The organism is Pseudoalteromonas shioyasakiensis, assembly GCF_024518675.1.
Classification (GTDB): Bacteria; Pseudomonadota; Gammaproteobacteria; order Enterobacterales; family Alteromonadaceae; genus Pseudoalteromonas; species Pseudoalteromonas shioyasakiensis_B.
Window position 1 is genome coordinate 922744 of sequence record NZ_JANIGL010000001.1, and the last position, 57671, is coordinate 980414.

Annotated in this window: 49 protein-coding genes, 1 tRNA gene and 1 other RNA gene (2 of these 51 only partly in view); 12 read left to right on the forward strand and 39 right to left on the reverse strand. The window is 41.7% G+C overall.

Annotated elements, in window-relative coordinates:
- The 5 genes from NQT69_RS03985 to rpsB all read right to left on the reverse strand — a co-directional run.
- A protein-coding gene (locus NQT69_RS03985; protein WP_256826409.1) for an isoprenyl transferase crosses the window boundary here: on the reverse strand, window positions 1-357 show its start. 423 nt of this gene lie to the left of the window's left edge; only the first 357 of its 780 coding nucleotides appear in the window; it begins with the start codon at window positions 355-357; the stop codon falls past the left edge of the window.
- An 81-nt stretch (window positions 358-438) separates the two neighbouring features.
- Complete coding sequence (frr, locus tag NQT69_RS03990; protein ID WP_306173974.1) at window positions 439-960, reverse strand: ribosome recycling factor; 522 nt, start codon at window positions 958-960, stop codon at window positions 439-441.
- A gap of 50 nt (window positions 961-1010) precedes the next feature.
- Window positions 1011-1760: a UMP kinase gene (gene pyrH / locus NQT69_RS03995; protein WP_087530699.1), complete on the reverse strand. Its 750-nt coding sequence runs from the start codon at window positions 1758-1760 to the stop codon at window positions 1011-1013.
- 158 nt (window positions 1761-1918) lie between these two features.
- Window positions 1919-2770 carry a translation elongation factor Ts gene (gene tsf / locus NQT69_RS04000; RefSeq protein ID WP_256826411.1) on the reverse strand — a complete coding sequence of 284 codons (852 nt, stop codon included), beginning with the start codon at window positions 2768-2770 and terminating at the stop codon, window positions 1919-1921.
- Window positions 2771-2874: 104 nt separating this feature from the next.
- A complete protein-coding gene (gene rpsB, locus NQT69_RS04005) occupies window positions 2875-3603 on the reverse strand; it encodes a 30S ribosomal protein S2 (protein ID WP_256826412.1) in 729 nt (242 codons plus the stop codon).
- A 245-nt stretch (window positions 3604-3848) separates the two neighbouring features.
- Here rpsB and map point away from each other — a divergent pair, with 245 nt between their 5' ends.
- Genes map through dapD form a run of 3 tightly spaced genes read left to right on the forward strand, consistent with a single transcriptional unit; the run spans window position 3849 to window position 8126 of the window.
- Window positions 3849-4661, forward strand: coding sequence for a type I methionyl aminopeptidase (gene map, locus NQT69_RS04010; RefSeq protein WP_256826413.1), 813 nt, complete (start codon window positions 3849-3851; stop codon window positions 4659-4661).
- Between the two features lie 12 nt (window positions 4662-4673).
- Entirely contained in the window at window positions 4674-7289 is a 2616-nt protein-coding gene (glnD, locus tag NQT69_RS04015; RefSeq protein ID WP_256826414.1) for a [protein-PII] uridylyltransferase, read from the forward strand.
- Window positions 7290-7298: 9 nt separating this feature from the next.
- Window positions 7299-8126, forward strand: a complete 828-nt coding sequence (dapD, locus tag NQT69_RS04020; RefSeq protein ID WP_256826415.1) for a 2,3,4,5-tetrahydropyridine-2,6-dicarboxylate N-succinyltransferase — start codon at window positions 7299-7301, stop codon at window positions 8124-8126.
- A gap of 172 nt (window positions 8127-8298) precedes the next feature.
- Here dapD and NQT69_RS04025 read toward each other — a convergent pair whose 3' ends face one another.
- A complete protein-coding gene (locus NQT69_RS04025; RefSeq protein WP_256826416.1) occupies window positions 8299-9315 on the reverse strand; it encodes a DUF2804 domain-containing protein in 1017 nt (338 codons plus the stop codon).
- A 140-nt stretch (window positions 9316-9455) separates the two neighbouring features.
- Between NQT69_RS04025 and NQT69_RS04030 the strand changes: the two genes are divergently transcribed.
- Window positions 9456-11486 (forward strand): BCCT family transporter, encoded by a 2031-nt coding sequence (locus NQT69_RS04030; protein WP_256826417.1) that lies wholly within the window; start codon window positions 9456-9458, stop codon window positions 11484-11486.
- A gap of 43 nt (window positions 11487-11529) precedes the next feature.
- Here NQT69_RS04030 and NQT69_RS04035 read toward each other — a convergent pair whose 3' ends face one another.
- From NQT69_RS04035 to NQT69_RS04115, 17 genes are all read right to left on the reverse strand, one after another.
- On the reverse strand, window positions 11530-12117 hold the full coding sequence (locus NQT69_RS04035) for a hypothetical protein (protein ID WP_256826418.1): 588 nt from the start codon (window positions 12115-12117) through the stop codon (window positions 11530-11532).
- Between the two features lie 103 nt (window positions 12118-12220).
- Entirely contained in the window at window positions 12221-12553 is a 333-nt protein-coding gene (locus NQT69_RS04040; protein WP_256826419.1) for a Na+/H+ antiporter subunit G, read from the reverse strand.
- Between the two features lie 9 nt (window positions 12554-12562).
- The gene (locus NQT69_RS04045; RefSeq protein WP_016707651.1) at window positions 12563-12832 is read right to left on the reverse strand and encodes a K+/H+ antiporter subunit F; all 270 of its coding nucleotides are present in this window, start codon (window positions 12830-12832) and stop codon (window positions 12563-12565) included.
- Entirely contained in the window at window positions 12826-13362 is a 537-nt protein-coding gene (locus tag NQT69_RS04050; RefSeq protein WP_256826420.1) for a Na+/H+ antiporter subunit E, read from the reverse strand. Before NQT69_RS04050 ends, NQT69_RS04045 begins: the two co-directional genes overlap by 7 nt.
- Window positions 13362-14879: a monovalent cation/H+ antiporter subunit D gene (locus NQT69_RS04055; RefSeq protein WP_256826421.1), complete on the reverse strand. Its 1518-nt coding sequence runs from the start codon at window positions 14877-14879 to the stop codon at window positions 13362-13364. Before NQT69_RS04055 ends, NQT69_RS04050 begins: the two co-directional genes overlap by 1 nt.
- Window positions 14876-15223, reverse strand: coding sequence for a Na+/H+ antiporter subunit C (locus NQT69_RS04060; RefSeq protein ID WP_256826422.1), 348 nt, complete (start codon window positions 15221-15223; stop codon window positions 14876-14878). The genes NQT69_RS04055 and NQT69_RS04060 overlap by 4 nt, the downstream gene beginning before the upstream one ends.
- Complete coding sequence (locus NQT69_RS04065; protein ID WP_256826423.1) at window positions 15223-18015, reverse strand: monovalent cation/H+ antiporter subunit A; 2793 nt, start codon at window positions 18013-18015, stop codon at window positions 15223-15225. Before NQT69_RS04065 ends, NQT69_RS04060 begins: the two co-directional genes overlap by 1 nt.
- Window positions 18016-18227: 212 nt before the next feature.
- Window positions 18228-19406 carry a hypothetical protein gene (locus tag NQT69_RS04070; RefSeq protein ID WP_256826424.1) on the reverse strand — a complete coding sequence of 393 codons (1179 nt, stop codon included), beginning with the start codon at window positions 19404-19406 and terminating at the stop codon, window positions 18228-18230.
- Window positions 19407-19422: 16 nt separating this feature from the next.
- Complete coding sequence (nlpI, locus tag NQT69_RS04075) at window positions 19423-20301, reverse strand: lipoprotein NlpI (RefSeq protein ID WP_256826425.1); 879 nt, start codon at window positions 20299-20301, stop codon at window positions 19423-19425.
- A 134-nt stretch (window positions 20302-20435) separates the two neighbouring features.
- On the reverse strand, window positions 20436-22562 hold the full coding sequence (pnp, locus tag NQT69_RS04080) for a polyribonucleotide nucleotidyltransferase (RefSeq protein WP_256826426.1): 2127 nt from the start codon (window positions 22560-22562) through the stop codon (window positions 20436-20438).
- Between the two features lie 319 nt (window positions 22563-22881).
- Window positions 22882-23151: a 30S ribosomal protein S15 gene (gene rpsO / locus NQT69_RS04085; protein ID WP_016707659.1), complete on the reverse strand. Its 270-nt coding sequence runs from the start codon at window positions 23149-23151 to the stop codon at window positions 22882-22884.
- 107 nt (window positions 23152-23258) lie between these two features.
- Complete coding sequence (truB, locus tag NQT69_RS04090; protein WP_256826427.1) at window positions 23259-24209, reverse strand: tRNA pseudouridine(55) synthase TruB; 951 nt, start codon at window positions 24207-24209, stop codon at window positions 23259-23261.
- A complete protein-coding gene (gene rbfA / locus NQT69_RS04095) occupies window positions 24209-24616 on the reverse strand; it encodes a 30S ribosome-binding factor RbfA (protein WP_087530718.1) in 408 nt (135 codons plus the stop codon). Before rbfA ends, truB begins: the two co-directional genes overlap by 1 nt.
- A 110-nt stretch (window positions 24617-24726) precedes the next feature.
- Window positions 24727-27384, reverse strand: coding sequence for a translation initiation factor IF-2 (gene infB, locus NQT69_RS04100; RefSeq protein ID WP_256826428.1), 2658 nt, complete (start codon window positions 27382-27384; stop codon window positions 24727-24729).
- 25 nt (window positions 27385-27409) lie between these two features.
- Window positions 27410-28909 (reverse strand): transcription termination factor NusA, encoded by a 1500-nt coding sequence (gene nusA / locus NQT69_RS04105; RefSeq protein WP_256826429.1) that lies wholly within the window; start codon window positions 28907-28909, stop codon window positions 27410-27412.
- A 38-nt stretch (window positions 28910-28947) separates the two neighbouring features.
- A complete protein-coding gene (rimP, locus tag NQT69_RS04110; RefSeq protein ID WP_058561276.1) occupies window positions 28948-29403 on the reverse strand; it encodes a ribosome maturation factor RimP in 456 nt (151 codons plus the stop codon).
- A 345-nt stretch (window positions 29404-29748) separates the two neighbouring features.
- Window positions 29749-29825: transfer RNA gene (locus NQT69_RS04115), tRNA-Met, on the reverse strand.
- Between the two features lie 388 nt (window positions 29826-30213).
- Here NQT69_RS04115 and NQT69_RS04120 point away from each other — a divergent pair.
- Entirely contained in the window at window positions 30214-30678 is a 465-nt protein-coding gene (locus NQT69_RS04120) for a globin (RefSeq protein WP_256826430.1), read from the forward strand.
- Between the two features lie 6 nt (window positions 30679-30684).
- Here the strand turns inward: NQT69_RS04120 and NQT69_RS04125 are convergent, their stop codons facing one another.
- The 11 genes from NQT69_RS04125 to fabB all read right to left on the reverse strand — a co-directional run bounded on the left by NQT69_RS04125 (window position 30685) and on the right by fabB (window position 46044).
- Entirely contained in the window at window positions 30685-31497 is an 813-nt protein-coding gene (locus NQT69_RS04125; protein WP_256826431.1) for a hypothetical protein, read from the reverse strand.
- A 404-nt stretch (window positions 31498-31901) separates the two neighbouring features.
- Entirely contained in the window at window positions 31902-33428 is a 1527-nt protein-coding gene (purF, locus tag NQT69_RS04130) for an amidophosphoribosyltransferase (RefSeq protein WP_256826432.1), read from the reverse strand.
- Window positions 33429-33446: 18 nt separating this feature from the next.
- Window positions 33447-33941 carry a CvpA family protein gene (locus NQT69_RS04135; protein ID WP_058561253.1) on the reverse strand — a complete coding sequence of 165 codons (495 nt, stop codon included), beginning with the start codon at window positions 33939-33941 and terminating at the stop codon, window positions 33447-33449.
- A 61-nt stretch (window positions 33942-34002) separates the two neighbouring features.
- Window positions 34003-34650: an SPOR domain-containing protein gene (locus NQT69_RS04140; protein ID WP_256826433.1), complete on the reverse strand. Its 648-nt coding sequence runs from the start codon at window positions 34648-34650 to the stop codon at window positions 34003-34005.
- Between the two features lie 11 nt (window positions 34651-34661).
- Window positions 34662-35927 (reverse strand): bifunctional tetrahydrofolate synthase/dihydrofolate synthase, encoded by a 1266-nt coding sequence (gene folC / locus NQT69_RS04145; RefSeq protein ID WP_256826434.1) that lies wholly within the window; start codon window positions 35925-35927, stop codon window positions 34662-34664.
- A 25-nt stretch (window positions 35928-35952) separates the two neighbouring features.
- Complete coding sequence (gene accD / locus NQT69_RS04150) at window positions 35953-36828, reverse strand: acetyl-CoA carboxylase, carboxyltransferase subunit beta (protein ID WP_256826435.1); 876 nt, start codon at window positions 36826-36828, stop codon at window positions 35953-35955.
- Window positions 36829-36979: 151 nt separating this feature from the next.
- Window positions 36980-37774 carry a tRNA pseudouridine(38-40) synthase TruA gene (gene truA, locus NQT69_RS04155; RefSeq protein WP_256826436.1) on the reverse strand — a complete coding sequence of 265 codons (795 nt, stop codon included), beginning with the start codon at window positions 37772-37774 and terminating at the stop codon, window positions 36980-36982.
- 161 nt (window positions 37775-37935) lie between these two features.
- On the reverse strand, window positions 37936-42222 hold the full coding sequence (locus tag NQT69_RS04160; RefSeq protein WP_256826437.1) for a FimV/HubP family polar landmark protein: 4287 nt from the start codon (window positions 42220-42222) through the stop codon (window positions 37936-37938).
- Between the two features lie 324 nt (window positions 42223-42546).
- On the reverse strand, window positions 42547-43563 hold the full coding sequence (locus NQT69_RS04165) for an aspartate-semialdehyde dehydrogenase (protein WP_256826438.1): 1017 nt from the start codon (window positions 43561-43563) through the stop codon (window positions 42547-42549).
- A 13-nt stretch (window positions 43564-43576) separates the two neighbouring features.
- The gene (locus tag NQT69_RS04170; RefSeq protein ID WP_256826439.1) at window positions 43577-44719 is read right to left on the reverse strand and encodes a 4-phosphoerythronate dehydrogenase; all 1143 of its coding nucleotides are present in this window, start codon (window positions 44717-44719) and stop codon (window positions 43577-43579) included.
- A gap of 110 nt (window positions 44720-44829) precedes the next feature.
- Window positions 44830-46044: a beta-ketoacyl-ACP synthase I gene (fabB, locus tag NQT69_RS04175; RefSeq protein ID WP_256826440.1), complete on the reverse strand. Its 1215-nt coding sequence runs from the start codon at window positions 46042-46044 to the stop codon at window positions 44830-44832.
- A gap of 181 nt (window positions 46045-46225) precedes the next feature.
- Between fabB and mnmC the strand changes: the two genes are divergently transcribed.
- The 4 genes from mnmC to NQT69_RS04195 all read left to right on the forward strand — a co-directional run bounded on the left by mnmC (window position 46226) and on the right by NQT69_RS04195 (window position 50101).
- Window positions 46226-48244, forward strand: coding sequence for a bifunctional tRNA (5-methylaminomethyl-2-thiouridine)(34)-methyltransferase MnmD/FAD-dependent 5-carboxymethylaminomethyl-2-thiouridine(34) oxidoreductase MnmC (gene mnmC / locus NQT69_RS04180; RefSeq protein ID WP_256826441.1), 2019 nt, complete (start codon window positions 46226-46228; stop codon window positions 48242-48244).
- A gap of 34 nt (window positions 48245-48278) precedes the next feature.
- Entirely contained in the window at window positions 48279-48608 is a 330-nt protein-coding gene (locus NQT69_RS04185; RefSeq protein WP_256826442.1) for a hypothetical protein, read from the forward strand.
- A 187-nt stretch (window positions 48609-48795) separates the two neighbouring features.
- Complete coding sequence (locus NQT69_RS04190) at window positions 48796-49785, forward strand: YHYH protein (protein ID WP_256826443.1); 990 nt, start codon at window positions 48796-48798, stop codon at window positions 49783-49785.
- A gap of 13 nt (window positions 49786-49798) precedes the next feature.
- Window positions 49799-50101 carry a hypothetical protein gene (locus tag NQT69_RS04195; RefSeq protein ID WP_256826444.1) on the forward strand — a complete coding sequence of 101 codons (303 nt, stop codon included), beginning with the start codon at window positions 49799-49801 and terminating at the stop codon, window positions 50099-50101.
- Between the two features lie 43 nt (window positions 50102-50144).
- Here NQT69_RS04195 and NQT69_RS04200 read toward each other — a convergent pair whose 3' ends face one another.
- Both NQT69_RS04200 and ssrA read right to left on the reverse strand, forming a co-directional pair.
- Entirely contained in the window at window positions 50145-50312 is a 168-nt protein-coding gene (locus tag NQT69_RS04200; protein WP_256826445.1) for a hypothetical protein, read from the reverse strand.
- Window positions 50313-50508: 196 nt separating this feature from the next.
- Window positions 50509-50865: a transfer-messenger RNA gene (gene ssrA, locus NQT69_RS04205) on the reverse strand.
- A gap of 291 nt (window positions 50866-51156) precedes the next feature.
- On the opposite strand from ssrA, the gene NQT69_RS04210 reads away from it, so the two are divergent.
- The gene (locus tag NQT69_RS04210) at window positions 51157-52782 is read left to right on the forward strand and encodes a DUF342 domain-containing protein (RefSeq protein ID WP_256826446.1); all 1626 of its coding nucleotides are present in this window, start codon (window positions 51157-51159) and stop codon (window positions 52780-52782) included.
- Here NQT69_RS04210 and rnt read toward each other — a convergent pair.
- Complete coding sequence (gene rnt, locus NQT69_RS04215) at window positions 52766-53452, reverse strand: ribonuclease T (protein WP_256826447.1); 687 nt, start codon at window positions 53450-53452, stop codon at window positions 52766-52768. The genes NQT69_RS04210 and rnt overlap by 17 nt on opposite strands.
- Window positions 53453-53678: 226 nt before the next feature.
- On the opposite strand from rnt, the gene NQT69_RS04220 reads away from it, so the two are divergent.
- Window positions 53679-54557 carry a flagellar protein MotY gene (locus NQT69_RS04220; protein WP_256826448.1) on the forward strand — a complete coding sequence of 293 codons (879 nt, stop codon included), beginning with the start codon at window positions 53679-53681 and terminating at the stop codon, window positions 54555-54557.
- A 314-nt stretch (window positions 54558-54871) separates the two neighbouring features.
- Here the strand turns inward: NQT69_RS04220 and NQT69_RS04225 are convergent, their stop codons facing one another.
- The gene (locus NQT69_RS04225; protein ID WP_256826449.1) at window positions 54872-55780 is read right to left on the reverse strand and encodes a DMT family transporter; all 909 of its coding nucleotides are present in this window, start codon (window positions 55778-55780) and stop codon (window positions 54872-54874) included.
- Between the two features lie 387 nt (window positions 55781-56167).
- Here NQT69_RS04225 and NQT69_RS04230 point away from each other — a divergent pair, with 387 nt between their 5' ends.
- The gene (locus NQT69_RS04230) at window positions 56168-57367 is read left to right on the forward strand and encodes an aromatic amino acid transport family protein (RefSeq protein ID WP_256826450.1); all 1200 of its coding nucleotides are present in this window, start codon (window positions 56168-56170) and stop codon (window positions 57365-57367) included.
- Between the two features lie 59 nt (window positions 57368-57426).
- Here the strand turns inward: NQT69_RS04230 and NQT69_RS04235 are convergent, their stop codons facing one another.
- Window positions 57427-57671 carry the final stretch of a bifunctional diguanylate cyclase/phosphodiesterase gene (locus NQT69_RS04235; RefSeq protein WP_256826451.1) on the reverse strand. Its footprint extends 2752 nt past the window's final position, so 245 of the gene's 2997 nt are visible here — the last part of the coding sequence; its start codon lies off the right edge, out of view — the gene reads right to left on this strand; the stop codon is at window positions 57427-57429.

The window sequence follows — 57671 nt, forward strand, 5'->3', positions numbered from 1 at the left end:
AGAAAAACGTGATAAGTCACCAATAATTGTTAACTTTACATTGTTTTTGTGAAGCTTTTTCACTTCCTTGCTTAGTACAAACAAAAATAGTTCCATTAACGTACTAACTTCATCTTCAGGACGCTGCCAGTTCTCGCTACTAAACGCGAACAAAGTCAGTGACTCCACACCCAGCTTAGTGCAGAACTGAACCGAATGCCTTACTGCATCGACACCCTTTTTATGCCCGTAAACACGCGGCCTATTTTTAGCCTGAGCCCAGCGTCCATTGCCATCCATGATTATAGCGACATGCTTGGGTAAACATTGCTGTGAAATTTTGTCAGCGTTAAGAACCATAAATATCGAGTATTCCATAAAAAAACGCCGCCTAGTATACCCCAGACGGCGTTTCAAAACTAATATATTTCATAACCCAGATTCAGGTTATTTAGCTGCTTAGATTTCCATCAACTCAGCTTCTTTCGCAGTTAACTGTGTGTCCATCTCTTTGATGAACTTATCAGTAAGCTTTTGGATTTCATCTTCTGCTTGGCGTGCTTCATCTTCAGAAATATCTTTGTCTTTCAATAAGCTCTTGATATCGCCATTTGCATCACGACGAATATTACGTACAGCCACACGGCCACCTTCAACTTCACCACGTACGATTTTGATTAAATCTTTACGACGTTCTTCTGTTAATGGTGGAAGTGGTACACGAATTACCGCCCCTGCTGACATTGGGTTTAAACCAAGATCAGAAGCCATAATTGCTTTTTCTACCGCTTGTGCAAGTGACTTATCAAATACGCTAAGTGCAAGTGTACGTGAGTCTTCAATTGTAACGTTAGCTACTTGGTTTAACGGCGTTGGAGCACCGTAATATGACACCATAATACCATCTAAAAGTGCCGGATGAGCACGGCCAGTACGAATTTTAGATAATTGACTGCCAAGTGCCGTTACACTTTTCTGCATACGTTCTGCAGCATCTTTTTGAATATCGTTTATCACGGTTCAATCCTAATCTAGTTAGTTACTTCATCTGAGGCTTGTGAAGAGATAAGAGTGCCTTCTTCTTCGCCCATAATAACACGCTTTAACGCGCCTGATTTATTCATATTAAATACGCTCAATGGCATATTATGATCACGTGCCAATGTGAATGCAGCGAGATCCATTACTTTTAATTCTTTATCAATGATTTCATTGTAGCTTAAGTGACGGTAAAGTGTTGCATCAGGGTTTTTCACCGGATCATCACTAAATACACCATCAACTTTCGTTGCTTTTATGACAGTGTCTGCTTCAATTTCGATACCGCGTAAACACGCTGCAGAATCCGTTGTAAAGAATGGGTTACCCGTACCCGCAGCAAAAATTACCACGCGGCCCGTTTTTAATAAACTAATTGCTTCAGCCCAATTGTATGCATCGCACACACCGTTTAATGGAATGGCTGACATCAAACGACAGTTAACAAATGCACGATGCAGCGCATCACGCATTGCCAAGCCATTCATTACCGTTGCAAGCATGCCCATGTGGTCGCCAACTACACGATTCATACCTGCTTCGGCAAGTGAACCACCGCGCAAGAAGTTACCACCACCGATAACTAAACCCACTTCTACGTCGAGTTCTACTAGCTCTTTAATTTCTTGTGCCATACGATCAAGTACTTTTGGATCGATGCCAAAGCCTTCGTCTCCCATTAAAGCTTCACCGCTTAATTTGAGAAGAACACGTCTAAAAATAGGTTTACGATTGATAGTCATAGTATTGGGGCCAACTTTTATTAAATTATGGATAAAAAATAACCGCGCTTATGATAAACATAAAAGCGCGGTTATTTTAAAGAATTTCTATGCGTGACGCAAAAGCAAATAGTACTTTAATTTCATGTATTTTCCTTTTACATCACAAATAGTTAATCTTACTCACCTTTTGCAGCAGCAATTTGCGCAGCTACTTCAGCAGCAAAATCTTCTTCTTTCTTCTCGATACCTGCACCAACTTCCATACGTACAAAGCTAGTTACTGTCGCGTTTTTCTCTTTAAGAATTTCGCCAACAGATTTTTTCGGTTCCATGATGAAAGCTTGACCAGTAAGAGAAACCTCACCAGTGAACTTCTTCATACGACCAACAACCATTTTCTCAGCGATTTCAGCAGGCTTACCTTCGTTCATCGCGATATCGATTTGTACTTGCTTTTCTTTTTCTACAACATCAGCAGGTACGTCATCTGGCGTTAGGTAATCTGGGTTTGAAGCAGCAACGTGCATTGCAACGTGCTTAAGTGTTTCTTCATCAGCAACACCTGCAACAACAACACCAATACGCTCACCGTGACGGTATTCAACTAGTTGCTCACCAGTGATGTACTGAAGACGACGAACATTGATGTTTTCACCAATTTTAGTTACTAGCTCAACACGTGCTTCTTCAAACTTAGCTTGTAAGTCTTCGATAGTCGTTGTGTCAGCAATCGCAGCGTCAGCAACTTTGTTAGCAAATGCTAGGAAGCTTTCGTCTTTAGCAACGAAGTCAGTTTGACAGTTAACTTCTACAAGTACTGCAACACCCGCGTTTTGCTTGATGATGATAGTACCTTCAGCAGCAATGTTACCTGCTTTTTTAGCAGCCTTTGCAGCACCGCTCTTACGCATGTTTTCAATCGCTAACTCGATGTCACCATCAGTCTCAGTTAACGCTTTTTTACAATCCATCATGCCAGCGCCAGTACGCTCGCGTAATTCTTTAACTAGGGCAGTAGTTACAGCCATTAGTAAATCCTCAAATCTGAATTCAGGTTAGATAAGCGGGTTACCCGCTCTACAAGAATAGCAAGTCTTCATCCAACTTTAGATGAAGACTTGATGACAGCTAATTACTCAGCTTCAACGAAATCGTCTTTCTCAGCTTGAGCAACGATGTTGTTTTCACGACCTTCAGTGATTGCAGCAGCAACAGAGGTAGTGTAAAGGTTGATTGCACGGATAGCATCATCGTTACCAGGTACGATGTAATCAACACCGTCTGGGTTAGAGTTAGTATCAACGATTGCAACAACTGGAATACCTAGGTTGTTTGCTTCACGGATTGCAATGTGCTCGTGGTCAGCATCGATAACGAAAAGCGCGTCTGGAAGACCGCCCATGTTTTTGATACCACCAAGGCTCTTTTCAAGCTTTTCCATTTCACGGTTAAGCATTAACGTTTCTTTCTTAGTTAATTTCTCGAAAGTACCGTCTTGGCTTTGGATTTCAAGGTCTTTAAGACGCTTGATTGATTGACGCACTGTTTTCCAGTTAGTCAACATACCACCTAACCAACGGTGGTTAACGTAAAACTGATCGCTTGCGATAGCTGCGTCTTTAACTGCTTCGCTTGCTGCGCGTTTTGTACCAACGAAAAGTACTTTACCTTTGTTTGCTGCAGCACCAGTTAAAAACTTAAGTGCGTCGTTGAACATTGGTACAGTTTGCTCAAGGTTGATGATATGAACACGGTTACGAGCGCCGAAGATGAAAGGCTTCATCTTAGGGTTCCAGTAACGTGCTTGGTGACCAAAGTGAACACCAGCTTGAAGCATATCGCGCATTGAAACGTTTGCCATTTTGTAAATCCTCTATGTAGTTTAGGGTTAGGCCTCCACATATCCCATAGCACCAACACCGAAGTTTAATTAACTTCAAATGCACCCAAGTGTATGTGACGATACGTGTGTGTGTTAAAATAAAATTGTGTTTGCCTTAAATACAAAAAATCATTTAAGAATTTATTTGTAAAAAGACGGCGCGCTTTATACCATATTAAAAACAAATATTCAACATCGCGTGCAAAAATTGTGCGACGATAAATGTGTTAAAACTCGACTATGGAGCCTCTATGAGTGCTGTGATCAAGACCCCTGAAGAAATAGAGAAAATGCGTGTTGCTGGGCGCTTAGCGGCAGAAGTGCTAGAAATGATAGAGCCACACGTAGTGCCAGGTGTGACCACTGATGAACTAAATACAATTTGTCATAATTATATTGTCGATGTGCAAAAAGCGATTCCTGCGCCACTTAATTACCATGGCTTCCCTAAGTCAATTTGTACGTCTGTGAATCATGTTATTTGCCATGGTATTCCGAACGATAAACCATTAAAAGACGGCGACAGTGTTAATATTGATGTCACTGTCATTAAAGATGGCTACCATGGCGACACCTCAAAAATGTTTCATGTTGGCACGCCTAATATTCAAGGCAAGCGTCTGGCACAAATTACGCAAGAAAGCCTGTACCTAGCCATTAAAATGGTAAAACCAGGTGTACGTTTAGGCGACATTGGTGAAGCAATTCAAAAATATGCCGAAGGATTTAATTATTCTATCGTTCGTGAATACTGCGGCCATGGCATCGGCGCAGAGTTTCATGAAGAGCCACAAATCATGCACTATGGCCGTGCAGGCACCGGAGAAGCGTTAAAAGCAGGCATGTGTCTTACAATTGAGCCTATGGTCAATGCCGGTAAGCGTCAATGTAAGTTACTTAAAGATGACTGGACAGTCGTCACAAAAGACCGTTCGTTGTCAGCGCAGTGGGAACACACGCTACTAGTAACTGAAAATGGTGTTGAAATTTTAACGCTCCGATCAGATGATACGATAGACAGGATCATCGAACATTAGGAGCCAGCCCACGTGGCATTACCCAATAAAGTAAAAAAGTTGCTTAGCGATGCTGAGCAACTAACCGATTACCGCGACTGTTCTGCTTACTTTTACAAATGGTTGCAAAACGAGTTTTCAAAACAACCCGTTGGTAATTTGATTAATGCCCGAGCTGAATTTATAGATCGCTTACTGATCAAGCTATTTCATGTATATGATTTAGCTCACGAGCCTGATTTAGCGCTCATTGCAGTAGGCGGCTATGGCCGCGGTGAATTACACCCTTACTCAGACATCGACTTTTTATTGCTAGTGACAGAGCAACCAAGCGACGCTATTTGTGAAAAAATAGGCCAATTTGTCACCATGTTGTGGGATTTAGGTTTAGAAATAGGTCATAGCGTGCGCACTATTGAGCAAGCTATTGAGCAAAAACGTGAAGACGTAACCTTTGCCACCAGCTTACTTGAAAGCCGTTTATTGTTTGGTAATCACATCGAGTATGAAAAACTAAAAAAACACATTCTTGATACCCCTATCTGGCGCTCTGACGATTTCTTTTTGGCGAAAGTACAAGAACAACAATTACGCCACAAAAAATGCCATGGCACCGCTTACAATCTTGAACCCAATATCAAAGAAAATCCGGGTGGTTTGCGTGATTTACAAACCATTATTTGGGTTGCTAAAAAGCACTTCCGGGCTGAGACACTGCAAGAACTAATAAGTCACGGCTACTTAACCCATGAAGAGTACCAAGAGCTTTCTGAGTGTTTAGAGAACCTATGGAATATTCGCTTTGCTTTACACTTAGCTGCTGAACGTTCCGAAAACCGCTTGTTATTTGACCACCAACCCTTGGCCGCTGACATTTTAGGTTTTGGTAGTGATGGTAAGGCCTCTGTTGAGCGTATGATGAAACGCTTATTCAGGATAATGAGCCGCGTACGTGAGCTTAACCAAATGTTGTTATCGTACTTCGAGCAAAGCATTTTACCCGAAACCAGCGAACAACCGGTTATCGAGCTCGACCGCAATTTTGAACGCGTTGGCCATCAAATTCGCGTAAAAAACCCATCCGTGTTTTTCCGTCGCGATCAACTCTTTGTACTGTTCGAACACATTGCAGATAACCCTGCAATCACGCATATATACCCAAGTACAATTCGCACCATTCGCCAAGTACGCCGTCGTTTACTGGGTGATTTGCAAGATTATGCCGCTTGTCGCGAAGCTTTTTTACGTATTATTAAGCACCCAAATGGGATGGGCCGCGCATTTACCCTCATGCATAAACACGGAATGCTTGCTGCTTATTTACCACAATGGCGGAATATTTTTGGTCAAATGCAGTTTGATTTATTCCATGCCTATACCGTAGATGAGCACACCCATAAATTAATTAATAATATTTATCAGTACTTTGATAAAGCGAGTGTTAACGAGTTTCGCTTATGCTGCGAAATTGTCACCCGTATGGATAAACCCGAGCTGCTTTATTTAGCTGGAATATTCCATGATATTGCCAAAGGCCGTGGTGGCGATCACTCAGAGCTTGGTTCAGTTGATGCGATTGCCTTTGCTAAGTTGCACCGTTTTACAAACTCAGATGGTAAGCTAATTTCGTGGTTAGTGGCTAATCACTTACTTATGTCAGTCACCGCACAACGTAAAGACATCAATGACCCTGAAGTTATTAAAGAGTTTGCTTCAAAGGTCAAAACTGAGCGCCAACTTGATTACTTGTATTGTTTAACCGTTGCCGATATACGCGCCACTAACGATAACTTATGGAATGACTGGAAAAACACTCTACTACGCGAGTTATATTTACACACCCAACGGGCTCTACGCTTAGGCCTTGAAAACCCGATGGATCAACGCGACCAAATCCGTGACAAAAAGCGCCAAGCGAAACAACGCTTGCTTAATCACGGTTTTAGCGAAGAAAAAATCGACTTGATCTGGAGTCGCTTTAAAGCAAATTATTTCACCGCATTTAGTGAACAGCAGATATCTTGGCACAGCGAGCATTTGATTAATTCAGATCTCACGCAACCGAGTGTTATCGTGTCTAATAAAGCCATGCACGGCGGCACCCAAGTGTTTGTTTATAGCCCTTATTCGGGTGCTATTTTTGCACGCTTAGTTAATGTGATTGGCTCGAAAAAAGCACAAGTACAACATGCTCAAGTACTCACAACCCGTGACGGTTATGTGTTATTTAGTTTTGTTGTATTAGAAGTAAGCGGTGAACCAATTGCAAGTGGCCGCGCTCAATCAATCAAACGTGGTTTAGAGCAAGCCCTCGCAGATCCGCGTAAGAAAATTCGTTTTAAGAAAAATCGTTCGCAACGCTTTAAAGATTTTAATATTAAGCCAAAAATCATTTTACGCCCTCACCCGCGTAAAGACCGCAGCTTAATCGAAATTCAAGCGGTGGATATTCCTGGTTTATTGACTAAAATAGCCGAAGTTTTCCAAGCGCATTTATTACATATACACGCTGCACGAATTACCACAGTGGGTGAACGTGCGGAAGATTTCTTCGTGGTATCAAATAACGAATACCAAGCCCTTACAGACGAAGAACAAACAAAGATTCATCAAGCATTGCGTAAAAAACTCAACGCAGAAACCGAATAAGAGGACCGTATGTCAGATTTAAAAACCATGATTGAAAACGCCTGGGATAACCGCGATAGCATCAGCCCAAGCACTGTATCAAGCGACGTTAAACAAGCCATTATTGATGCGCTTGAATTACTTGATAGTGGTGCCGCCCGTGTTGCTGAGAAAATTAGTGGCGAATGGGTCGTTCACCAGTGGTTAAAAAAAGCCGTATTATTATCGTTTCGTATTCGTGATAACGAACCTATGAACGATGGTGTTAACCAGTTCTACGATAAAGTACCGCTTAAGTTTAGTGATTACACACCAGAGCAATTCCAACAAGGTGGCATGCGTGTAGTACCTAATGCCGTTGCCCGTAAAGGCAGCTTTGTCGGTAAAAACGTGGTGCTTATGCCCTCTTATGTAAACATTGGCGCATATGTTGATGATGGCACCATGGTAGATACATGGGCCACTGTAGGCTCATGTGCGCAAATCGGTAAGAACGTTCATCTATCTGGCGGTGTGGGCATAGGTGGCGTTTTAGAGCCATTACAAGCCAATCCTACTATTATTGAAGACAACTGCTTTATTGGTGCGCGCTCTGAAATTGTTGAAGGTGTGGTCGTTGAAGAAGGTGCTGTGATCTCAATGGGCGTATACATCAGCCAAAGCACGCGTATTTACGACCGTGAAACCGGCGAAATCCACTATGGCCGTGTGCCAGCAGGTGCTGTTGTTGTACCAGGTGCATTACCATCAAAAGACGGAAGCCATAGTTTATATGCAGCTATTATCGTGAAAAAAGTAGATCAACAAACCCGCGAAAAAGTGGGGATTAACGCCCTACTTCGTTCAATAGACGAATAAATCATAGCTGTAAGCTTTCAGCCGTAAGCGATCAGCTGATTTAGTTAATAGCTGGGTTTGAGGATATCACTCCCAGCTATTTTATTTTCACTCAATACAAATTAATGAATTAAAACCAAGTGCCTACTTTCCGCTGTCAGATCACTAAACTGACGGCTAAAAATACTCCTTTTTACCATTTCGCATAATGATCTTCGGTAAAGCCCCACTCGCCATTGAGTGTAATCACTTCATTTTCGAGGGTGATTTGGCCATAAAAACGACCGAAGTGTTGGGTAAAGTTGCTGGCGATGATGAGTAAATTAGTTTTATCTTGGCGGTTACCTACAGGCTCAAAGGTTAGGTTTATGATGCCGTCGTTTGAGCGCAACTGCCATTGTCTGCAATCGTTTTTATCGCCATAACGCTGAAACTTAAAATCGACCATGTCTATTTTTATTAAAGTGCCGTCTAGCCACAACGCATTTTCAGTAAAGCCTGTTTCGACAACGCCAGCAGCGAGGTTGAAACCTAAACGTCTGCCATCGGCTAAGGTGCAAGCTAAACTCCCCCAGTTCCAAAATGTTTCTCGGCGCATAAAGCCTGCGCTCCAATCAACACTCGCCAGCGCTTTTACTTGCCCAAGGTTGATATGTTTGCCTCGCCATTCGGCAGTGCCTGAGCAAGGTAGTGCAGCCACTTTTTGTGTAAAGTGGAAACCGGTAAAGCCCGCTCTTGCACAAACCGTAAGCGGGTTATAATTTACTGACTCATCAATGACAGCTTTTATTTTTAGGCCTGTTTTTAAGCATACTGTGACTTTACGTAAACCAGATCCAGCACTGATCGTGACACTATTCACGCCTTTATGAAAATGTGCCTTGCCTGAGTTTGGCTTATTATCAATGTAAGTACTCATAGCAAATAAATTGGTAAAACTAAACTCCTCAAATTCACCAGTGCTTGGGTGATACACATAGACAAAGCAGTTACTGGCAATTTTCAAATCCACAATCGCCAAACCAACAATAAGTGTTTCACAAGTAAAACTTATAAACTGAAACTGATTAAATTTTAGCTTTTTCGCAAACGAGCTTGTTACCTTGCCCATGCTGTTGCGCAAGTCAAAATCCATATAGTTAATTTGTTCAATCCCTTGCTCAAACACGCCAAACTGCGCGTTGCCACGGTGATCGATTAGTTTTTTCATGATCAGTAGATCCCGTTTACTATCAGCATTTTGCCAATTTGGGTAAAGAAAACATGCTACTTAATTAGCCAGCACTAAGTAGATGTAATAAGCTTAACAGGCATGCTTTAAAGTTAGCTTTTAATATTAGGGATTAATATATGACGAAAAAGACCTTCCGCTCAACTCTTTTGCTGCCTGTATTTTTACCTGCAGTTTTCATCATCTTATGTTTAGTACTTGGCACTATCAGCAACCCTGAACTGGCCGGTGAAGCATTCAGTGTGACCTTATCATGGATAACTGAAACCTTTGGTTGGTTTTACATGTTGTCTGTCGCCATTTTCTTAGTTTTTATTGTCTCAGTTGCCGCCTCTAGTTGGGGCAATATAAAGCTTGGCCCTGACCATGCACAACCTCAGTACAGTTTTCCAGAATGGTTTGCCATGCTTTTCTCTGCAGGCTATGGGGTAGCGTTACTCTATTTTGGTGTCGCTGAACCTGTATTGCATTACGCCTCGCCGCCAAGTGGTGCGGCAGAAACCGTGGATGCGGCTAAACAAGCTATGCAAATAGCCTTTTTTCACTGGGGCTTTCATATTTGGGCAATATACGGCATTGTCGGGTTAGTTCTCGCTTACTTTGCGTTTCGTCATGGTCTACCATTGTCGATTCGCTCCGCATTATACCCACTTATTGGTGATAAAATTCATGGCCCAATTGGCCATACAGTGGATGTGTTTGCTATCTTAGGCACTCTCTTTGGTATTGCCACCACGCTTGGTTTATCTGTGACACAAATTAATGCTGGCCTGCATTATTTATGGCCCAGTATCCCGATAAGTACCACAGTACAAATTATTGCGATTGCACTAATAACAGCCGCAGCCACCCTGTCCGTTGTTGCTGGTATGGATAAAGGGGTAAAGCGTCTTTCTATTTTAAATATGGTGTTAGCGATCACTTTGATGACGTTTGTCTTTTTTGTCGGTTCAAGTATTCATATTTTAGAGTCTTTTTTGCAAAACACCGGAAGTTACTTAAGTGGTATTGTGGAGCGTACTTTCAATTTACAAGCTTATAGCCGTAGCGATTGGATAGGTAACTGGACATTATTTATATTTGGCTGGACTATCGCTTGGGCACCTTTTGTAGGCATGTTCATTGCTAAAATAAGCCGCGGACGCACCATAAGACAGTTTGTTGTAGGTGTAATGCTAGTACCGACTATTTTTACTTTTTTGTGGTTCTCTATTTTTGGCGATACCGCCTTAAACCTGATTATGAATCAAGGTTTTGATACTTTAATAGCCGATGTACAAGCAAATCATGCTGTAGCGTTATTTCAATTATTTGAAGCGTTACCTTGGTCATTCTTTATCTCGTTGCTGACGGTCATTTTGATTATTACCTTTTTTGTCACGTCCTCTGATTCAGGCTCCCTTGTTATCGATTCCTTAGCCTCTGGTGGCAGTGTTGATACTCCAGCATGGCAACGTGTATTTTGGGCTGTACTCGAGGGTACCGTGGCTGCCGTACTATTGATTGCTGGAGGATTAAGTGCATTACAAACCATGACCATCGCCAGTGCTTTACCCTTTGCGGTGATAATGCTACTTGCCACCTTTGGTCTATGGCGAGCATTGCGCATTGAGGGCCACCGTGATATTAGTCTGCAAGCGCATACGTTAAGCAATAGAAACCTCGATATCTCACATTGGAAGCATCGCTTAAAATCCATGGTTGACTATCCAAGTAAAGATAAAGTGCATAGCTTTATCAGTCAGGTTGTTGTAAAAGCAATGCAAGAAGTGCAAACAGAGTTAAGCGCTCGAAAATGGCAAGCAGTTGTCGAATTTGATGGCGTTATGGGCCGTGCTTATTTAACCGTTGTTCGTCATGAACATGTTGATTTTGTTTATGATATACGAATGACTGAGCACGCTAAACCCAGCTTTGCGTATGCAGAACTTAAACCAGAAGATCATACTCCTCAACTTTATTATCGCGCCGAGGTTTTCTTGCGACGCGGTGGTCTGTCCTATGACATTTATGGCTTTAATGAAGGGGATATTGTGAAAGACATACTTGATCAATTTGAGAACTATCTGCACTTTTTAGATAACAGCCCAGGTGAATTACCATGGGATATGGCTGAGCATGATGACATGCTAGATACAGATAAAAACTAAACTGTAAATCAACAAGTACTCACAAGGATGTTGGTACTTTTTTCTATTTGCAACTATACCCTGTTAAGTCCACCTGCTTTATTTGCTCGCCTTTACCTGCATAATCGTTATGCTTAATCATTAACGTGTTTTCTTTGACCTTAAAGCTAAAATGACCAAGCCAATCGAGTGTTGCAATAGGTGTTAACGTATAGAAACCGTTTTGGTCAGTGCACTGATATGAAAAATAATGAGTCGCTTCGCCAAACTTACCAACATCAGCGGTATAAACACTGATATTACCCTGTTGCTGATAATCATCAGCTTGGCTGCCAACTATAATATACATGGTACAAATAATTAAAAATATCGCACATTGTACGATTGCAAGGCCAAATAAAACGAGTATATAAAATTTGCTATACCTGTTACGCGTTGTGCCACACTCAGCTTGAGCTTTAGCAAACCGTGCCAGAAGTAGACCTCCTACAATAACTAATATCAACTTTATCGGTATTAAATAGGCGCTTACTAAGTACATCGCCTTTTCACTTCGATACTGCAAGCCAAAGGCCATTGGTACAAATAGGCTGTCGATTAGCGGCAACAATATAAGTAAGCTTGCGAGCAACAGTTTTTTATTATTTATCATAGTTAATAGCGTTGTATTATTCAGTACGAGTATTAAACAATAGTAAGTAAAAAACCCGCTCAGATAAACTCAGCGGGTTTTATTTTAAGATGAAGTTTGGTTTTTAATCGTCTTCAACGTTATCTAAACCTTTGGTGCCGTCTTTAGCTTTTAACTTATGGTGTATTGCTGATTTTATCAACATATAGCCACTGATGGGTGCTGTAATTAATAAGAAGATGGTGATCAATAACTCTTTCACACTGATCCCCTCTTGTGTGGTACTAAAAAACACCATAGCGGCAATTAACACCCCAGCCATACCTAAGGTAGTTGCCTTGGTTGGGCCATGTAAACGCATAAAAAAGTCAGGCATTTTAATAAGCCCAATTGAGCCAATTAAAATAAACGCGCCGCCAATTAGCAATAAAATAGACACTACCCATTCACTGTACATAAACTTACCTTATTCGATGATATCGCCGCGTAGCAAGTATTTACATACCGCTACGGTACTTACAAAACCAAGCATTGCAATAAGTAATGCAGCTTCAAAATACAGCCCTGTGCCCATACTCATGCCATATAAAATAATCAATGCAATTGTATTTATATACATAGTATCAAGCGCTAAAATTCTATCAGGAACTGAAGGGCCTACCACCAAACGCCACAAATTCAGCAACAGGGATAGCCCTATCATGGCAAAGACGATTAAAAAAACCGTTTCTAACATTGAAAAATCTCCTTAAGAGGTGCTTCGTAGCGTTGTTTGATCGTATCTATTAATTCCTGCTCATCGGCTAAATCCAATACATGAATCAATAAATAGCGCTGTGTCGGCTCTTCCCCTTCCGGCAATGATTCTGGTATGGGGTAAACTTCCGCACTCACAGTACCCGGTGTGAGTGACACTGTACTTGCCAAAATTGTAATTGGCATTTCATGACTAAGATCCAGCGGTACTTTTACAAACGCAGGACGTAGCTTTTTAACAGGCCCTAAAATCAATAATGCAACTTGTAAGTTCGCTGTGACAATATCGAACAGCACTAGCAATAATTGTTTAATAGCCAGTCCAGGTTTGATGATTAACGGCTGCGGCTCACGAAATGGAAACGTGATAATTGGAATTAAAAAAGCAAATAATGTCGCGAGCACTAAATGGCCTGGCGATACACTGTTATTTAACAACAGCCAGACAACAAATAATAAAAGGCTGCGAAATGGTGTTGGCAACCAACGATAACGGGATTCTAAACGCATTATAAGCCTCCCTTAAGTACAGTATTAATACCCAAGGTTATGTCATGTAACTGTGTGGCTGCAGCAATCATATATTCAGTGATCGGGCCACCAAAAATAACCATCAATGGCGAACCAGCCAGTAGAGCAATCACCGCTATCACTTGCATGGGTTTGGCATTATCTTCCACAGGGTGGTCACGGTCTTGGTGTTTACGTTCCCAAAATAAACTAGTACCTGCTCGTGTTAACGCAACCAATAAAGCAAAACTGGCAATCAAATACACTGGCCAAAAGATTAAAGCGCGTTCGCTATCTAACGTCGTTTTTAATATCCAAACTTTTCCAACAAACCCAGATAACGGCGGCATACCCACTACTGCAAGTGCTGCAACAATAAAACACGCACCTAGCAACACCGGTTGTGCAACGCCACGTCCAGGCGCTAACCTGTCTGCCACTTTACCACGCTGATGCGATATCAGATCCGCCAATAAAAACAAAGCGGCACAGACAAGTGTAGAGTGCACTAAATAATAAAGCAGAGCAGCTGTAGCACTAACATGCTGTATCGCAACTAACGCCACCAAAGTACCTACTGATACCACAACTAGGTTAGCGGTAAGCTTACGTAAGTCTTGCGCAGCAAGGACACCAATCGCACCAATAACAATGGTCGCTATCGCAAGCCCCCAAAGCCAAGGTTGCGCCATATGATTTAAAGGCCCTGCATTTTCACCAAAGATCACAGTGTAAACACGTAGCATTGCGTACACACCCACTTTAGTCATAATTGCAAATAAAGCGGCAACAACAGGCATTGCACTGGCATATGTATTTGGCAGCCATAAATGCAGTGGCAACAATGCACCTTTTAAGGCAAAAACAACCAGTAATAATAAACCACCTATTTTCGCAAGGAAGACATCATCCCCTTGTAGTTGCGACACTTTAACCGACATGTCAGCAATATTTAAAGTACCTAATACACCGTATAAAATACCTAATGCGATTAAAAAGACACTCGAACCAATTAAGTTCAATATGACGTATTGCAATGCTGCACGGGTTTTATGTTTATCACCGGCATGCATCAGTAAGGCATAGGATGCAATTAGTAAGACTTCAAAGAAAACAAATAGGTTAAATAGATCGCCTGTTAAGAACGCGCCATTCACACCTAACACTAGAAAGTGGACTAGTGGGTGGAAAAAGCTGCCCTTTTCATCATCCCCTACACTGCTGTATAAAGCGACAGTAAGCGCTAAGAACGAGGTTAACACCACCATTAACACCGACAATAAATCAGCTACAAGAACAATGCCAAACGGCGCTTGCCAGTCACCAATAGCGTAGACAATAGGGCCATTTTTGTACACAGTGATTAGTAATGCAACGCTGACACACGCAGTGATGATTGACATTACAATCGATACAACACGGCGAATTGGAATACTTTTACCACACGGTGGTAATAGCAAAATTATTGCCGCCAGCATGGGCAATAAAACAGGCCATGACGCTATATGCTGAATCATTTTTGCTCCTTGCTATTACTTTTAACAAGGTGACCATCTACATGGTCGTTTCCTAAGTCTGCACGTCCTCTTATTGCTAAGATAACTACAAAAGCAGTCATTGCAAAACCGATTACAATCGCTGTAAGCACCAACGCTTGCGGCAACGGGTCGGCATAATCAGCACCAGTACCCAGTACAACGGCTTTATTAATTGTTAAGCGCCCTGCTGAAAATAAAAATAGGTTTACCGCATAAGAGAGCATCGTCAGACCTAATACAACCGGAAAAGTACGTGCTCGAAGGAGCAAGTAAATACCACAAGTCACTAAAATACCTACGCATGATGCGTATAACAGTTCCATTAAATATTTACCTCTTCTTTTGGTGCATCCGCTGTTAGCTTACCAAGGCTTGCTAAAATCATCAGCGTCGCGCCAACAACCGTTAAATAAACACCTAAATCAAATACGATGGCACTTGCCAGTTCAGTTTTACCGACAAATGGTATATCAAAATAATCGAACCATGTGGTTAAGAAAGGTCGACCAAAGGCCCAACTACCTAATCCGGTAAACATGGCGATAGCAATACCTGAGGCGATAATCTTGCGATAATTTACATCAAAGCGCGAGGTGATCCACACAGAGCCGCGAGCCATGTACTGCAAAATAAAGGCAATAGACGTTACTAGCCCTGCAATAAAACCACCACCTGGTAAATTGTGACCACGTAAGAAAATATAGGCCGATACTAATAAAGCCAGAGGTAATAAACTTTGTGAAATACTCGATAGTAGTATCGGGTAGCGTTCACGTGCCCACGGGCGCCCTTCACTATCACTAGCAGGCATAAACAGCGGTAAATTAGCGAGTAACTTATAAATACCCAGAGCAGCAATACCTAATACGGTAATTTCGCCTAGCGTATCAAAGCCCCTAAAATCGACTAGAATAACGTTGACGACGTTAGTACCACCACCACCGGTTTTAGCATTGGCAACAAAAAAGTCTGAAATAGATTCAAGTGGACGAGTAAGTAACGCATAACAAATACTAGCAACCACCACACCAACAGCTGAAGCAATACCTAAATCACGAAGGATGCGTAAAGAGCTTGACTCTTTCGGCGTACGTTGTGGTAAGAAAAATAATGCCAACATAAGCAGTATTACCGTAACAACTTCTACGGTTAATTGCGTTAACGCTAAATCAGGCGCTGAGAAGCGAGTAAAGGCTACCGATACCATTAAACCGACTATTGATATCATTAACAGTGACACCATACGAGAGCGATGCCACAACACGGTGCTTATAGCACCAATAATTAATAGCCCAGCCCCTATCGCATTATGAAAATCAATTGGTGTACTTGGCGCGGTACCTGCCAAAGCTCCCATTTCAAATAATGGCCAACCTGCACACAATAGTACAACCGCCAGCATGACAACAATATAGCGTTGTAATGAACCGTTTTCAGTGCTTTGAATTTTGTCTTGGCTCCACTTAATCACGCTATATAACGCTCTTTCAAACGTCTTTTTCGCATTAAAAGCCGGCAATGAAGCTTGAAACTGAAATAAGTGTTTACGTTGAATATAAATAAATATACCGCAACAAGTAGCTAAGAAGCTCATAAATAAAGGCAAGTTAAAGCCATGCCAAATTGACAATTTAAATTCTGGGGTTGCATCACCGAGGACAGCAAGGGACGCCGCGGTTAAAATGCCATCCACAACAAAATTAGGGAACATACCCACTAACAAGCACAGCACCACTAAAATTTCGATTGGCACACGCATATAACGTGGTGGCTCATGAGGTGTTTTCGGCAAATCAATTGGATCACCATTAAAGAACACGTCATGAATAAAACGAGCAGAATACGCAACAGAAAACGCAGCAGCCAACGTAGCCAAGACTGGAATTAACCAAGACATAGAACCCAGCACCTGCTGGTGTAAGGTTTCAGCAAAAAACATTTCTTTTGACAGGAAACCATTTAACAGTGGCACACCCGCCATTGCGGCAGCAGCAACCATCGCAAGGGTCGCGGTATAAGGCATAAAACGCCACATGCCATTGAGCTTACGCATGTCACGAGTACCGGTTTCATGGTCGATAATACCCGTTGCCATAAACAAAGAGGCTTTAAAGGTTGCATGGTTAATAATATGGAAAATAGCAGCCACTGTTGCAAGCTCAGTATCTAAACCTAAAAGTAAAGTGATCAAACCCAGGTGGCTAATGGTTGAGTACGCCAGTAACCCTTTTAAGTCATGTTTAAACAATGCAATGTAGGCACCGACTAACAAGGTCGCTAAACCTGTCATCGCGACTAAAATAAACCAGGTATCGTTCCCCGCCAGTGCTGGGTGAAAACGTGCCATTAAGAAGATACCCGCTTTTACCATGGTTGCAGAGTGCAAATAAGCACTTACCGGTGTAGGAGCCGCCATGGCATGAGGCAACCAAAAGTGAAATGGAAATTGCGCGGATTTAGTAAAAGCGCCTAATAGCACTAATACTAAAGCAAGCTCATACAAATCATGAGATTGAATTAATACACGGCTAGCCAAAATAGTATCAAGGTTATAACTGCCGACAATATCACCCAGTAGTAGCAAGCCACCCAACAAGGCTAAGCCGCCAGCACCTGTAACAGCCAAGGCCATTCTTGCACCTTTACGGGCTTCAGATTTATGCCACCAATAGCTGATCAATAAGAAAGAACTAATACTAGTTAGCTCCCAAAACAGCCATAATTGAATAACATTGTTAGACATAACAATACCAAGCATGGCGGTCATAAACAGCATTAAATAACTATAGAGTTTCGGCATCGAATCATTACTACTTAAGTAATAACGCGTATAGAAAATAACGAGCGAGCCTATGCCTAAAATCATAAAAATGAATAATAGACTTAAACCATCTAAACGAAATGCGAGTTCCATGCCCAATGCCGGGATCCAATCAAGGGTATAACGGATTGTTTCTCCGCTTAATACGGCTGGAGTATGGTAAATCGCAATCGCTAACGCACACAAAGGTGCAATTAAAGTTAAACTCGTGGTTTGATTACGAGATAATTTGCCGGTGCATGAAGAAATAACACTGCCAATTAAGGATAACAAGGGTATCCAGAGCAAAGTCATAATGAGGAACCTTTTAAAGTCATAAGAATATCAATACGCTAATAGTTAATTTTAATTGTGTACTGGTCATTGAAATGGTTTTTAATTCAGCTTAAATGAATATTATACAAAGGTATAGTTATACTGACTGAGGGACATTTTGTCTATAGCAAGCCCCCCTACCTGCTGATATTTTAGACTAATTTAACCTTGATTTAATAAAACCAACAACTTTACTCTGTGTTGTGATTATTCGTCATTTTGTCAATAAAATTCACAGTTCCCGACACTTTGCTAAAATAATCAGCAAAACGTAAGAGATGCTGCTGTTTATTATTAATTTGCGCAGACCACAGTTCTCTGTATTTAGTCGATAATGCAAGCTGCTGATATTGCATAATTGACCAATTATCACTGGGTTTATAGGCTTTTATGCGGCCTTGGCAGCTTTGACTTACATGCCAACCTTCTGGCGGTGCAATATTGTTAGCAATAAATAAATTTGGTGCCACATAACCTGTTTGTTTGCATAACCATGCTTGTTTTACGATTGGTAAAGCGTACTCATCTTCAAAGCCATTAAAATGCATCAACTCATGCAAAAAAATACCATAGTGACTTTGTGAACCTAACTGCATTATACCGGAGCGAACATTGCCTTTTCCTGTCCGTGGCATCATAACAATAAAATCATACTCCTTTGGCCATTGCACATTACTTATTAAAGCCTGCCAATCACAACTTGCTGCATGTTTAGGGTTATTTTGACAACTTATATCACTGCCTAAGTACAAGGGCGTAGAAAAGCAAAAGGCGCCGCGTCTAGGCTCTGGTTGAGTAATATATCGCTGTTTAAAATCCTTTAGCTTAGTCAATCCCTGATAATGATCTGTCATCATTAATACATTGTATTCACAGTGTGTGTCAGCTATGACATCCGCAGTTGATAAACTAAAGTCCGAACGCTTTGCAAAATCATGGCTGATAGCATGAGCAGGATAGCCCAAATTTAACTTTATCAAATCAAAGGTATCGGATGATGGTATTAACTCTTGTGTTGCCAAGTGAGCAAGCTCGTGCCAACGTTGATGTTCCATTAGCAAATTCGCGAGGTGCAATCGCTGTTTGTCAGGTTGCTTAGCAACACTTGGCTGCCAATACACCTTAGCCGTATCAGCTTGATGTTGCTCAAGTAGTTGCAATGCCCATATAAATTGCGCGTCCGTTGACCCATTTAATGCGAGTATTTCAATAATTGGGTTGGGAATACTCAGCAAGTGAGCATTAAAAAACTGGGGGAATTGATTAAATCCGGCAATTGCAGCGTGAGGGTTTTTCTTACCAAGCCACAAAGCCAGTATATTATTATGATTTACTGAGCCCATAAGCAAAAGCAGGCTCAGTAACACCACACAAGTCAGCTTAATATTAACTCGCGTTATCACCAGTCATTAACTCAAGTTCTAAACGTGCATATTTATATTCAACAAACTCATGCACGTTAGTAGCTAATGCTAAACGAAAAAAATCTGCAGCTTGATAGTCTAAACCACGGGCTTGGTACATCTTAGCTAGATAAAAATAAGCTTCACATAAACGCTGTGCATATTCTTCATTAGAACTTACCCCTTCACCAACACCTGACAAAAAGCTTTGCTCACTCATATCACCTAAATAAAGCGATATTAAACTGTAAGCCCACTGTGTTTCATCTAAGCCTTGCGCATTGGCTTTTAAATCTATTAACGCTTGCTCTGCATTGTCATTAGATTGCGCTAAATAAAGCCATAATACGCGATAAGGGTCGCTTGGTGAGCGTGCTAAAAATTGCGCTAAATCTGCCGTTGCTAAATTGGCTCTATCACCATAATAAAGTGCAATTCCACGGTTTAAATATGCGTATTCATGTTGCTCATTCAATTCTAATGCAGAATCAAAAAACTCATACGCTTTTTCATATTGTTGCATCAAGGTATGATGAATACCTAAAAAATTATATACCTCTGCTAAATCAGGTTTCATCTGCACGGCACGATTAAAATCAATACGCGCTAAAGTAGACATACCGATACTATCGAATAAAACTCCGCGGTCGTAATACAGTTTAGCTTGCTGCTCAGTAGATAAATCTGTGCGGTTTAATAATTCTGAATAACGTGCAATGGCGATTTCACTTCTAAAATCAGAAGCTAATGGCGCAGTGAACGGCACATTGATAATAGGCGTGGGTTCAGATTGCGTGGTAGATTGGCACGCACTTAAAGACAATAAAGCCACTGTTGCAAACGCTACATGTTTAAAAATCATTAAAATCCTTAATACCTCAAAAGTAAGCAATATAGACAAGATGTATATAAAGAGGTTTCATTAAAGCATAAAAAAAGGGGCTAAACAGCCCCTTTTTATGTTATCCAGCAATTAACTGGATTAAATATCAGCAATTAAGCGTCAGATGGTGCATCAGCTGCAGGAGCTGCTGATTCCATTGCTTCTTTAATGCTTAAACGTACGCGACCTTGGCGATCTACTTCTAGTACTTTAACTTTAACTTCTTGGCCTTCGCTAAGGTGATCTGCAACGTTGTTAACGCGCTCAGTGCTGATTTGTGAAATATGCACTAAACCATCTTTACCAGGTAGAATGTTAACGAAAGCACCAAAGTCTACGATACGTACAACTTTACCTTGGTAGATAGTACCTACTTCAAGTTCAGCAGTTAATTGCTCAATACGGGTGATTGCATCTTGTGCACTCATGCCGTCAGTTGCAGCAATTTTGATTGTACCGTCATCTTCGATTTCAATCGTTGTACCAGTCTCTTCAGTAAGCTGACGAATTGTTGCGCCACCTTTACCGATAACTTCAGCGATTTTCTTCGCAGGGATCTTCATGGTGTAGATACGCGGAGCAAATTGAGAAAGCTCTTCAGAAGGTGCAGCAATTGCTTCGTCCATCACACCTAGGATGTGTAAACGTGCAGCTTTGGCTTGCTTAAGTGCAATTTGCATGATTTCTTGCGTGATACCTTCGATCTTGATATCCATTTGCAGTGCTGTGATACCGTTAGTAGTACCCGCAACTTTAAAGTCCATGTCACCTAAGTGATCTTCATCACCTAAGATGTCAGAAAGAACAACAAATTTCTCGTCTTCTTTAACTAGGCCCATCGCGATACCTGCAACAGACGCTTTAATTGGTACACCTGCGTTCATAAGAGCAAGTGATGTACCACATACTGAAGCCATTGAAGATGAACCGTTAGATTCAGTGATTTCAGATACAACACGGATTGAGTAAGGGAACTCAGTCAATGTTGGCATTACAGCTGCAATACCACGCTTAGCTAAGTTACCGTGACCGATTTCACGGCGCTTAGGAGAACCAACAAAACCAGTTTCACCTACGCAGAACGGAGGGAAGTTGTAGTTAAGCATAAAGTGGTTTTTATGCGTACCCGTTAAATCGTCGATTAACTGTGAATCACGCTCTGTACCAAGTGTTGCAGTTACAAGTGCTTGTGTTTCACCACGAGTAAAGATTGCAGAGCCGTGAGTACGCGGTAATACGCCAGTCATTACGTCTAGAGCACGGATCATATCTGGTTCACGACCATCGATACGTTTTTCACCAGCAGTGATGCGGCCACGTACGATTTTCTTCTCAAGTGAACCGAATACTTTACCTACTTCTTGCTTGTCGAGAGTTTCATCTTCTGCAAGTTCGCTCGTAAGTGCTTCAACAACAGCGTCTTTTGCTGCCGTTAATGCTTCTTTACGCGCTACTTTATCAGTGATGCGGTAAGCTTCGCCTACTTTATCAGCAGCTAAAGAGGCTACTTTTTCTTCAAGAGATACATTTTTCTCAGGTGCAGTCCAATCCCATGTAGGCTTGCCCGCTTCTGCTTTAAATTCGTTGATTGCGTTGATAATAGCTTGAGATTGCTCATGACCATAAACAACCGCACCAAGCATTACGTCTTCAGCAAGAACGTCTGCTTCTGATTCAACCATAAGTACAGCATTATCAGTACCCGCAACAACTAAGTCTAGTTGGCTTTCTTCAAGCTCTTTTAGTGTTGGGTTAAGTACGTACTCGTTGTTGATATAACCAACACGCGCTGCACCAATTGGGCCGCTGAATGGAATACCAGAGATAGCAAGTGCTGCTGAAGTACCAATCATCGCAACCATATCAGGTTGGATTTCAGGGTTAACAGAAACAACAGTAGCAATAACTTGTACTTCGTTTACGAAACCATTTGGGAAAAGTGGACGAATTGGACGGTCAATAAGACGTGCGATAAGAGTTTCGCCATCGTTAGGACGACCTTCACGCTTTAAGAAGCCACCAGGGATACGGCCCGCAGCGTACATACGCTCTTGGTAGTTTACTGTTAGTGGGAAGAAGTCTTGACCTGGTTGTGCTTCACGCTTACCAACAACAGTAACCAATACTGATGTGTCGCCAATGCTTGCTAATACTGCGCCGTCTGCTTGACGAGCGATTGCACCTGTTTCTAGGGTAACGGTATGTTGACCTAGTTGAAATTCTTTAATAATTGCTTGCACTTAAAATGTCCTTTAAATGTAAATAAGTGTTCCATCAAAGTACCAATTACAGTACATAATTGTATTCAGTTGGAAATCAATTAAGTACTACAATTGGCAATGATGTAAATAACCGTAGATGAACCTTTTCATCTACGCGCAATAGTATATACCAAAGCGAGCGTAAAATGCGAGTCCACTACCTAGATAATAATGGCCGCGTTAGCTGTATTCAGTTATGGGGGTTTTATACGATTATTCAAGCGGTTTAATTTTTGTTCTAGGGATTTTCAGGCACAAAAAAAGGAGCTATGAAGCTCCTTTTTAGGTAATCTAGTTCTTAGCGACGTAGGCCAAGCTCTTGGATTAACGCAGTATAACGTGCAATGTCTTTACCTTTAAGGTAATCAAGCAGTTTACGACGAGTGCTTACTTTACGAAGCAGACCACGACGTGAGTGGAAGTCATGCTTGTGATCAGCAAAGTGACCTTGAAGCTTGTTGATATCAAAAGTTAAAAGTGCAACTTGTACTTCAGGTGAACCAGTGTCGCCTTCTGCACGTGCGAATTTTGCGATGATATCGATTTTTTCTTGATTGCTTAGTGACATAGTAACTCCAAAAATAAATGTAAAAGGTGTCTTAGCCGATCACTAATTCAGCCAAAACGATTAAGCGGGCGTATTCTACCAGCTTTAGTAATAACTACAAGATAAACTTAGCTTGCGCTCTCTTGTTGATTCGACAAACCGCGTTTAGACTTTAAATGACCATCCGGGTTACGCTCTCCGGTGCCAATAAACACGCCATCTGCCAGCACTTTTATTGGCCCTTCAGGTAAGGTTTTACCCAACACAACAGCTTGACCATGACTAAATGACACGCCCTGCTCTTTAGTTATCTCAACAACAGGTAAATCAACCAGTGCTGTATCCATAGGCAATAGCAGCTCATCAAGATAATTCGAAGGTGCAAGTTCTTCAGCTTTGGCTTTTGCCAATAATGCTTCAAGTTGCTCAAGCGAGACCATTTTATCCGCTGGGTAATGACCAACAGCAGAGCGGTGCAGCATAATAACATGCGCGCCACAGCCTAGGTTTTCACCTAAGTCATCTACAATAGTGCGGATATAAGTACCCTTAGAGACATGGGCGGTCATTTGTACTTCGTTATTCGCTTCATCAAACTCATCAAGTGTTAAACTAAACACATTGATTTTTCGACATTTGCGCGGTACTTCAATGCCTTCACGTGCATATTTATATAAAGGTTTGCCTTCATACTTTAACGCTGAATACATTGAAGGGTACTGATCTGACTCGCCTAAGAATTTGGCAATTTCTTGCTCAAGTAATTCTTTACTGATATTTACATCACGCGTTTGCACCAATTCACCATCAGAATCTGACGTTGTGGTACGTTCACCTAATTTTGCTCGTACCACATAGGTTTTATCTGTATCGAGTAGAAACTGGGTAAACTTGGTCGCTTCACCAAAGCAAATCGGCAACATACCTGTGGCTAAAGGGTCAAGCGCCCCGGTATGCCCAGCTTTTTGCGCAAAATAAATACCTTTTGCCTGCTGTAAGGCTCTGTTCGATGAAATGCCTTGTGGTTTGTTTAACAACAAAATGCCATCAATCGGACGGCCCTTACTGCGTCTTGCCATTAGTCTTTAGTGCCTTCTTCGCTATCGTTTTCGTCATCAACGTGTTTAGCATTATCTTCACGGATAACCGAATCCACTAAGTTAGAAATACGCATCCCTTCCATTAGTGAATTATCAACCACGAATTTAAGTTCAGGCATAATGCGAGCACGAATACGCTTACCTAATAACGAGCGAATATACCCAGTCGCTTCGTTAAGTACTTTGGCACTTTGCTTAGCAGCGTTTTCATCTTCGGTATTAAATACCGTGATAAATACTTTGGCATAAGATAAATCACGTGATACTTCAACGGCTGATACCGTCACCATACCTAAACGAGGATCTTTAATTTCGCGTTGTAATATAACAGCAATTTCTTTTTGAATTTGCTGAGCAACACGATCAGTGCGAGAAAATTCTCTCATTGCTCTTTACTCTAATTTTATAACTTATTGAGAAATATAAATAAGTTAATTTAATAATGGATACACAAATGGGGGCTGAGCCCCCATTTATTATCTTAATATGCTAACAATTAAAGTGAACGTTGTACTTCAACTGTTTCGAATACTTCGATTTGGTCACCAACGCGAACGTCATTGTAGTTCTTAACGCCGATACCACATTCCATGCCATTACGAACATCTTGAACGTCATCTTTAAAGCGACGTAGAGATTCAAGCTCACCTTCATAGATAACCACGTTATCACGAAGTACACGGATAGGAGCACTGCGTTTGATAGTACCTTCAGTAACCATACAACCAGCGATAGCGCCAATTTTTGGAGACTTAAATACGTCACGAACTTCAGCAAGACCAATGATCTCTTGCTTAAACTCAGGAGCAAGCATACCAGACATGGCTTGCTTAACTTCTTCGATTAAGGCATAGATTACGCTGTAATAACGAAGATCTAGGTTTTCAGACTCAATCACTTTACGCGCTGATGCATCAGCACGAACGTTAAAGCCAACTACGATTGCGTTTGATGCTGCAGCAAGTGTCGCATCTGTTTCGGTGATACCACCAACGCCAGAACCTACAATCTTCACTTTTACTTCATCAGTAGAAAGCTTAGTTAGTGAATCTGAAATTGCTTCAATTGAACCTTGAACGTCAGCTTTAAGTACCACGTTAACTTCTGATACATCGCCTTCAGCCATGTTAGTAAACATGTTTTCAAGCTTCGCTTTTTGCTGACGAGCCAATTTAACGTCACGGAATTTACCTTGACGATAAAGAGCAACTTCACGCGCTTTACGCTCATCTTTAACAACAGTCGCTTCATCACCTGCCGCAGGGATACCAGAAAGACCTAAAATCTCTACTGGGATAGATGGACCCGCAGACTTGATGTCTTTACCGTTTTCATCTTTCATTGCACGTACACGACCATATTCAAGGCCACATAGTACGATATCACCTTGGTTAAGCGTACCTGACTGAACAAGAATAGATGCAACTGGACCACGACCTTTATCAAGACGTGATTCGATTACAACACCTGCTGCCATGCCTTCACTTGGTGCAGATAGCTCTAAAAGTTCTGATTGCATAAGCACAGCTTCTAACAAGTCATCAATACCTAAGCCAGTTTTAGCTGAGATATGAACGTACTGCGTATCACCGCCCCAATCTTCAGGGATAACGTCTAGCTGTGCTAGTTCGTTCTTAACGCGATCTGGATCTGCGCCTTCTTTATCCATTTTGTTTACAGCAATGATTAAAGGAACGCCAGCTGCACGAGCATGCTGTACCGCTTCTTTAGTTTGTGGCATTACACCATCATCTGCTGCAACCACTAAGATTACGATATCAGTCGCTTTAGCACCACGTGCACGCATTGATGTAAACGCGGCATGTCCCGGAGTATCTAAAAACGTAATCATGTTGCCGTTAGTTTCAACGTGGTAAGCACCAATGTGCTGCGTGATACCACCAGCTTCACCTGATGCAACTTTCGCTGAACGAATGTAGTCAAGTGTTGATGTTTTACCATGGTCAACGTGACCCATTACAGTAACAACTGGCGCACGTGGCTCTGACTTGCCATCTTCATGACGGTCATTTAGTACTGTTTGCTCTAATTCGTTTTCTTTAACGATGATAACTTTGTGACCCATTTCTTCAGCAACAAGTTGTGCTGTTTCTTGGTCAATCACTTGGTTAATGGTAACCATGTCACCCATTTTCATCATTGTTTTAACAACTTCAGCGCCTTTAACAGCCATGCGCGATGCAAGCTCAGCTACTGTAATTGTTTCGCTAATACGCACTTCATTTTTAACGTCAGCGGTAGGTTTTTGGAAACCATGCTGTAACGACGTTGGTGCTTTTAGCTTGCCTTTACGGCCTTTAGACGCAGCAAATTTATCTTTTGCTGGTGCCTTTTTCTTTTTCTTCGCGCGGCGTGAGCCTTGCTCATCACGTGCATCAGCAACATCTTCTGCTTCACGTGCATAGGTAGAAGTCGTAAGGTGGTGATCCGCGGTTTCTTCGCGTTTCTTACGTTCTTCTTCTTCTTTCTTCCAGCGCGCTGAATTCTCTTCAGCTAGCTTTCTTGCCTCTTCTGCTTGACGTTTCGCTTCTTCTTCAGCTTTCTTCAATGCGGCCTCTTCTGCTTCTTTTTGCAGACGCTCAGCTTCGATGCGATCTTTCTCAGACTTAGCACTTTGCTCAGGGGTCATCTGCTTCTGTTTTGCTGCACGTTCAGCATCTGCTTTACGTTTAGCTTCTTCTTTTGCTTTACGATCAGCCTCTTCTTTGGCTTTTCGCTCTGCATCTTGTTTCGCTTTAAGTTCAGCGGCTTCTTGTGCAGCTTTTTGCTCAGCTTCACGACGTGCTGCTTCTTCAGCGGCTATACGTGCTTGCTCTTGCTCCTGCTCCATTGCGCTCTTCTTAACATAAGTACGTGTTTTACGCACTTCTACTTGCACTGACTTTGCTTGACCTGTAGAGCCAGTCACACTCAGTGTGCTTTTGCTCTTACGTTGCAATGTCATGCGCGCTGGGCCTTCAGAGCCCGTGCCACCATGTGACTTGCTTAAGTGATCAAGTAACTTTGCTTTTTCAGCTTCAGTTACATTATCACCTGCTTTTTTGGTAATACCGGCTTGCGATAGTTGTTGAAGTAGTTTATCAACAGTTGTACCAATATCCCCGGCTAGTTTTTCAACATTTACTTCTGCCATAGTTTCTAATACCTCCGTTAATAAATTACTCGTCTGCGAACCAACAAATGTTACGCGCAGCCATAATTAGTTCACCTGCTTGTTCAGGTGACAGCTCAGTAATATCAACTAATTCGTCGATACCCTGCTCTGCTAAATCTTCAAGCGTTACTACACCTTTACTTGCCATTACAAATGCAAGGTGACGCTCTAATCCTTCAAGTGCTAATAAGTCTTCTGCAGGCTCAGCACCTTCTAGGCTTTCTTCTGTTTTCAATGCTTTCGTTGTTAACGCATCTTTTGCACGTGAACGTAACACATCAACCGTTTCTTCATCTAGGCCATCAATTTCTAAAAATTCTGACGCAGGCACATAAGCCACTTCTTCAAGTGTTGAGAAACCTTCGTTAATAAGTAGCGTTGCAAAGTCATCATCAATGTCTAGGCTTTCTGTGAATAAGTTAATTAACTTATCAGATTCAGCTTCATTCTTCTGACGCATCTCTTCAACAGTCATTACGTTCAATTCCCAACCAGTTAACTGGCTAGCAAGGCGTACGTTCTGACCATTACGACCGATTGCTTGTGCAAGGTTGTCTGCTTCAACAGCGATATCCATTGAATGCGTATCTTCGTCCATCACGATAGACGCCACTTCTGCAGGTGACATTGCATTGATAACAAATTGTGCAGGGTTGTCATCGTAAAGAACGATGTCAACACGCTCACCACCAAGCTCAGTTGATACAGCTTGCACACGTGCGCCACGCATACCAACACACGCACCAACAGGGTCAATACGTTTGTCGTTAGATTTAACAGCTATTTTAGCGCGAGAACCTGGATCACGTGCTGCAGCACGTAACTCAATCATTTCTTCGCCAATCTCTGGCACCTCAATGCGGAATAATTCCATCAGCATTTCAGGCTTAGAACGCGTTACAAATAACTGCGCGCCGCGTGCTTCTGGTTTTACTTCGTAAAGTAAACCACGGATACGGTCACCTGGACGGAAGTTTTCCCGTGGCAGCATATCGTCACGGTAAATAACCGCTTCAGCATTGTTACCTAAGTCAAGCACAATTGCATCGCGTGTTGCTTTTTTAACAACACCCGTTACAAGCTCACCTTGCTGATCTTTATAAGCATCAACAACTAAAGCACGCTCAGCTTCACGTACTTTTTGTACGATTACTTGCTTGGCCATTTGCGTTGTAATACGGTCAAATTTAATTGACTCGATTTGCTCTTCAACAAAGTCACCTAGTTGTAGGCTTTCGTCTTCAACTTGTGCTGCTTCTAATGTAATTTCGCTGTATGGGTTTTCTAGTGAACCATCTTCAAGTACTTCTGCAATTTGCCAACGACGGAATGTGTCGTAGTCACCGGTTTTACGGTCAATTGCTACACGAACTTCGATTTCACCTGTGTGTTTTTTCTTGGTCGCAGTCGCTAATGCGAACTCTAACGCTTCGAAAATCTTTTCTTTTGGAACCGCTTTCTCATTGGAAACGGCTTCAGCAACCAATAATATCTCTTTTGCCATGGGTAATGCCTCGCTTGCCCTATTCCTTCGCACTCGAACTAAAACTTTGCGATGATGTTCGCACGTTCGATGTTACTAAGCATGATCATATGCTCAGCACCATCACTTGATAGTGTGATCATATCACTGCTAACTGATACTAAGTCGCCTTTAAAATTACGACGACCATCTTGTGGAAGTTTAGTACGTACACGTACTTCCTCTCCTTGCGCCTTCTCGTAGTGATCTTGTTTGAATAATGGACGATCAACACCAGGAGACGATACTTCCAAATCATATTCATTTGTAATCGGGTCTTCGACATCTAAGATTGCACTAATTTGACGACTTGCGTCAGCACAATTATCAACCGAAATTCCCGCTTCATGGTCAATATAAACCCTAAGCGTAGAATGGCGACCGGCTTGTACAAACTCAAGACCATGTAATTCAAAGCCTAACATTTCAACAGACGGTGAAAGCATGGTTAGTAAGTCTTGCTCAAGTTTTGTCACGAAAATCCTCCATACAAACAAAAAAAGGGCTTATAGCCCTAAAATACTTAGCTTATTTCTTGGTAACAAAACCAAGTGGTGCAGATACAACAACGCCCCGAACCAAGCGGGGCGTCACACCTAAAGCATAAAACTGTGTGGCCATGGGCCAAGCTTGGCTGCGGGAAGCTAACGCCACCTAAATAAACCTAATAGCTTAAACGCAAAACGCGCATTACTTAGAATGCGCGACTTCAATTCAGTAACAATAAAATCGCTACTCAAAAGTTTGGTTTTAGAATATGACCTTATGCTGCATACCAACATAATAATCTTAAAACATTCTAATGCTAACCAAATAAAGATTGGTTGCGGGAGCCGGATTTGAACCGACGACCTTCGGGTTATGAGCCCGACGAGCTACCAGGCTGCTCCATCCCGCGCCAACTGATATCAAAATTACTTTAAAAGTCGTTTGATACCTATTTAGCAATTACAAAGTAAGCTAAACAATGGCGGCTATTATAAAGGCTCTTGTGTTAATTAGCAACCAAAAAACCCGTAAGAATTCACCTCGCTCAGGGTAAATATAAAAACCTAAATATCCACGAAAAAGTAAAAGTGTCTGAGCTATTAGGGTCATCAACACATGAAAAAGGATTGGATAATTTCATAATTGTAAAGAATTGTGAATGAATAATTATATGCTTAAACAACATCATAATCCTCCTTGCTCTGCCTCAAGCTGCATGAGAACAAGAATCTCCTGAGCATTTTTAGTGTCACACGCTATAATTTTAGTGGTGTATAAAAACGTTTAATGGGAGGGTTATGAAATCTAATACAGAAAATAAAAAACAGTTAATGAAAAGTATTAATATAATCAAACCAAACTTTCATTGTTTTGCGTTTACTTTTCAAATGCAATTGAAGCGGCAACCCTTAATTATGAAGTGCCCTTCAAGCGAAGACTTAAATAAAAACTGTTATCTACTCTACTGTGCTCTAGAGCGAACAATAATGCACATTGATAACTTACGCGCCGTGACGCCGTTTATACAGCATCATGCTAACAATTTAAGTAAACTGGGTTTAAATCACCAAGATGTGAGTTTGTTATGTAGCGCTTTTATAGCAACCTTAAAAATTCACTTAAAACATGATATGACCCCATCACTAGAGCAAAGCTGGCGTTATGCTATACGAGTTTTTAGTAATATTGTAACTAGCTACTTGTTTAACACCAGTAATGTAGTGTCTTTAACAGAATACTGTGAAAAGCAATTGAGTTCGTAGTTTCCCCTATTGCAGCTGCGCCATTTCGTCATGAAGCCTGTCTATTTGGCGCTGCTCAATCTCGATCAATGTATTATACTTCGACGTTAACGCCGTCATTTTTCTTGATAATGAATTATCATACGTGGCATCAGTCAGGTTATCTGGTTGCTCTTTTGCCTGCGCTTCTAACGCTGCTATTTGCTGATTCATCTGAGCTTGATAAGTATCAACTTTTGATTCTCTTTCGGCTATTTCGCGTTTAATAGCCTGTAAGCGAATAAACGAATCTATTTTTTTACTCTCGTTGCTTTGGTCAATATTTGGATCACCTTGTCCCTGACCTTGTAAGCGTAACTTTTCTTTTTGCAGCCTATCTATATCGCGTTGCTCACGCTCAATCTGAACATCATACCTTTGCGTCACGTTAACCATCTGATTCGCAATTGCGGTGTCTTTTTTCGCGCCAGTAAGGTTATTTAATTGTGCATCAGATTGGTTTTTTAAACTGCCAATCTCTTCATTCATATGCGCTGTTAATGTATCAATTTTATCTTGGTGCTGAGCAATTTCTACATCGATCTGTTTAATGCGGATATAGCTATCAATCTGTGTGGTATCCATTTTCCCATGAGTCACAATTTCACTAGGCACACCTGGGTTTTGCTCTTTCACTGTGATTTTTTTGGCGTCTTTGCCACACGGAAACTGACTAAACTCAACCACTCCGCCTTTTTCACATTGATAAACACTTGCAGTGGCAATGTTTACATTCAATAGTGCGAGCGAGCTTATCGCAATAATAAGTAATGGCTGATAACAAGATGGGAAACTTTTCACTGTAATGCAATCCTTTGTTGTTTGTTCTATGTATAGCATGGTTAAAAATAATAATAAATCAGATCGGGTAAACCCGCTCAGCCGTATAAGTTAAATTTGGTCAGTTCAAATGACGTACAAAACCTTATGATTTATTTTTGGCAGTCTAAAATTAATTATTTGAATCACGCAAAGCAACCCTCACAAGAACGCAGTAAGATATTAACAATATCGCAAGTATATTAAGTAAGGTAGCAAAAACACTTAATATTAGCTTCTTTTATATTATCTTTGACAATGAATTTTACATGTAAAATAAATAGGAAGTTTAAGCAGGAAGTTCGTAAATATTGGCCATTTCGATTAGAGGTGCTGTGTTAATGCAGCACCTCTTATATAGCTTCAGAATTAAATCATCACTTAAGTTAATCTGCGCTGTTTTCTTCTTGGTTATGTAATTCTAAGCTTGCTGACATTGCGCTCTCACGCGTTGCTTTAGCTGAGTCATTACGTAGCATATCAATGCGATTTAGATAATCTTGATCGATGCCACCTGTGATGTATTGACCGTCAAATACTGATGTTTCAAAGCGGGTGATTTCTGGGTTTTCTTGGCTTACCGCAGCAATTAAATCATCCAGCGATTGGAAAATTAAACCATCAGAGCCAATACTTGCGTTGATGTCTTCAACTTCACGACCGTGAGCAATTAGCTCAGCGGCTGATGGCATATCAATACCATATACATTCGGGAAGCGAATTTCTGGCGCAGCTGACGCAAAGTAAACATTCTTAGCGCCTGACTCACGGGCCATTTCAACGATTTGTGCTGAAGTAGTACCACGTACGATTGAGTCATCGACCAATAACACATTTTTACCTTTAAACTCGCGGTCAATAGCATTAAGTTTTTGGCGCACTGATTTTTTACGCATCTCTTGCCCTGGCATGATAAACGTACGGCCAATGTAGCGGTTTTTAACAAAACCCTGACGATAAGGTAAGTCAAGAACACGAGCAATCTCAAGTGCAACATCACATGATGTCTCAGGGATAGGGATCACCACATCAATGTCTTTATCAGCCCAGTCACGCGCTATTTTTTCGCCTAACTTGGTGCCCATATTGACACGTGTAGCATAGACCGACATACGGTCGATGTTTGAATCTGGACGAGCAAAATATACAAACTCAAAAATACAAGGCGAATAAGAAGCTTTATCAGCACAGGCTTGAGAGTAAAACTCACCCGCTTCGGTCACATAAATGGCTTCACCTGGTGCTACATCGCGGACAAATTCAAAACCATCTGTTTTTAGTGCCACACTTTCTGAAGCGAACATATACTCTGTGCCGCTTGCTGTTTCACGCTTACCAAATACCAATGGACGAATACCATTTGGATCACGAAATGCAAGCACACCATGGCCAATGACCATAGCAATAGCAGCATAGCCGCCCTGCACTTTGTCGATCACTTCAGTAACCGCGGTGAACACATCTTCAGGGTCAAGCTTTAACTTATCTGCTTTACTTAGCTCATGAGCCATGATGTTAAGTAAAATTTCAGAGTCGGAAGTCGTGTTAACGTGACGGCGTGCTTCAGAGAATAGTTGCTCTTTAAGCTGCTCTGCATTGGTCAAATTACCATTGTGCGCAAGGGCAATACCAAACGGTGAATTAACATAAAAAGGTTGTGCTTCTGACGAGCTAGACGAACCAGCAGTCGGGTAGCGTACGTGGCCAATACCAATAGTACCTTGTAAGCGTTTCATATGACGAGTGTGAAATACATCTTTCACTAAGCCATTTGCTTTACGTAAGCTAAAGGTGTTGTTTTCAATGGTAATGATGCCCGCAGCATCTTGACCACGGTGTTGCAAAACAGTTAAGCCATCATAAATCGCCTGATTAACAGGAGATGTTCCGACTATTCCAACGATACCGCACATGCAATTTTTCCTCGGTGATTAACGGTTGACCGAATTTAAAAAGCTTGAATTGTTTTCGAGGTATGAAAAAAACCACTCAACAACAAAGCCAAATTCTGGGATCAAAATAGAATTACCCCACCAATGCGTGTTTGGCGCACCGGTAAAAGCATCAAGAAAGAAGAGTAACGCGCTCACGACCAACACGCCACGCAGTGCACCAAAGACAATGCCAAAAACACGGTCGGTGCCAGATAAGCCTGTACGTTGTACAAGTTCACCTAAGAGGTAGTTTAACATTCCGCCTAACAATAGCGTCGCAAAGAATAATATGGCTATGGCCGCTGCATTTCTTAAAAGGGGTTCAGAAATACTGGTTAGGAAGGAGGCTAAATATTGATAAAATAAGCTAGAGATGATGAATGCACCAGCCCATACAGCTAAAGACATTGCTTCTTTTATAAAGCCACGAATTAAACCTATGATAGTAGACAGTGCAATAATGCCAAGTATGGCGTAATCAACCCAGATCATAATAACCAACTAGTCGTTAATTTGGGGCGCATTCTATAAGAGGATGACGCTAAATGCCAGATCATTTTGTTACTTCGAATTGTGTAACCTTACCGTTTAATTTTGTAAGTTCTTTTAATTCAGGTAGTTTGCTTTGAAGTTGTGCTTTATCAAGCGATGGACCTACAAAAACTTTGGTTAAAGTGCCATTCGGTGTTTTAACGGGCCGAGTAAATGTTTTAAACCCTTTTGCGGTCAATTTCGCTTGCAGTGATTTAACATTCGCGGCATGAGAAAAGCTTCCCAATTGAATCACATAAGCCATTTTTGTGAGGTTTTCCTCTGGCTTACGTACAGGCTCTGGAGTAGGTTTGGCAACCTCAGGCACAGCTTGAACTTCTGGCTCGGCTGGTTGTGCTGTGACTGTCACCACTTTTTGCTCATCAGCAAATTCAGAGACTGATTCGTCCGCTTTTGAGCTCGCTTCCAGCAAATTGTCATCATTGGTAATGTCTTCTATTACTTCAGCTTTAGGCTGTTCAACATGCGCAACGCTGTCGTCAATGGCCTCTTGTAAGTCAATAGTTTTGAACTCAGGACGTTCAGGAATAGCTTTGAAACCTTCTTTGTAATGTACTTTTTCGCCATCCAATATATTTGGAATAAATATAATAGCTGCAATCACTACAATGCTTGTGCCGACTAAACGATTTATAAAGCCTGAGTTCACCGTATTTCTCTCTATTTTTTCCAATATTTAATTGCTGCTGCAACCGTAAAGAATGAGCCAAAAATAATTAATATTGATTGCTCATCAATAGTTGGCAACACATGACTAAGTGCCTGCTCAACATTGTGATGCTGAGTTTGCGGTGCATTAGCTGCAACATTATCCATTGCTTTGGCTAAGTTTTCTACTGTATCACCACGAAAGCAATCAAGCCCTGCAAGGTGCCACTGATCAACCACAGCGTTAACCTCGCTTAGCACAGCAACTTTATCTTTATCTGCAAGCATAGCGACTAACGCGTGAACTTTAAAGCCTTGATCTCGCAAGTGCTTTAACTTTTGCGTTAAGTAGCGAGCCGATTCAGGGTTATGAGCAACATCGGTATACACTAAAGGTGATGAGCTCAGCTGTTGAAAGCGCCCTTCTACTACTAAATTCGCGAGGCAATCAGTAATAACATCATGCGCAGGTAATAAATCAAGCACAGCAAGGGTTGTCAATGCGGTAGCGGCATTTTGACACGGTATACCCGGCTTTTCGAACTGATAGTTAAGCTCATTAAACTGCCAATTGAAACTCTCGGCTTGCTCTGTAAAAATAAAATCTTGGCCAGATAGGTACATATTAGCCGCAATGTCAGTGCCGTAATCGGTTACCGTGTGAGGTATATTTAAATCCCCAACAATCGCAGGAGTTGCTGCTCTAAATATACCCGCTTTATCGTAGCCGACTAATTCGCGGGTGTCACCTAGGTACTCTTTATGGTCTAAATCGATAGTGGTGATAACACTGGCGTAAGGCGTCACTATATTTGTTGCATCAAATCGGCCACCTAACCCCACTTCAAGCAGCACGTAATCTACTGCATGGCGTTTAAATATAGCAAGCGCACCCAAAGTGCCATATTCAAAATAAGTCAGTGGTGTGTCACCACGGCCTTGTTCAAGCAAATCAAACGCATCAACATGGAACTGATCATCAAGCTCAGCACCGTTTATGCGAACACGTTCGTTGTAATGAATTAAGTGAGGAGAGGCATAAGTGCCGACACTGTGTCCTTGTGCAAGTAACAAAGACTCTAAACAGCGCGCAGTGGTGCCTTTGCCGTTAGTCCCAGCAATAAGGATAATTTTACTAGAGGTGTCTAATAAGCCAATGTTATTGGCGACGTCAGCAACGCGTTCAAGACCCATGGCAATATTTGCAGGGTGAACACTTTCTAAATAACAAAGCCAATCATCAAGGCTTGATGATTGGCTAGGAATGTTTTTTGTCATAGCGTGTAATCAGTTAAGCTGAAATTTACGCTACTCTATGCTCTTGTTCGGTAGAAGGCAAGTTCATAAATTTAGCCAATACACGTGCCAGTGTATCGCGCATCTCACGACGGTCTACAATCATATCGATTGCACCGTGCTCTAGTAAGAATTCACTGCGTTGAAAACCTTCTGGTAAGGTTTCACGTACAGTTTGTTCAATAACGCGCGGCCCCGCAAAACCAATTAATGCTTTTGGCTCTGCTACGTTAATGTCACCTAGCATCGCCAATGATGCAGAAACACCACCCATTGTAGGATCGGTCAATACAGAAATAAACGGCAAGCCTTTTTCGCTCATTTTAGCAAGTGCAGCACTGGTTTTAGCCATTTGCATAAGCGACATAAGCGCTTCTTGCATACGTGCACCACCTGAAGCAGAAAAACAAATAAGTGGCATGTTATGTTCTAAGCATTGATCAACGGCATCAACAAATCGCGCACCGACAACTGATGCCATTGAACCACCCATAAATGAGAACTCAAAAGCAACCGCGGCAACAGGAATACCTTTTAAGCGGCCTTTCATTGCAACTAACGCGTCTTTTTCACCACTGACTTTCTGCGCAGCGGCAATACGGTCTGAATACTTCTTAGAATCTTTAAATTTTAATACATCTTTTGGTTCGTGCTCTGTGCCTAATTCTTGACGATCAGCATCATCTAAGAAATGCTCAAGACGTTTACGCCCACTCACACGCATATGGTGATCGCACTTAGGACATACATTTAATGATTTTTCTAATTCTGCTTTGTATAAAATCGAATCACAATCTGTACATTTAGCCCAAACCCCTTCAGGGATTTCTTTACGGCCAGAAGATTTTGTCGTTTTAGGTAAGATTTTTTCTAACCAACTCATTTGCAACTCTCTTAATGCTGTTCTGTGTCGCTTCCTGCCCGTATCTACAGGCAGACAATTTTTTCAATTAAAACATGAATTACGCGCAGACGGTATAAAAAACTGGTCTTAGTAGTGAGATGACCTTAAGTTTTTCCCCCGTTAAAACCGCTTACCTATCTGAATCGGCTAAAAACAATGGCCCAAGCGGTGTTGTGGGGATTTCAAATTGTGCGGGATAATCCACATCAACTAAATACAAGCCCGCTGCTTTTGCTGTCGCACTGGCTTTGGCACGCTCTTTAAAGTCTAATAATTCTTTTAACCAGCTAGGCTCATGTTTATGAAGCCCTATATCCATTAAACACCCCGTGATATTACGCACCATATGATGTAAAAACGCATTTGCTTTTATATCAATGATTACATAATCCCCTTGGCGCTTAACTGATAAATGATGAATAGTACGATTAGCGGTATTAGCTTGGCAGTGTAATGCTCGGAACGAAGTAAAGTCATGCTCACCGATTAGATACTGACAAGCTTGTTGCATTTTCACTTCATCTAATGGGTGATGAAAGTGCGTCACGCCTTCGTTCATAATGGCGCCGCGGTATGAATAATTGTAGATTACATAACGATAGCGTCTTGCTGTAGCACTAAAACGAGCATGAAAGTCTTCGCTAACAGGTTTAGCAAAACGGATCGCAATGTCTTTAGGTAATAAAGTATTCATACCCATAGTAAATGCAACCATTTCACGTTCTGCGTGGGTATCAAAATGCACGACTTGACCAGTACCATGCACACCTGCATCAGTACGTCCTGCGCACACGATTTCAACTGGGTGATTACAAATACGCGAAAGCGCTGTTTCTACTTCTTGTTGTACACTGTTAACATGTGACTGACGCTGCCAACCACTGTATCGGGCGCCATTGTATTCAACTCCAAGTGCTACTCGCATAATTACTGCTTTACCTACTGTGCTAATGAACGGGGCATTTTATGCTATATAGCAATCTAATAAAAGTCACTCGTACAAATAAGCACGTTATGTATGCTTAAGGCTTAAAATAAAAAAGGGCATAAACTTACGCTCATGCCCTTTTTAGTATCTATTTATTTTTACACTAATTTAGCTTTTAAACTTTGTGCTTCTTGTTGTACTTCTTCAGGGCCATTGGCAATAACCTCTTCGATTGCCTCCAATGCTGAATCCATATCATCAATTTCAATATAAGCGCGAGCTAAATCTAACTTAGCAGAATAACCACCGCTTTCTAAGTCAACATCAGTTGGGTTATCACCAGCTAATAAAGCGTCAAATTCACCTAAGCCAACATCCATATCAACCTCGTCATACGGTTCATGCTCAGGGTTCGCGTCATCACTTTGTTCAATGAGTGAGTCTATATCGACAAATTCATCATCAACACCTTGCGTAGGCTCAGCGGTTGCTGCCGTAGGCTCATCATCAGTTAATTCGTCAAGCTGTGCTAAATCCTCACTAAGTAATGCATTAAAATCAACATCAAATTCAGCGCTATCATCAAGATCAATTGGCTCTGGCTCTGCAAGCTCACTAAGTAAGGCATCAAAATCAGTTTGCGTAAGATCAGCCATAAACTCATCATCAAGCTGATCATCAGAAAGGTTACTTTCATCAATTGTGCTTTCTAACTCATTGGCTACATCGACACGATTTGAATCACTTAGTAACTCTTCATTTAGTTCATCACTGTCAACATCGTGACTATTAAATGTTGGCTCATGCTTAACAGGCTCTGCACTTTCAGCGTTATCTTGATCATCCGCAAGTAACTCATCACCGATTAAGGGTTCATCATCAAAATCTTGATCTAAACTGTCTAAGTTTTGCTCACTTGCCATGGCATTAGCTAAATCACTTTCTGCCTGGCTTTGCTGCAAATCCGACTGCGAGCTTTCTGCTTCAGTCGGCTCAAAGTCATCAGTATCAGCTGTATGGGTTTCCTCGGCATCTGTTGATGTATCCGGTTGGGCAGCCTCAGGCGCTGGCGATTCATCAACTTCTGCAGGGTTATCTAGCAATACATCATCAAGCAACTCATCTTCGATTAACTGCTCGTCATCAAAATCTTGCTCTAAATTATCCAGCTCTTGACCACCCGCCATAGCATTGGCTAAATCTTGTTCAGCTTGGCTTGGCATCAATTCATTACTTTCAATTTCCGGCTGATCTACAAGATCCTCATCTAGCTCTAACTCCGGATACGCTTCAAGCTCCTCGCTTGGTGTGACGGCTTCACTTTCTAACTCTTCACTTTCGTGCTCTAAATCAGGCGCGGGCTGTTCATCTGCAAGCGGATCATCACCTAAATCAATTTCAACTTCTTCGACTTCATCATCGAGCGCAGCATTTAATTCTTTATTAAGATCGTCAACATCAGACCACTCTGGTGTTGGTACATAATCATCTTCTTGTTGTAGCTCATTTAATAATTCATCAACACTTTTTAAAGATGGATCATCATATTCATCTAATAAATCTTCTTCATCCATCATTACTTCTGATGGGTCATCTTCAAGCTCTGGCTCTTCTTCAAGCTCTGGCTCTTCTGCAAGCTCTGGCTCGTCTGCAAGCTCTAGTTCGTCTTCAAGCTCTGACTCTTCTGCAAGCTCAGGCTCTTCTTCAAGTTCTGGTTCTTCTTCGAGTTCTGGCTCTTCTTCAAGCTCTAGCTCATCTTCGAGTTTTGGCTCTTCTTCAAGTTCTGGCTCTTCTTCAAGCTCTGGCTCTTCTTCGAGTTCTGGTTCGTCTTCAAGCTCTGGCTCTTCTTCGAGTTCTGGTTCTTCTTCAAGCTCTGGCTCTTCTTCAAGCTCAGGCTCGTCTGCAAGCTCTGGCTCTTCTTCAAGCTCAGGTTCATCTTCGAGTTCTGGCTCGTCTGCAAGCTCTGGCTCTTCTTCAAGCTCAGGTTCATCTTCGAGTTCTGGCTCTTCTTCGAGTTCTGGCTCGTCTTCAAGCTCTGGCTCATCTGTCAATGAAGACGCGATGCTCTCTACATCATCAACATCAAGCTCATCTGTTGCACCTGATAAATCCTCGATTGAATCAGCTAAGGCATCATCAAGTTCTGAACTACGGTCGTTAGCAAGCTCTTCAATATCATCTAAATCAAAGTCATCGTCTTCTTCAACTAATTCAGTGGCCGGTTCTGGCTCAGACTCAGATGCAGCCGCTTCATCAATTAGACTGTCGATGTCATCTAAATCAAAGTCATCGTCTTCTTCAACTAATTCAGTGGCTGGTTCTGGCTCTGCCTCAGGGGCAGCCGCGTCATCAATTAAACTGTCGATATCATCTAAATCAAAGTCATCGTCTTCTTCAACCTGTTCAGTAGCTGGTTCTGGCTCAGACTCAGGTGCAGCCGCGTCATCAATTAGAGTGTCGATGTCATCTAAATCAAAGTCATCGTCTTCTTCAACCAGTTCAGTGGCTGGTTCTGTCTCTGCCTCAGGTGCAGCCGCTTCATCAATTAGACTGTCGATATCATCTAAATCAAAGTCATCGTCTTCTTCAACTAATTCAGTGGCTGGTTCTGGCTCTGCCTCAGGGGCGGCCGCTTCATCAATTAGACTGTCGATATCATCTAAATCAAAGTCATCGTCTTCTTCAACCAATTCAGTGGCTGGCTCTGCCTCAGGTGCAGCCGCTTCATCAATTAAACTGTCGATGTCATCTAAATCAAAATCATCGTCTTCTTCAACTAATTCTGTTTCAGGTTCTGGCTCAGGTGTAGCCGCTTCATCAATCAGACTGTCGATATCATCTAAATCAAAATCATCGTCTTCTTCAACTAATTCTGTTGCAGGTTCTGGCTCAGCCTCAGGTGTAGCCGCTTCATCAATTAGACTGTCGATGTCATCTAAATCAAAATCATCGTCTTCTTCTACAAGTTCAGTGGCTTGTTCTGGCTCTGCTTCAGGTGCAGCTGCTTCATCAATTAGACTGTCGATATCAAAGTCGTCATCTTCATCAGCGAGCTCTTCACTCAAAGCAGCAAGTTCATCATCAGAACCCGATTTATCATTATCTGATTGCTCGTTAGAAACATCTGAATCGTCTTCATTCGCAAATAAGTCGTCTAGATCGTCGGCACTTAAAATATCACCGTCGCTTTTATCTGCGTCTAAATCAATGTCATCACCGACACTGTTATCATCAGCTTGATCAAAATCCTGCTGCAAGAAAATGTCTAATTCATCGTCGTCTTCTTGGGTTTTTTCATCGTCAAATACAATATCATCACTTAATAAACTATCTAGCTCATCTTGATCTAAAAGGCTTTCGCCCTCTTCAAAAGAGTCATCAATGTTATCGTCAAAAATAATATCATCGTCATCAGGTAAGATGTCACTTTCTAAATTATCATCAAGCTGAACGCCTAAATCATCCAACTCATCATCAACAGGATCAGGGATGATTGGGTCAAGTGAAGGGGCTATATCCAGATCATTTTCTTCCGGATAAGTTGGACTCTGCGGTAAAAACTCATCGTCATCATCACTTTGTTCTTCTTTATTACTTCGCTTACGTAAGAACATCACCACAGCAAAAATAATTAACAATGCAGGGATTGTCATAAGCAATATGAGAACAATTGGGTTATTTAACAGCGCAGCAAAGTCAAACCCACTGTCCTCTTCAATCTTTTTTGCTTTTTGTTGCTCGATTATTTCATTTTGTTTTGCAATGAGTTCTTTGAGTTGTTGTTGAATTTCGCTATCTTGGCCAAGTTGATTACGAACATTCTCTAGTTCTTTAGAAATTCCGGTTAACTGCTCTTTAAGCTTGTTGTTCTCAACTAAGATTTCTTCAACGTTTTGTACTGATGACTTAAATTGGTTTTGCAGCTCAACCAGTTGAGTTCCCTGTTCAGTTTTTATAGTCTTTATTTCTTGCTTGAGCTCTTGCTTAGCTTCATCAACGTCCACCTTTCGGGCTTGCGTTACTTTTTTCTGTGATGCTGCGATTTCGCTTTTTGTTAGCGTGCCGTTCTTTTTCTTTTCCCATAGTTCATCATCTTGCTCGGAGCGTTGTTTTGCAAGCGCTGGATTTACACTGCGGATCTCAGCAAGGGTTGGGATTTTTAAGTATGCGCCATCGCGCATATGATTGAGGTTTTGATCTAAAAATGAGTCAGGGTTTTTGTCATACAAGGCCTGCATGACTTGGTAAATACTCACTGAATTATCTTGGCGCACCTTAGCAGCAATACGCCAGAGTGTATCTGTCGGTTTTATTGGCCCAATTGAGCGTCCTTGAACGCCATAATCAACGCCTTTAGGCCCTTTTAATTGGGCACCATCTTGGCTGTAAACTGGTGTTACCACCAATGCAGACGCTAATAAAAAAAGTCTTGCTAAACCGCGCATGCTGATCCTTTAGTGTTTAAATGTTAACGCAGCGCCAGTATACATCGGATATAAGCGCTTCAACATTGGCTATCTCTTAGCGAAATAACTCACATAAATTAATAGTTAATTAAATTTTCCTGCAAGCTCTATTCCAGTTACAAACTATAAACTAGGTAAGTGCTAATATCTATTGCAACAGCTTGAAACATAATAGCTTAAACTTAATCGGCAGGAAGATTTTTTTATTGTTATAGTTAAGTTTATACGCTTTTAGTCACGTTGCGGCAAATATTTGGCAGTTAAAAAGTAAAAAGCGGCAAAAATGCCGCTTTCAATATATTATTAAAGGTAGTTAGCAACTAATTCTTCAGCTATTTGTACGCTATTGGTCGCAGCCCCTTTGCGAGTATTATCACTAACAACCCACATATTTAATCCATGAGGATGAGAAATATCCTGGCGTAAGCGCCCTACATAGACAGTGTCGTTACCACTTGCATCCGAAACCGCCGTTGGGTAATCGCCTTCATCTTCAATAAGCTCAAGTCCTGGCGCATCATTTAGCAACTGTTTTACATGCTCAAAGTCATACGGCATTCGCGTTTCTATACTGATTGCTTCTGAATGACCAAAAAAGACAGGCACTCTCACGCAAGTTGGATTAACTGCAACGGTGCTATCACCCAGAATTTTATGGGTTTCGTTAACCATTTTCATTTCTTCGCGGGTATAACCATTTTCTTCAAAAGTATCAATTTGCGGGATCACATTAAAAGCAATTTGTTTAGGAAATATTTCATTCTCCATTGGTCTTGCATTCATTAAGTTAGCTGTTTGTTTAGCTAACTCATCAACAGCTTCTTTACCTGCACCCGAAACAGCCTGGTAAGTTGATACATTAATACGATCAATACCATATGCATCATAAATAGGCTTTAACGCCACCATCATTTGTATCGTTGAACAATTAGGGTTAGCGATAATATTACGATTCCTAAAGTCAGCTAAGCTTGCAGCATTTACTTCAGGCACCACTAGTGGAACTTCAAAGTCATTACGAAAGTGAGAGGTGTTATCAATAACAACACAGCCTGCCTCTGCAGCAATTGGCGCATACATTTCTGATACACTGCCACCGGCTGAGAATAAGCCAATATGGGCTTGGCTAAAATCAAAGCCTTCTACATCTTGTACTTCTATATTTTCACCGCGAAACTTAATATCTTCGCCGGCGCTGCGGCTACTTGCTAATAAAAATAATTGATCAACAGGAAACTTACGATCTTCTAAAGTTTCAATTATTTGGCGACCAACTAAACCCGTCGCACCGAGTACAGCAACATTGTATTTTTGTGACATATTTATTCCTCTATTAACAATCGCCAGTCTGGCCATTGTCTAAAATGTTAAAACCTAACGCCGCAAGAAGTGCTGCATAGTGACCAGAACCTGCGATGCTCACAGTGCTAAACTCACGCCGAATAGGGTAATTTTTCCGAAGACTATCAAAACCATGTTGCGCTAAATGACGGCGCATAATTCCATCATCGCGACGCACGTCATACACCAAGTGTAATAACTGGCCTAGATCTGCAAGGGTAAATGTATCTTCTAAAGAAACCTGAGTAATACAAGGTTTCGGCAAAAAATCAGCTAACGATTTGTCTGCAGTAAGACCTTCGATTTGGCACAAGGTTTGATACAGCATTTGGGTCCCACGCGCCTTACCTTCCAACGTGTGTCCTGCAATATGAACACTTGATAACCGCACATAATCCAGTAATTCAGATAAAATAAACGGCTCGTTTTCCCAGACATCTATAACTAAGTCTAATTTAGCGCCAGCTTGCATAACTTCAAGCAATGCTTGATTGTCTATTACATCACCACGACTGGCGTTAATCAGCGTCGTACCACTTTTTAAACTCAGTAATCGAGCTTTATCCAACAAGTGTAGTGTAGTGTGTTTGCCAGTTTTAATTAACGGCACATGAAAAGTAACAATGTCTGATTGTGCGAGCAGTTCGTCAAAGTCACAATGCTCTGGCAGTAAACCAGCTTCGTGTTTAGGTGGGTCGCAAAGAAGTACATTCACATCTAATGCAGCTAGCTTTTCTCGCAAGCAACTACCAATGCTACCTACCCCCACAATACCGATGGTTTTACCGAGCACTGTGCTGGCATTTTCTTGTGCAAGTGCAAAGATACTGCTTAGAACATATTCAGCAACCGCAATGGCATTACAGCCCGGAGCACTGGTAAAGGCTATACCACGTTGGGTAAGTAAATCAGTATCAATATGGTCAACACCTATCGTCGCAGTGCCAACAAATTTAAGTTTATTAGCCTTACTTAAAAGTGTCTCATTTACTTGCGTAACAGAGCGTGTGAGTAATACATCCACATCCACTAACTGATCGCTTTGCAAAGCTCGGCCATCAAAACGCTCTACCTGCCCTAGATCTGCAAAGTATTGTTCAACTAAGGGCATATTTTGATCTGCAAGTATCTTCATTAATGGACTCGTTTACTCAAAAGGAGCGGTATTGTAACGAACAACCCCCTACTAGCACAAACGAAAAAGCCGAGCATGTTAGCTCGGCTTTCATATATTCAAGCTTTTAATTAGTCTTTATATTTACTCATAACGAGTGTGGCATTAGTGCCACCAAAACCAAAGCTATTAGACATTACTGTGTTTAACTCAACGTCTTTACGCTCAGTAACAATGTTTAGGCCGGCAGCTTGTTCATCTAGCTCATCAATGTTGATTGATGGCGCAACGAAACTATGCTCAAGCATAAGCAATGAGAAAATGGCTTCATGTACACCTGCGGCACCCAGAGCGTGCCCTGTCATTGCTTTTGTAGCGCTGATCATCGGTGAATTACCACCGAATACTTCTTGAATAGCACCTAACTCTTTCACATCACCAACCGGAGTCGATGTACCATGAGTATTTAAGTAGTCGATACCACCTTCAAGACCTTGCATCGCTTGGCGCATACAACGTGCAGCACCTTCACCCGATGGTGCTACCATGTCGTAGCCGTCAGATGTTGCGCCATAGCCGGTAATTTCAGCATAAATATGCGCACCACGAGCCAGTGCATGCTCAAGCTCTTCAACAACAACGATACCGCCGCCACCAGAGATAACAAAACCATCACGGTTTGCATCGTATGTGCGTGATGCTTGCTCTGGCGTTTCGTTGTATTTAGTAGAAAGCGCGCCCATTGCATCAAATTCCATAGCAAGGGTCCAATGAAGCTCTTCACCACCACCGGCGAAGATAACATCTTGCTTACCAAGCTGGATTTGCTCTACAGCGTGGCCAATACAATGTGCCGATGTTGCACATGCTGAGCTAATTGAGTAGTTAACACCTTTGATTTTAAACGGCGTCGCTAAACACGCTGATGTGGTGCTCGCCATGGTACGCGGTACCATGTAAGGGCCAACACGTTTTACGCCTTTTTCACGTAAAATATCTGCCGCTTCAACCTGCCATTTAGATGAACCACCACCTGAGCCTACTAATAGACCAGTACGTTCATTAGACACTTGTTCATCAGACAAACCTGCATCTTCAATAGCTTGTTGCATTGAAATGTAAGAATAAGCAGCTGCATCGCCCATAAAGCGCATTGCTTTACGGTCAACAAACTCTTTAACGTCAATATCAATTTGACCGGATACATTACTGCGTAACTTGTAATCGGCAAATTCTTGGTTAAAAGCAATGCCGCTTTTACCTGCTTTTAACGATTCTAAAACTTCTTCTTTGTTGTTGCCGATGCTTGAAACAACACCGATGCCCGTAATAACGGCTCTTCTCATGGGTAATTACCTTAGCTTGATACTAAATTGTGATCTATTTTACGCTGAATTTTATAACTAAGTGGTCAGCTTTCTAGCGTACACATGTACTCTGAATGTATAGCTTATAAATAACGCCAGACTATTTCAAAGAAAACACGTAAAATAATGAAAAAAAGTACTCTTTAATTAATTGCATGCCATGATCAAAAACGCTGATATTCACTTTAATCACCTAGGCACTCCCGTTGCAGATGACTTCGACGACGTGTATTTCTCCAACGACGACGGTCTAGCAGAGTCCAATTTCGTGTTCTATCAACAAAATGATATTCCCAGACGATTACAAAATCATGACCAAGCACATTTTGTTGTTGGCGAAACCGGTTTTGGTACTGGGCTCAACTTTCTTAATACTTGGCAGCAATTTAAGTTTCACTTAGCTAATAGGCAGCATGAAGAGAATAAAGTTCAAAAGCAACAAAACGTTAACCGTTTACATTTTATTTCTTTTGAAAAATACCCAATGAAAAAAGCCGATTTGGCAAAAGCCTTACAGGCTTGGCCCGAATTGGCATCATTGAGTGAGCAACTCGTTGCGAACTACCCGATAAACTTAGCTGGCTGCCATCGTCTTGAGTTTGATTATGGTCGCGTTATTCTTGATTTATATTTTGGCGATGTACAAGACGCAATTAACAGCATGAGTTATGCATCATCGGGAGTTATCGATGCGTGGTACCTAGATGGCTTTGCGCCGAGTAAAAACCCCGATATGTGGCAACAAAGTTTATTTAACTTGATGGTTGATATTTCTCGTAGCAATGCAACGTTAGCCACTTTTACTGCAGCAGGCTTTGTACGAAGAGGATTAATAGAGGCAGGATTTGAGATACAAAAAGCCAAAGGTTTTGGTCGCAAGCGAGAAATGCTAACGGGTAAGTTAGCGCAAGCAAATGCTGCCCATTCTGCCCCTCCCTATTTTGCCCATCAACCAAGTCAGTTAAATAATGTTGCGGTGATAGGCGGTGGCATTGCCAGCAGTGCGGTACTGTATAGCTTGGCCAAGCGCGGTATTAGTAGCGAGCTATTTTGCCAAGACAGTCAACTTGCAATGGGTGCCTCGCATAATGTGCAAGGAGCAGTTTATCCCCACCTTCAAGCAAAAAACTCACCACATAGCGAATTTTTTGCTCACAGCTTTTTATATGCCAAACGATTATACCAACAGTTAACTAAAAACGGGTATAACTACGACCATCAATGGTGTGGTGTGCTGCAACATGCAGTAAAACAACCACTAGCCGAGCGCCAGCAAAATATTGAAAGTAAGCAGCTGTGGCCTAATGAGCTGATGCATGGAGTAACACCCGAGCAAGGCGATAAAATAGCCGGTGTTGCTACAGGTTACGCAGGTGTGTATTTTCCTCTAGCAGGTTGGGTAAATCCACCACAACTGGTTACCGCGCTATTTAACCAAGCCCACGCGCTGTCAGACATACAAAGTCACTTTAATTGTGATATTGATACACTTGAAAAAACAGCAAATGGCTGGATACTCAAAAGCGGCAAAGAGCAATTCGGCCCATTTACTGATGTCATTATTTGCGCGGGTGAACACAGTGACCGTTTTTCTCAGACTGAAAACCTGCCTATTGTCGGAGTGCGTGGCCAAGTATCCCATGTACAAGCAAGTGAGGCATCAAGTAAGCTACAAACAGTACTTTGTCATAAAGGTTATTTTACGCCTGCTTATCAAGGTAAGCATTGTATGGGTGCCACGTTTGAAAAAAATTCAAAAAGTCGCGACATTACTGAGCAGGACAATATAACTAATCGAGAGCAGCTCCTTAGTTTTTATGGGCAGCGCGATTTTGCAACCAGCTTAGGTGCTATCGATTCAGCTAAGGCTGCTGTAAGATGCAGTTTTATTGATCACCTACCAATGGCCGGTGAATGGGCTGAGCGAAGTGATTACATTTGTGCATTTGCCAATCTACGCTTAGGTAAACGCTACCAGTATCAGCCGTTACAGAAGCCCCAACAAGGCTTGCACATACTAACAGGGTTTGGCGCCCGTGGCTTATGCAGCGTCCCATTAGCTGCAGAGCACTTAATAGCTAACTTAAACAACGAGCCTAGCCCACTTAGTGAGCGAGTAAGCCAAGCAATTCACCCCGCACGCTTTATAGTACGAGATTTGATACGCAATAAAATTTAATCAGAACTAACATTTAGCTTTAAAAGGAAACAGTGTGAATAAAATAATAATGACTACACTCATAACATTGACGTTTACGGCATTTTCAAGTGTTGCAGATCTCAGCTCGGTGCCTTTACCGAATGACTTTAAACCCACTCTTCAAGTGGCTAATGATTACCCGCTTGTGCAGACGGGCTACTCTGGCCAATCAATTGCTGAAGTAAACGATTTTTACCTACAAGCACTTGGTAAACCAGATTTAACGACTGGCGATAATATACGCCGCACTTTGTTTTATACCGTGGATAACACCACCGTACGGATCAGCTTATTTGCACACGACTACCGTACCGAAATAGCTATAATGATCACCCAGTTTTAGGTGTAGATATGTTTAAGTAATACTGAAAGTTAATTTAGCTCATCACAAACTTTGACTTAAGCCAAAACATTGTTCACTCTGCGTTCTAGTTGGATAACTGCGCTAAATAATTACTTCCTTATTTAATGCACAATTTTTGCACTTTTTATTGCTACCTTGATATAAACATATAAATAGGTAAGCAACTATGATCAACCGATCGCGTCGTAACATTGCGTTAAGTATTTTTACACTCATTGCATTAATAGGCTGTGGTAGTGAAGATAGTACGCTCAGCTCAACGACCACAGAGGAAACAGACGCAACTTCAACAGCAAGTACACTTATTGTTGAAGTTGACCCATTTATCTTCGAAAGTAATGCCCTCGCATCAGAAATAACGACTGAAACGTGTACATTAACTAATGGCGATGAATCCTCTTGTTATCGTATAAACATCGCCGGAGTACCTGCAAATCATGATATTGGTATATTTTGCCCTACGAATATTAGCGCTAACGCTGATGAAGCAGGTATTTGGTTTGATGGCAATGGTGAAGTTTTTGATATTACTGGTGATTTCATTGTAAGTTTAGCCGAGCTTTATAACGACGATCATTGGCAGCTTTATGATGAAGGTACAGGCAAAGTTAATATTACCGACACCTATGCTTCATGTGATGGCGCGGCTCGCCCTAATGTTGAAGAGCAATATCAAAATTATTGTGTAGAATGCTCAATTGATTACGTTGATGGTGGTATTAGTGCCTCATTTTTAATCCCCATTACACCGGTGATCACCACTTCAAGCAACAGCGTAGGCCATGCTAATGTTGGTGTAGCACTTAACGGTGTTGAGTTAGCAGCCCCCGCTCCTGTTGATGCAATTCTAGGTGCATATACTATTGCCGCTTTTGATGATTGTGCCGGCCATATCAATTTAGCAGTAGGTTATCATTATCATGGCGAAGCAGGTTGTAGCCAAACCCAAGTTCAATCTGATGGCCATGCCGCAATGATGGGCTACGCACTGGATGGTTTTGGCATATTTGGTATGTTAAATGCTGATGGTAATGAACCCAGCGATCTAGATCAATGCCGCGGTCATGCAGACGATATCCGAGGCTATCATTACCACGCAGCAGACGTAGCTGAAAACATGTTTATTGGCTGTTTTAAAGGTGCAATCGCACGCTAACAAGGAGAAAACAATGAAAAGCAATTTCTTAATCAAGTTATTCAGCACATGTTTGCTATTACCCACATCGTTTGCCACGCTGAGCCATGCAGGACATGGAACTCAAGCTCCATGGCAGGCATGTGAAGAAAAACAATTAAACCAAACCTGTAGTTATGAAAGCCATGATGCAAAAGCAACAGGAACATGCCAAGCAATGAACCAAGTATTGATGTGTGTGCGTAACCAGCCTCTTGAAAAGCTACTCCCAAAACCAACTGAAAAAGTTGCAGAAAGTAACGTAAAAAGTGTTAAAGCTGAGCAACACGATCATTAAATTATTCAGTGTCCCTCATGCCTAGAGTCATATAGACTCTGGGCTAAATCGCTTGAATACCTTGCCATGCTAATTGCAGCGCAAGCAGAGTTAAAATAGCCCGAAAAATAGCTTTAAACTTAGCCACAGAAACCATCGACGTAAAGGCCGATAAAATAACAAGCTCAACCGCACTCAGCGGCGTTAATAAATCACCTGCCACAAATTCCATGTAACAGAACTTAGCAATACAACATGCTAGAAAAGTTACCATGAGTCAAAAGAAGTTACGAGTACCTAAAGAGCTAACAATTATCCCCTTTGAATACACAACAGCTTTATAGCAGCCATAAAAAAACCCGCAAACTTGATTACTCAAATTTGCGGGTTTTTAGGGTTTTTAAATCAACGAATTTAAAAACCGATATTGGTGGAGCTGGGGGGATTTGAACCCCCGTCCGAAAAGCCTCGACCGTCGGTACTACATGTTTAGTATTGTCATTTAATTAACCTTTAAGTCCCGGACAAACACGGTAAGTAAAGGCGAGGCCGCTTAGTTTTAACGCTTCAACCCCGGCCAGGGTTTCCGTCGCGATCAGGTGTTAGGGTGACACTCCAAAATCCAGTCCACAAGAATACATGGAAGGAGCGCTAGCCAGCCTAAGCTGCTAGAGAGTAGTTATCGTCGTTTGCGATTACTTTAAATTGCGGCTTTTTTACGAGGCAAACCGCACCTCGACATGCACCTCGGGCTTCTTGAATTCCGTCGAATCCTAATCAGCCCCTGAATTAGTTAACTCATTCAGAGTGTGCAAGCAGTATAACTGACTAAGGTGCTGATACTCAAGACTCTTCTAATCTTTATTTATGTTACATGGTTTAAGTGATGGTAAATTAAGCATAAAACAGCCATTAGCAAAAGTTCCAATAAATTAAACAAACAAATACTTAACAAATTTATAAAATCATGGTCAAATAGTATGTTAAATCACCTACCTGCTAGCTAACTTTAGTATGTATAGTGCAATGGTGATTAAAAAATAATAATAACAGGCATATTCTAAAGGAAATTATAAATGTCGCTGTTTACCCATGATCCTCAAACTGGCTTTGTTGCGTTGGCTAAGCACCCAAAAGATAGTGGCTTCCCCGTTACTAGCTCTCAATTGATTGAACTAATTGAGCAATCGCAATATGCCGATTTTGAAGTTGTGAGCGCAAATATTGGTAAACTATTTTCGCCAAGCAATAACTATCAAGCAGACTCCCTTATCGTTGCGCGCGCAATCGATGCTTCGATACTCATTCAAATTGATGAAAAGAATATGGTTGCAGAAGCGACTTTGACCACAGCTCGCGGCGGTCAATTAATGTCTATGGATAATGCCAGAGACGCATTACTAGAGGCGGGCGTTATCCAAGGTATCAGTCAACGTGCTTTAGATAGTTTTTTAGGATCACAGTTTGAAAAAGCTGCCGGGGTTTCATACAGCGCCATTGTGGCCCATGGCCGCAGACCAAAAGAAGGCAGCGACGCTAAGTTTGTCCGTTTGTGCTCAACAGCACAAGACCGCGTTTTAAGTCCACAGGCAAAAGAAGGCGGAAAAGTTGATATGCGCGATTTAGGCGCCATCATCACAGTAAAGCCAGGTACTCCTTTAATGCAGCGGGTTGCAGCAACAGAGGGTGAGGATGGATACACAGTGTTTGGTGATATTATTCCTGCGTGTCCGGGTAAAGATCTGCCTTTACAGCCTTTTGAAGGCACTAAACTGGATCCGGACAACCCTAATTTACTGATTGCCGATAGCAAAGGTGTACCCGTTGCATTACCACGGGGTATGCGTGTGGATGATGTACTGTGTTTTGATAATGTTGATATTGGCACAGGCCATGTTGATTTTGATGGCAGTGTTATTATCAGTGGCGATATAAAAGATGGTATGCGCGTGCGTGCCAGTGGCGACGTGACTGTGCTTGGGTTTGTTGAATCTGGCGAAATTGACAGCGCCAGTGCAGTCACCGTTTTGCTAGGTGCCATTGGTCGAAAGCGCGAAGACGGCGAAGTGTTCACGTGTAAAATAAAAGCAGAACGTACTATTTCTCTTGGCTATGCTCAGTACTGTTTTATTGCAGGGCAACAAGATTTATTTATTGAGCGCCAAGCATTGCATTGTGATTTAAGTGCTAGGCGGTTAATCAGAGTGGGTAAAACCAATGATCCACGAGGTAAAATTATCGGGGGCAGTATTCTCAATGCAATGCGTATTGAAACTGGTGAATTAGGTGCGCCTTCAGGAACCAAAACGAAAGTGTACCTCGCACAATATTGGCATGATCTAAGACAAAAGCAAATTCAGGTTTCTGAGTTTGAGAAGCTATTAGCAACGAAGGCTGCGTCTCTCAAACAAGCGCGAAAAAAAGCAGTAAAAATACCCGCCGTAGCTAAACGCCAGTTGTTTTTATCTAAAATAACTGCCAGCGAAGAACAAATAAATATTAGGATTGCCCATACCAAACGTAAAAAACATTTGCTGAAAACAAAAATAGCGCAGCTATTAGCGACTAGTAGAGTAAAAATTAATGAACTCATGCACCCTGGCGTCGAGCTAAAAATAGCAAAAGATTCAAAAAACTTTTCTCGGATTTACCCGCCCCATTTAGTCAAAATGAGCGAAGGCAAGATCACTCAGTCGTTTTAGCGGCTGAGTCTGATGTTTCTTGTTCGGTTTCGTCAACTTCTTCCGCTAATGGCCAACCGCCTAGTTGTTGCCAGCGATTGACAATCAAGCAATATAATTCAGCAGTACGCTCGGTATCATACAGTGCTGAATGTGCTTGCTTGTTGTCAAATTCGATTCCAGCAGCACGACATGCCTTAGCGAGTACAGTTTGACCCAGCGCAAGCCCAGCTAATGATGTTGTATCAAAGCTAACAAACGGATGAAATGGTGTACGTTTAATATTATTACGGGCAATGGCTGCATTTAAAAAGCCATGGTCGAAAGCGGCATTATGCGCAACCACGACAGAGCGCTGACAGCCTGCCGCTTTTTGCGCTTTACGAACCGCTTTACAAATTTCTTTGATTGCCTCGTCTTCAGGCACTGCGCCACGTAATGGAGAGAAAGGATCAATGCCGTTAAACTCTATTGCGGCTTGTTCAATGTTCGCACCTTCAAATGGCTGAACATGAAAATGAACTGTATGATCAATACTTAACAAGCCTTCGTCATCCATTTTTAAAATAGATACCGCAATTTCAAGTAACGCGTCGGTTTCTTTATTAAAGCCTGCCGTTTCAACGTCAATTACAACAGGAAAAAAGCCGCGAAAGCGTTTTGCGAAAAGTGTTTGTTCAGTATTTGCCATAGTCTTCTTGGTTTATGGATGTAAGCCTTCTATTATGACAAAGTTGATGCCCTCTAGGCTAGAGGGTTACGAAATTTATTCTACTATAAATTATGGGCATATTAATTGCTTGTATTAATTGATTAAGATATTCGAGCCCCTTGCATATAGCCTGGCTTTAATTAAGTTGCTGATTAAGCCAAAATATTGGCAAGCTTAAAGTAAATATTGTTGGAGAACCCCTGCTGTGAAGCTATCATTTTTATCAATTGGTATCACAACAATTGCCTTACTCTCGCCCAGTTTGGCAGACGCAGCGATGCGTCAGTACAGTGCAGATGCCGATACCTCACAATGGGAAGTGGTGAAAACAACTCGCTTACAATGTCAGTTAAATCATGAAGTTCCTTACTACGGTGAAGCAGTTTTCAGTGCTCAAGCCAGCAAAAACAAAGATGTATTATTTAACCTAGATATGGTTGTTAGGCCTGACAATTACAGCATAGCGGGACTAAAGGCTGTACCTCCAGCTTGGCGAGCAGGCCTTCCAGCGCGTGATCTTGCCAATATGAAACTATTACGAAAATTTGACGGTGAATTGGGTAATAAAACCGCATGGGAAATGCTCACGGAGCTAGAAAAAGGCTACTACCCTACTTTTTATTACCAAGACTGGCAAAATAGTGCCGATAAAATTGCCGTCGGCCTGTCTAGCATTAACTTTAAACAAGCATACTGGGCATTTTTACAATGCCGTGATGAGTTACTCCCATACAGCTTTGAAGATATTTCATTTACAGTAATGAACTACCAACCCAATACTAGTAAGTTGACGAAGTCATCGCAGCAGCGTTTAGATAAGATAGCCGAGTATTTAAAGCACGATACTAGCATTGCTTCAATTTCTATCGACTCATACACAGATAGTTATGGTGGTCGTTGGAACAACTTAGAGTTATCGAAAAAACGCGCCAAAGCAATTAAAGATTACATGGTCAGTTTAGGTATTGACGAGTCAAAAGTTGAAACACAAGGCTTTGGTGAAAAGCGTCATGTTGCAACCAATGACAATATTTTAGGCCGGGATAAAAACCGCCGCTTAGTGATTCAAATAGCAAAAATGTAATGTTAGGGTCTGTTGACCTTTGCGGATTAAAATTTGTTCAAGCTAGGAGCGGTTTAATCGCGGCGCGAGGTTTGTAACCTAGTGGGCTAAGTCAAAACCGAGTAAAACTTCCGCGTCCTGCTCACGCCCCTTACCTACATCCATGTAGGCAACAAAGAGTAAATCGCCCCTAGGCAGAACCCGAAGGGCAGCGCCTGTTTGGCATTGATGCTGCGTTATCGCCTATTAATGGGGAAAACCACACCACACAGGCTCTGCCTTGCCTAAATACCAAACAGGCTGCTGCAAATTTAACCTTGAAAGGTCAACAGACCCTAAACTTTAAGTGGTTTGTTTTTTAACTTACCTCTTTTAGCTAAGCCTCCTTCACCAAATTGAAATACTGCTAAACTCACCAATATAATTATCGCCCCTATTATAAGTTGCAGATCCACTGGTTCATTGTTTAACCATGCCCCTAAAGCAATTGCAAAGCTCGGCGTAATTAGCGTAGTTAACGCTACCGTGCTTGCAGCTAGCTTTTGCAATACGTGAAAATAAGCAAGGGCACCAATTAAAGAATCAAACACACCTAAATAGGCAATTGACCAGAGTGACTTTACTGACCACACTGCACTGTTGAGCTCACCATCAACGAGCCACCATGTAATAAAGAATAACGGCGTGACAAATATCAAAGCACCAAATGTTGTAGCCATAGGGTGTATCGCAATTTTAACGCGTTTGATCATGACACCACTTAAACTAAAAAAGCAGACAGCCAAAAATACATACAACAGCCCTTGCATTTGCATTAATGAGCCTTGAATATGCCTTTCACTGACTAAGTACAAACCAAGTAAAGCACACGCTAAAGAGATGAGTTTTATTTTGCTAAACTTAGGTTCGTTTAATAGCCGCTGAGCCAGTAACCCAGATAAAATCGGTGCTAAACCAAATGTTAAAGAGATTAATCCCGACGGCACTGTTTTCGCAGCCATATAACTGAGTAACATGCCCCCATAAATACCTATACTTGAATAACCATATAAAAAACATGCACGACGGTGCCAAGGTATTCGCACATTTGCAATCGACACCACAAACGCCGCCAACACCAGACCAATAAGCATGCGCATGAGCACAGCAAGGGTTGGCGCAACGGTTTCGCTGCTAAATACGATTCCTAGTGGTGTTGTTGACCATATCAACACCATGAAAAAATAAAATACTTTGACGTTCACCCGACTATTCCTTTATGGAAGCGGTACAACACTGAAGAAAATAAGAGGATTCTAACCGCGTTATACCGCGGTTAAAGATAAAAGCTATACTTTACCGCGCGCCAAACATGAGCACATCACTGAAAGATTCAGCCATGGGCACAAAGTTGAAGGAACTCGGTTAGTAAGTTGCATGTAATTATCGACCGATAAATTTATTAATATAACTATAGAAATAGCAGAGTTGATTAATATGTCAACAGATAATTTTAATGAAAAATAGACGACTGTATTGTTCATGTAAATCATAAGTTACATTTATTTTCTTTGATTTATAACAAAACTATTTAAGTTTGTGCCAACTAGTTATATCTTGCTTGCCTCTCACGAAGTTTCAGGGGCAAAAGAGTGCTTAAAAATAAAACAATAGGCAGCATGTTAATTGTTGCAGGTACCACCATAGGCGCAGGGATGTTAGCGCTACCCATAGCAAGTGCAGGACTGGGTTTTACTACCGCACTTATCCTTATCATCGCAACATGGCTGTTAATGACCTACACCGCCTTGTTGATGCTTGAATTGCATCAGCACGCCGAACGAGATGCAACGTTAAATACCTTAGCAAAATTTTGGCTTGGTAAACGGGGTCAGTACGTGGCTAATTTTTCCGTTATGTTTTTATTCTATGCACTGTGTGCTGCCTATATCGCTGGGGGCGGAGCTCAACTGCAAGAAAAAATAAACAACGGACTCAATTTAACTTTAGCGCCGCAAATTGGCTCGATTATTATTGCACTGGTTATTGGCACCGTTGTTACCCTTGGCACGAGTAAGGTCGATAAACTTAACCGAGTGCTGTTTAGTATAAAAATAATTGTCCTTGCCAGCCTATTTTACATGCTCACGCCTTATGTTCATGGCCAGCATTTACTTGAAATGCCCATTGAGCAAGGGCTCATACTCTCTGCAATTCCGGTGGTGTTTACTTCTTTTGGTTTTCATGGCTCTATTCCCTCTATTGTTAAATATGTTGGTTTAGACATAAAAACACTGCGCCGAGTGATGATCACAGGTGCTGCTCTACCATTAGTGATTTATATATTTTGGCAATTGATCAGCCAAGGCATGATGAGCCAAGCTGAGCTTTTAACCAGTACAGGTTTACCCGGCTTTGTGGCTAGCATCGCGAGTATTGCTCATAATTCAGCAGTTTCAACAGCCGTTAACCTATTTGCTGATTTAGCCTTAGCGACATCATTTTTGGGGGTCAGTTTAGGGCTGTTTGATTTTTTTGCAGATGCATTTAAAAAAGGAGACGGCTCTAAAGACCGTATCAAAACAGCTTTAATCACATTTATTCCCCCTTTAGGCTTTGCCTTGTTTTACCCTCAAGGCTTTATCATGGCACTGGGATATGCAGCAATCGCACTGGTGGTTTTGGCGGTATTTTTACCGGTTGCTATGGTTTACCGAAAGCGACAAAGCGAACACACAGGCTACGCAGTCAGCGGAGGTAATGTCGGCCTTGCAATTGCGGGGTTATGCGGTGTATTAATCATTGGTGCGCAAGGGTTACAAATGGCTGGAGTCATCCCAGCAATTGGTTAAATATATTTTATAAAGCAAAATAACAAAGGCACCTGAGGTGCCTTTGTTATTTCTGCTAACTACAGTGTGGTACTTAGTCTTTCAAACAGCTTTGGCAGCTCTTTTTCAGCGACAGGTGGGCTATAATAATAACCTTGAACAATAAAGCAGTTATTGTTTTGTAAAAACTCCACCTGCTCAATTGTTTCTACTCCTTCAGCAACAACATCTAACTTAAGCTTTTGTGCCATAGCAATAATAGCGGCAGTAATTTCCATATCATTTGGATCATCCGGGATATCTTTTACAAATGAACGGTCCACTT

Excerpts from the sequence above, each read along its gene's own strand:
- frr (WP_306173974.1), bottom strand. The coding sequence starts at position 960 with ATGCAGAAAAGTGTAACGGCACTTGGCAGTCAATTATCTAAAATTCGT.
- NQT69_RS04030 (WP_256826417.1), top strand. The coding sequence starts at position 9,456 with ATGACGAAAAAGACCTTCCGCTCAACTCTTTTGCTGCCTGTATTTTTA.
- NQT69_RS04160 (WP_256826437.1), bottom strand. The coding sequence starts at position 42,222 with ATGCGCGGTTTAGCAAGACTTTTTTTATTAGCGTCTGCATTGGTGGTA.
- nlpI (WP_256826425.1), bottom strand. The coding sequence starts at position 20,301 with ATGATTTTTAAACATGTAGCGTTTGCAACAGTGGCTTTATTGTCTTTA.
- NQT69_RS04055 (WP_256826421.1), bottom strand. The coding sequence starts at position 14,879 with ATGATTCAGCATATAGCGTCATGGCCTGTTTTATTGCCCATGCTGGCG.
- truB (WP_256826427.1), bottom strand. The coding sequence starts at position 24,209 with ATGGCAAGACGCAGTAAGGGCCGTCCGATTGATGGCATTTTGTTGTTA.
- rpsO (WP_016707659.1), bottom strand. The coding sequence starts at position 23,151 with ATGTCACTAAGCAATCAAGAAAAAATCGATATCATCGCAAAATTCGCA.
- dapD (WP_256826415.1), top strand. The coding sequence starts at position 7,299 with ATGTCAGATTTAAAAACCATGATTGAAAACGCCTGGGATAACCGCGAT.
- NQT69_RS04170 (WP_256826439.1), bottom strand. The coding sequence starts at position 44,719 with ATGAAGATACTTGCAGATCAAAATATGCCCTTAGTTGAACAATACTTT.
- NQT69_RS04190 (WP_256826443.1), top strand. The coding sequence starts at position 48,796 with ATGATCAACCGATCGCGTCGTAACATTGCGTTAAGTATTTTTACACTC.
- NQT69_RS04065 (WP_256826423.1), bottom strand. The coding sequence starts at position 18,015 with ATGACTTTGCTCTGGATACCCTTGTTATCCTTAATTGGCAGTGTTATT.
- truA (WP_256826436.1), bottom strand. The coding sequence starts at position 37,774 with ATGCGAGTAGCACTTGGAGTTGAATACAATGGCGCCCGATACAGTGGT.
- NQT69_RS04025 (WP_256826416.1), bottom strand. The coding sequence starts at position 9,315 with ATGAAAAAACTAATCGATCACCGTGGCAACGCGCAGTTTGGCGTGTTT.
- pyrH (WP_087530699.1), bottom strand. The coding sequence starts at position 1,760 with ATGACTATCAATCGTAAACCTATTTTTAGACGTGTTCTTCTCAAATTA.
- fabB (WP_256826440.1), bottom strand. The coding sequence starts at position 46,044 with ATGAGAAGAGCCGTTATTACGGGCATCGGTGTTGTTTCAAGCATCGGC.
- nusA (WP_256826429.1), bottom strand. The coding sequence starts at position 28,909 with ATGGCAAAAGAGATATTATTGGTTGCTGAAGCCGTTTCCAATGAGAAA.
- NQT69_RS04210 (WP_256826446.1), top strand. The coding sequence starts at position 51,157 with ATGTCGCTGTTTACCCATGATCCTCAAACTGGCTTTGTTGCGTTGGCT.
- NQT69_RS04200 (WP_256826445.1), bottom strand. The coding sequence starts at position 50,312 with ATGGAATTTGTGGCAGGTGATTTATTAACGCCGCTGAGTGCGGTTGAG.
- rnt (WP_256826447.1), bottom strand. The coding sequence starts at position 53,452 with ATGGCAAATACTGAACAAACACTTTTCGCAAAACGCTTTCGCGGCTTT.
- NQT69_RS04060 (WP_256826422.1), bottom strand. The coding sequence starts at position 15,223 with ATGGAACTGTTATACGCATCATGCGTAGGTATTTTAGTGACTTGTGGT.
- rbfA (WP_087530718.1), bottom strand. The coding sequence starts at position 24,616 with ATGAGAGAATTTTCTCGCACTGATCGTGTTGCTCAGCAAATTCAAAAA.
- NQT69_RS04050 (WP_256826420.1), bottom strand. The coding sequence starts at position 13,362 with ATGCGTTTAGAATCCCGTTATCGTTGGTTGCCAACACCATTTCGCAGC.
- tsf (WP_256826411.1), bottom strand. The coding sequence starts at position 2,770 with ATGGCTGTAACTACTGCCCTAGTTAAAGAATTACGCGAGCGTACTGGC.
- accD (WP_256826435.1), bottom strand. The coding sequence starts at position 36,828 with ATGAGTTGGTTAGAAAAAATCTTACCTAAAACGACAAAATCTTCTGGC.
- mnmC (WP_256826441.1), top strand. The coding sequence starts at position 46,226 with ATGATCAAAAACGCTGATATTCACTTTAATCACCTAGGCACTCCCGTT.
- NQT69_RS04165 (WP_256826438.1), bottom strand. The coding sequence starts at position 43,563 with ATGTCACAAAAATACAATGTTGCTGTACTCGGTGCGACGGGTTTAGTT.
- NQT69_RS04045 (WP_016707651.1), bottom strand. The coding sequence starts at position 12,832 with ATGTTAGAAACGGTTTTTTTAATCGTCTTTGCCATGATAGGGCTATCC.
- folC (WP_256826434.1), bottom strand. The coding sequence starts at position 35,927 with ATGACAAAAAACATTCCTAGCCAATCATCAAGCCTTGATGATTGGCTT.
- NQT69_RS04195 (WP_256826444.1), top strand. The coding sequence starts at position 49,799 with ATGAAAAGCAATTTCTTAATCAAGTTATTCAGCACATGTTTGCTATTA.
- NQT69_RS04035 (WP_256826418.1), bottom strand. The coding sequence starts at position 12,117 with ATGATAAATAATAAAAAACTGTTGCTCGCAAGCTTACTTATATTGTTG.
- purF (WP_256826432.1), bottom strand. The coding sequence starts at position 33,428 with ATGTGCGGTATCGTTGGAATAGTCGGAACATCTCCTGTTAATCAGGCG.
- NQT69_RS04040 (WP_256826419.1), bottom strand. The coding sequence starts at position 12,553 with ATGTACAGTGAATGGGTAGTGTCTATTTTATTGCTAATTGGCGGCGCG.
- infB (WP_256826428.1), bottom strand. The coding sequence starts at position 27,384 with ATGGCAGAAGTAAATGTTGAAAAACTAGCCGGGGATATTGGTACAACT.
- NQT69_RS04135 (WP_058561253.1), bottom strand. The coding sequence starts at position 33,941 with ATGATCTGGGTTGATTACGCCATACTTGGCATTATTGCACTGTCTACT.
- rpsB (WP_256826412.1), bottom strand. The coding sequence starts at position 3,603 with ATGGCAAACGTTTCAATGCGCGATATGCTTCAAGCTGGTGTTCACTTT.
- NQT69_RS04120 (WP_256826430.1), top strand. The coding sequence starts at position 30,214 with ATGAAATCTAATACAGAAAATAAAAAACAGTTAATGAAAAGTATTAAT.